This is a genomic window from Microbacterium wangyouchuni (genome assembly GCF_054072595.1).
Map to the genome: position 1 here is coordinate 511,715 of NZ_JBSVRM010000001.1, position 57,671 is coordinate 569,385.

Sequence of the window (57,671 nt, forward strand, 5' to 3'; positions counted from 1 at the left end):
TCGATGAGGGCGCAACGCTGCTCGCAGACGGACGCGGCCTCACCGTCCCCGGGCATGAACAAGGTTTCTACCTCGGTCCGACCCTGTTCGACCACGTCGCAACCGACATGGCGATCTACCGTGAAGAGGTCTTCGGACCGGTTCTCGTGATCGCGCGCGCTACGGACTACGAAGAGGCGCTGGCGATGGCATCCGATCACGAATTCGGAAACGGCGTGGCGATCTTCACCCGCGACGGCGACGCCGCTCGCGACTTCACCGCGCGCGTGAACGTCGGGATGGTCGGAGTCAACGTGCCGATTCCGGTGCCGATCGCCTACTTCACCTTCGGCGGATGGAAGAGGTCCGGTTTCGGTGACCTGAATCAGCACGGCACCGATGCGTTCCGCTTTTACACGAAGACCAAGACGGTGACGAGCCGCTGGCCCTCCGCGGGGATCCGCGAGGGCGCCAGCTTCGTTATCCCGACCATGCACTGACCCAGGATGCCGACATGACGACAACCACATCACCCACCACAGTCGAAGAGCGCGAAGCGATCCTGAGCGCCGTCCATGAGTACGCCGATACCGAACTCGCGCCGTTTGCGACCGAACGCGACGAGAAGCACATCTTCCCGCGCGAGGCGCTGCACAGCGGCGGAGAGCTCGGACTCGGCGGCATCTATGTGCGCGAGGAATCTGGCGGCACCGGCCTCGGGCGGGTCGATACCGTGGCGATCTTCGAAGAACTCGCCCAGGGTGACCCGACGCTCGCGGCATACATTTCGATCCACAACATGGTCGCCTGGATGATCGACACCTACGGCGACGACGCTCAGCGCGCGCGATGGCTTCCGGACCTGGTGGAGATGGCCGAATTCGGCAGCTACTGCCTCACGGAGCCGGGCGCGGGATCCGACGCCGCCGCGATCACCACGAGCGCTCGGCGCGACGGCGATGAGTACGAGATCACCGGGGTGAAGCAGTTCATCTCCGGCGCCGGCGAAGCAGGTGTGTACGTGGTCATGGCGCGCACCGGGGAAGCGTCCTCCGGAGCCCGCGGCATCAGCGCTTTTCTCGTCCCCGCCGATTCCCCGGGGCTGAGTTTCGGCGCGCTCGAGAAGAAGATGGGGTGGCACGCGCAGCCCACCAGGCAGGTCATCCTCGATGGTGTGCGGGTGCCGGCATCCGCGATGCTCGGCGACGAGGGCCAGGGGTTCGCCATCGCGATGTCAGCGCTCAACGGCGGCCGACTGAACATCGCAGCCTGTTCGCTGGGCGGGGCGCAGTGGGCGCTCGATCGCGCGGTGCAGTACGTGCAGGAGCGTGTCGCATTCGGTGATCCGTTGGCCGAGAAGCAGTCGATCCTCTTCACGGTCGCCGACATGCGCACAGAGTTGCAGGCAGCGCGGCTGATGGTTCGTGACGGCGCTCAGGCGGTCGATGACCACGCGCCGGATGCCACGATGCGCTGTGCGATGGCGAAGCGATTCGCAACCGATGCCGCATTCGACATCGCAAATCGTGCCCTTCAGCTGCACGGCGGGTACGGGTACCTTCAGGACTACGGGATCGAGAGAGTCGTGCGCGACCTGCGAGTGCACCAGATTCTGGAGGGAACCAACGAAATCATGCGGCTCATTGTCGGGCGCGAGATGCTCCGACCGGCGGGATCCGCGTCGATGAGGAGCGGATCATGAGTCGCATCGCGTTCTTGGGCCTCGGGCACATGGGGCTGCCGATGGCCGTCAATCTGGTGGGGGCCGGTCACGACGTGCACGGCTTCGACCTCGTTCCTGCGGCAATCGAGGCAGCGCAGGCGGCGGGAATCCCAATCGCGCGCAGTGCGGTGGATGCCGTGGCCGACGTGGATGTCGTGATCACGATGTTCCCCGCAGGTAAGCACGTGATCGACGCGTATCAGGGCGGGCTGCTGGCTGCAGCAAAACCGGGCACGCTGTTCATCGAATCGTCGACGATCGCCGTGGACGAGGCGCAGACCGCTCACGCGTTGGCGGTGGATGCCGGGCATCGCAGCGTGGATGCCCCGGTATCCGGCGGCGTCGTCGGAGCGGAGAACGGCACCCTCGCGTTCATGGTCGGAGGCTCGTCAGAGGACTTCGATGCGGCTCTGCCACTGCTCGAGGCGATGGGCAAGCGCATTGTGCACTGCGGCGGACCAGGGCTCGGGCAGGCGGCGAAGGTGTGCAACAACATGATCCTCGCGGTGTCGCAGATCGCGGTGGCTGAGGCATTCGTCCTCGGTGAGCGGCTCGGCCTCGAGCACCAGGCGCTGTTCGATGTGGCGGCCAACGCCTCAGGGCAGTGCTGGGCGCTGACGACGAACTGTCCGGTGCCGGGGCCGGTGCCGACGAGCCCCGCGAACCGCGACTACCAGCCCGGATTCGCTGGTGCGCTGATGGCGAAGGACCTCGGATTGGCGTTGCAGGCGATCGAGGGAACGGGAACGGATGCCCGGATGGGCATGCTCGCCCAACAGATCTACGCGGCGTTCGCGGCCGGCGATGGCGCGGGGCGTGACTTCTCCGGCATCATCACCGACATCCGCGACGGGAACGTGTGACTTCGCCGCGCCCGGCTACACATGTCAGCCGAAAGGCACACCTGTCAGTCGATTCCGCCGATTCTGGCTGGCATCCGTGGAAACCCACTGACAGGTGTCGCCGACGGATGCACGGACTGCAGAGGAGACATACTGAAGTGACCCCGATGGAGAGGACACTATGACCGAGTACGAGACGATCCTGGTCACCCAGCGCGGCCGTGTGGGATGGATCACCCTGAACCGTCCGCAGGCGCTGAACGCCCTGAACTCTCAGGTGGCGAAGGAGATGACCGCGGCCGCCCAGGCCTTCGATGCGGATGACGGTGTGGGCGCTATCGTCGTGACCGGTTCGGAGAAGGCATTCGCCGCGGGTGCCGACATCAAAGAGATGCAGGCGATGTCGGGTGCCGAGATGCGCGAGACGGACCACTTCGGAAGCTGGAATGACTTCGCCGCAGTCCGCACGCCGGTGATCGCCGCCGTGAGTGGCTTCGCGCTGGGCGGCGGGTGCGAACTGGCCATGATGTGCGACATCATCCTCGCCGCCGATACTGCGAAGTTCGGCCAGCCGGAGATCAATCTCGGCGTGATCCCCGGGATGGGCGGGACGCAGCGTCTCATCCGTGCGGTTGGCTATTACAAGGCAGCCGAGCTGATCCTCTCCGGACGGATGATGGGAGCTGAGGAAGCGGAACGCTCCGGGCTCGTATCGCGGGTGGTTGTGGCATCCGATCTGCTCGACGAAGCAGAGAAGCTGTCCACGACGATCGCGTCGAAGGGCCTGCCGTCGCTTTATGCGGCGAAGGCGACGCTGGATGCCGCTATGGAGACCACTCTCACTGACGGTCTCGCCGTCGAGAAGCAGGCGTTCGCCGAACTCTTCGACACGGCAGACCAGAAAGAGGGCATGGCAGCGTTCCTGGAGAAGAGGACCCCACAGTTCCGAAACCGTTAGATTTCCCGCCGCGCGGGTGTGCCGGGCGTCAGCCTTCCAGCGCCGTGGCCAGCGCATCATTGCGCTCATCGATCAAACGGCGCATGTACTCACGCAAGAACAGGCGGTCGACAAGCGCGCCGATTGGGCCGAACGGGGAGCGGAACGTGACGGTGTCCCGCATCAGCGTGCCGTCCGGATGCTCCTGAAAAACATGCTCGTGATGAAAGTCTCTGAACGGCCCCTTCGTCTGCCGATCGCAGAAGCGGTGTGGCTCATCGATATCGAACACGACAGTGCTGAGGTGAAACGGCACTCCGAAATGGCGTGCGCGCCAGGTCACCGTCGAGCCCTCGGTGAACACACCGCCCGCAGGACCCGCGACCATCGTCTCGCCATACCGTGCCATCGATTCGACATGCAGGGCCGGGTCGAGGGAGGCCGCGAACACATCGGCGGGCGCCGCGCGGATGACGCGCTCGAGCACGAACTGCGCCATCAGAGCGGATCGGGCTGCGGACGCGGGTCGGTGAAGTCGCCCGCATCGCGGCGCAGCCGAGCGACGATGGCGACGAGGTCGGCGGCATCTGCAGGGGTCATCCCGGGAGCCGCGAAGACCTCTTCATTCAGGGCAGCCGTTGCTCGTTCGGCCAGATCCCGGCCGGCTGCGGTGAGAGAGAGCATCGCCGCTCGCCCGTCATGCGGATGGGGTTCACGCGTGATCAAGCCGTCGCGCACGAGCCGTTCCGCCGTGCTGGTGACGCTGGTCGCGTGCACCTGCAGCCGGGCGACGACGCTCGAGAGCGGAAGGATGCCGGAACGGCTGAAAGCCAGCAGTCGCAGTACCTCGTATCGCGCGAACGAGAGTCCGAACGGCCTCAGAGATGTATCCACTCGCGCCAGCAGCAGCTGCTGTGCTCGCATAACAGAGATGACGGCAGTCATGCCGTCTGCGGCATCCGTCCACCCGTGCTCCAGCCACTGGCGCTTCGCCTCAGCGAGCGGGTCGATCGGGAGCGGACGGGATCGGGACACAGCTCTACGCTACTGGTTGCCGCGCGGGCATCCGGAATCGTGCAGTGTGTATACATTCAGCGCGCTCAGGTGGGATCATTATGGAGAGAACAGCTCAGTTTGGCTACATTGACCCTTATGCAGCTAGACTCGGCCGTGTCGTGAGGAGCATTCGATGAAGATCTTCGTCCTGGTCAAAGAGGTGCCGGACACCTATGGCGATCGCAAGCTGAATCTCGAGACAGGACTGGCCGATCGTGCGGCTGGTGACGTGGTCTTGGATGAGATCGCCGAGCGTGCGCTCGAGGTCGCCCTCTCCTATGCCGGAACGGCGGACGGCACTGAGGTAGTCGCTCTCGCGATGGCTCCGGAGTCGTCCACAGCATCCATCCGTCGCGCGCTCGCGATCGGTGCAGCATCCGCTGTGCACATCGTCGATGAGCAGCTCGCCGGCGCCGACCTGGGGCTGACCGCTGAAGTGCTGGCCGCGGCTATCCGCCGTGCAGAGCCCGACCTGGTCATCACCGGAAACCTGTCCACGGACGGTTCCGGCGGGATGATCCCGGCGATGCTCGCCGAGCACCTCGGCTACGCACAGGCGACCGCGCTCAGCGCGGTTGAGATCACCGCCGATGGCGTGAACGGCTCCCGTGCCGCCGACGATGGGACGCAGCCGGTGTCGGTGTCATTCCCGGCCGTGATCTCGATCACCGAGGCTTTGCCGGATGCGCGGTTCCCGAACTTCAAGGGCATCATGGCGGCGAAGAAGAAGCCGCTCGAGACGCTGTCGCTGGATGATCTCGGCGTCTCTGCGGACCCGGCCGCGGCGCCCCGCACGATCATGACGACTGTGTCCGAGAAGCCCCCGCGTGCGGCGGGCGTGAAGATCACCGATGAGGGCGACGCCGGCGCGAAGCTGGTCGAGTACCTCGTGCAGAACAGGCTGGTGTGACGATGAGCTACCCCGACAACTCGATCCTCGTGCTGGTGGATGTGACTCCCGCCGGAGACGCTGCGACCTCAACTGCTGCGCTGATCGGCGCCGCATCCCTGATCGGCTCGCCGGTCGCTGTGGTTGCCGGAGGCTCGCAGGCTGCGGTGGATGCCGCGGCCGCTGCTGGTGCATCCATCGTGTTGACCGCCGACGCTGACGCCGGATCGCTCACCGTGCCGGTGGTTGATGCGCTGCAGGCGGCATTCCAGCGCGTTCAACCCGACGCCGTGCTGGTATCGAACTCGATCGCCGGTCGTGATGTCGCGGGTCGTTTCGCGGTCCGCGAGAAGCTCGCCCTGTCGATCGACGCGATCGGCGTGACCCGCGATGACGAGGGCATTGTCGCCAACCATTCGGTTTATGGCGGTGCCTATCTGGTTGATTCGGCGCCGACGTATGGTGCGCCGGTCATCACCGTCCGTCAGGGCGCGGTGGATGCTCGCGCCGAGGCTGTCGCTTCGCCGACGGTTGAGGCTCTCGAGGTCACGGCGTCCGGTGTTGCTGCGGCAACTGCCGGTGCGGTCGAGGTCGTCGAGGTGGCGTCGTCTCGCCCGGATCTGCGGGGCGCGGCGAAGGTTGTCTCTGGCGGCCGCGGGCTCGGCTCGAAGGAGAAGTTCGTGCTCGTCGAGCAGCTGGCCGACGCGCTCGGCGCTGCGGTGGGCGCTTCGCGCGCGGCGGTCGATGCCGGGTACATCCCGTACGCGCATCAGGTCGGTCAGACCGGTGTTTCGGTGGCGCCGCAGCTGTATATCGCACTCGGAATTTCTGGTGCGATCCAGCACCGTGCCGGTATGCAGACCGCGAAGAACATCGTCGCGATCAACAAGGACGGTGAGGCGCCGATCTTCGACGTCGCCGACTTCGGCATCGTCGGTGACGTGTTCACCATCGTGCCGCAGGTGATCGAGGCACTCGAAGCACGGAAGAAGTAATCATGGCGACGCGGATGCTGCGGCGCGGGCTGCCGCGTGTGATCGGTGGCGAGCCCTGGCCTCCGGCCAGCGACGTCGAAGTCGCGGATGCTGTGGCTGAGGCCGTCGCGCCCGCCAGTGTGCAGGAAGTATCGGCCGCTGAGCCGCAGGTCTCGGTCGCTGAGCCTGTCGAAGCGTCCGATACTTCTGGGCCGAACCCTTCGACGGGCCCAGGGAACAGTTCGAGCGGCTCAGCCGTCGTGCAGAATCTTCGTCGCGGACTGCCGCGCACGCCCGGTGGCGAGCCGTGGCCTCGCGCAGATGCTGCTCCGGCGGCAAATCCTGCTTCGGATGTCGCCGCTCCTGTAGTTGCCGCCGCCCCGGTCGCAGCCGCTGCTGCTCCCACCGCTACCAACGCCCCCGTGGCTGCCGCAGCTCCTGCCGCTGCCACATCTGCCGCCGGCGGAACCGCGCTGCGCCGCGGGCTTCCTCGCACGCCGGGCGGCGAGTCGTGGCCACCCGCTGGTACGAGTGTGGCTGCGCGGGTATCGGACCCTTCGACAGGCTCAGGGACCGAAGCAGGCCCAGGGACCGAAGCAGGCTCAGCGGTCGAGGCTACCGAATCAACTGCGGCCGTAGCATCCGGCGAACCGGCTGCCGCAGGCGCGCTGGTATCGCTCGATGTGAGCGATCCGCTGCCGTTCCCGCAGACGGTCTTCCCCGGCAAGTATGCGTTCACGCATCTGGCGCCGGAACCGGAGCCTGAGCGCATCGGCCCGTTCACGAAGGCACAGTGGGCCGGCACCGTAATCATCGGTGGCCTCGGCCTGCTCGGAGCCGCGGCGATGGCCGTGGTGTTCGTCCGCTGGTTCCTCACCCTGACGTTCATGCAGGACTTCCTCACGACCTACCCCGGCGAATACCACCTGCCCGAGGGGGCGCCGGTCGGGTTCCCCGGGTGGCTCGGGTGGCAGCACTTCTTCAACGTGTTCCTGATGGTGCTGATCATCCGCTCGGGCCTCAGCGTGCGTCATGACGAGCGCCCGACCGCGTTCTGGACCGCGCGCGGAAACGCGAAGACCAAGATCAGTCTGACGCTCTGGTTCCATCAGGCGCTCGACATCCTGTGGCTCGTGAATGGCATTGTCTTCGTGATCCTGCTGTTCGTGACCGGACAGTGGATGCGCGTGATCCCCACCAGCTGGGAAGTCTTCCCGAACGCCCTGTCGGCTGCGCTGCAGTACGTGTCGTTGGACTGGCCGACCGAGAACGGTTGGGTGAACTACAACTCGCTGCAGCAGCTCGCCTACGGCACGACGATCTTCATCGCCGCTCCTCTCGCCGCTATTACCGGTGTGCGGATGAGTGGACTGTGGCCGAAGAACGCGACGAAGCTGAACAAGGCCTATCCGGTTGAGTGGGCGCGTGCGCTGCACTTCCCGGTGATGCTCTACTTCGTCGTGTTCATCTTCATCCACGTCGCCCTCGTGCTCACCACGGGTGCGCTGCGTAACCTGAACCATATGTATGCCGCGCAGGGCTCCGTCGATGGCGCCGCCTACGCAGATAACTGGACCGGGTTCTGGATGCTGGTGGCATCGCTCGTCGTGATCGCCGCAGCCTGGGTCGCCGCGCGTCCGATGGTGCTGGCGCCCATTGCGAAGCTGTTCGGTAACGTCAGCGCCCGCTGATGTCTGCACCTGACGCTCGGTCGCAACCGGTGCGGGTGCACAGTCACGGCATCACCTTGGCCGGCGACTACTGGCCCGCGGCGACCGACATGCAGGGCAGTGTGCTGTTACTGCACGGTGGAGGACAACGCCGACACTCGTGGCGCCGCACGGGGGAGTGGCTCGCGGAGGAGGGCTGGTCCTCGTACGCGTTCGATGCACGCGGGCACGGTGACAGCGACCGTTCACCGACGGGGGACTACTCCGCCTCGGCGCTGGTCGACGACGTTCTCGAGATCATTGAGCAGATCGGCGAGGCGCCGATCCTCGTCGGCGCCTCAATGGGCGGGATGACCTCTCTCATCGCTGAGGGGGAGCGCGGTCCGATCAGTCGCGCGCTCGTTCTGGTCGACATCGTGGCGAAGGTTGAAGCGGCGGGCGCGAGTCGTATCCAAGCGTTCATGTCGAGTGCTCCGAACGGATTCGGCTCACTCCAAGAGGCATCCGATGCCATCGCCGCATACAACCCGCACCGGCCGCGTCCGAAGTCGCTCGATGGACTGCGTAAGAACCTGGTTCTGCGCGCAGACGGGCGTTGGCATTGGCATTGGGACCCGAAGGTGATGTCCCGTGGCACTGAACCGGAGCGGGAGATCCGCTACGAGCGTGCGACTGCGGCGGCCCGGAATATCACGGTTCCCACGCTGCTTGTGCGTGGTGCGCAGTCCGACATCGTCAGCGATGAGGGCCTGCTCCACATGCAGGAACTCATCCCGCACGCCCGGGCTGTCGAGGTGCAGGCCGCGGGTCACATGATTGCGGGCGACGACAACGACGTGTTCACAACGGAGCTGCTGCGCTTCATCCAATCAACGCGCTGACACGCCTCAGGACCGCACGAACCGCACTTCGGTCAGCGTCTCGCCGAGGAACGGCTCGGTGTGAGTTGCGCCATCGAGCGCGAAACCGTTGCGGGTGTAGAAGCGGTGCGCGCGAGGGTTGTCCTCGGCGACCCAGAGGTACAGCGGCTCGTCCTTCTCGACGGCCGCGTCGAACAGCTTCTGGCCGAGGCCGGTGCCATGGAATGCGGAGATCAGGTAGATGAAGTACAGCTCGCGGAACGCGGGGGCATCCCGATCGCGGGAGGGGCCGGAACCGACGAAACCGACGATCTCGCCATCGACCAGGGCGGCGCTCATGTGGAAGTCGTCGCCCTGGGCAGCCCAGTGCGTCCACAGGTCGGCCAGCCGTCGGGGGGAAACCTTCTCGAGGGCGGCAGTGCTGATCAGGTGGTCATAGGTCTCGTGCCAGCACTTGGCGTGCACGCGTCCCAGTGCTTCCGCATCCACATCACGGACCGGACGGACAATGATTTCAGGCTGGGCTTCGGCGCTCATGCCGCGACTCTACGCGCGACCTGCGCGAACGGGAAATCGAGCAGCCCCACTGTGGAAATACCACAATCGAATTCCCAGAACATAGGTCAGTGGCTACGATCTACCCTCGTGAACGTGATCTGGCGAACCCTGCTTGTGATGTGGCGAGCGCGTCGTCGCCTCGGCCGTGAGGGACGGCTCTCGCCCACCGCTGTGGCGCGGGTGCGCGTGACAACGCTGCCCACCGACCTCGACCTGCTCCGGCACATGAACAACGGCCGTTATCTGTCACTGTTCGACCTCGGCCGGTGGGATCTGCTCGTGCGCACGGGCATGAGCGACGCGATGAAGAAGCATGGTTGGTATGCGGTCGTCTCATCGGAGACGGTGACTTTCCGCAAGTCTCTCCGGCTCTGGCAGCGCTTCGACGTCGAATCGCGCCTGATCGGTCACGATGACAAGGCGATCTACCTCGAGCACCGCGCGGTCGTTGACGGCGAGATCTACGCGCGCGCCATCGTGCGGGCACGGATGCTGAAACGCTCCGGCGGCACCCTCTCGCACCAGGAACTGTTCGACGCCATCGGACGCCCCGAAGGGATGCCGGAAGTCGCGGACTGGATGCACGAGTGGGCCGACGCGTCGGCACTGCCGTCGACGCGCATCGCTGCCCCCAGTATCTGGTCGTGACGTCCGGCAGTAGCCGTCTGCGCGCTCTCGGCGCTAGCGTTATCTCGTGATCCCGCTCCTTGCCACGACCGGCCGCGTGCTTCTTGCCCGCTGGCCGGCGCTTCTCGCGTGGTACCTCGGCGGTACCCTGGTGCATTATTTCGGCATCATCGGCGCAGCCTACGCGGGAGCGACGAACGCCGCGATCGGCTTCCTGCTGCTTCCTCTCGCGATCCTCGCCAAGCTCATCGCGTTCGTTGCAATGTTCCTCGTCGTGCGCGATGCGCTGCGTGAGCTGCAGGCGATCGCCCCTCTCCCGGAGAGCGGCGTCGAACGGCGCCGCACGTTCAGCCTCACCCTGCTCGCCAGCATCCTGCCGTTCTTCGCGATCTATACGGCATGGGGTTTCCTGCAGGACGACGTTGATTCCTACGCGCAGCGCGCGCTGGCGATCAGATCGGGCCTCGCCTGGCAGGCGCTCGTCGACGGGACGGAACCGCTGGCAGCGGGAGCCGTCCTCCAGCTCAACGTCACGGTGCTGTCATTGTTCACGATCGTGTCCGCGTTCTCTGCGCGTTGGGCGTTCAAGCGGTTCGGCGCGAAGCTGCCGAAGTGGACCACGCTGCTCGCGGTCTACTTCGAAGCCGTCTGGGTGTTCTTCTCGCTGTTCCTCATCAGCGACGGTTTCGCGGCACTCGGGGCCTGGGTCGATTCGCGGATCGCGATGGTGTGGCTCGGGGACATCCATGAATGGCTCGGTGCATGGCTGGTCCCGGTCGCCTGGCTGTGGGATGCCATCGGCGTGATCGTCGGCAACGTCGCGGGCCTTCTCGTACAGCCGCTGGCCTGGCTGACGATTGCCGGGGTCATCTACGGACAGGCGATCGAGGCTGAACAGCCCGGCTTTCAGAAGAGGTTCAGCGAAGGCACAAAGAAGCGCCTCGAGAAGGTGCCGAACACGGTCGTTCGCTGGCTGGGTGAGATCGCCGGTGAGTTCACCTCCCGCTTTCGCCCCATCGTCAACGCACTTGTACTCATGTGGCGGGCGGGGCCGGTGCTCATCGCCTCGTATGTGCTGCTGTACACGATCGTGCTGGCACTGGACCCCTCGCTGCAGTGGCTGCTCAGCCGCATCATCGGGCCGCAGGATCTGAGTGACTTCTGGCGGGTGTACGGCCCCGCGCTGTTCCTGCTCGTTCCGCTCCTGCTCGAGCCTGTGCGCATAGCCGTCGTCAGCGGCGCCTACGACAGCACACTCGGACAGTTGCGCAAGAAGCCTGATCAGGGATCGATCGAGAAGCGGATCACCGAGGGGACGGCATCCACCGATGCGATCTCCACCCAGAACGGGCCTTCGGTGTCGGATGGGACGACGAACGGCACGATCATCTCGTAGGGCAGAACCCGATTCTCGCCGTCCGTGACGCAGGTGGTCGGCTCCTCGGCGGAATAGCCCAGGCCGATCTCATCACGAGACTCGGGGAACCGGATGCCGGTGCTCTGCTGCACGAGCGTCGGCGCGGTGCACGACGGCCCAGCGCCGTGCGGGTCGACGGGGATCAGCGCGGCGATGATCCTCGCATCTGCTGGCATGTCGAAACCGGAGGTGTCGGCGATCTCGGATGCCCGGATCGGGCCCCAGCTCGTGTCGAGGAGCTCTACGGTGTCGCCGTCTTCGACATCGATCGGAATCGTGTTCTTGAACAGGTTCTGGTTCTGCCAGCCATCCCAGGTGAGAGCGCCGAAGGTGACGGGAGTGAGTAGGGCGAGCGCCCCGAGCGCCACGGCATTGCGCCGCCACCAGCCGGTCATCGGATCCACTCCGGCTCGATGACCTGCACCTCGGAGACCGGGCTGATCTCGTCGAGATCGATCGGGATCTCGAGCACAGAGTCTGCCCTGATGTCGCTGCTGAGCGACAGCTTCAGCATCCCGGCGCCGGTGAGCTCCGGCAGCTCGAAGGCGAGCGAGCCATGTCGGGGGACACCCGGGTTCAGTCGCACATTGAGCATCGACGGCGTGCGCTCGGTGGCGCGATACTCTCGCCCGTCGATTTCGAACACGGCGTTTCCCAGGTTCACGGCGCCGGTGATGTACACGATCCGTAGGCCGGTCACGCTCGCGGCATCCAGATCGACAACGAGCCAGTTCCCGTCGGCGGCCCAGGTGGTTTCGCCAGAGGAATTCTCATCGCCGGTGACAGTGGTTGCCGTGCGGGCATCGGTCACCGTGGCGACGAGATCACGTCCGGCGACCTGCTCGCCGATCTCGCCGCTGACGACGAATGGCGCAACCTCGGCGTCCTCGGCAGGGGCGATTGCGGACACGACTGCGGCCGCAACGAGCAGCACGATGGTCGCCAGCCAGATCTTCAGCTGGTTCATTCAGCTTCTCCCTTCCCGAGGTCTTCGATCGCGAGGTCGACATAGGCGCCGGTGTGCTGGTCAGACCAGTAGACGCCGTAGAGCACGGACTGACCCATGCGGCGGGTCGACGTCGGCAGTGCGAGGCGCATCGAGTCGCCGTCGCTGAATGCATCGACGGGCACCGCCCAGCTGAGCACGACGCGCACCGGAATCTCCGGTTGCAGCCACGGGTTGAGGGTGCCGTCGTCCAGGCGTGCGAGCGACGGGGAGAGCCCGCTCATCACTTGCAGCTCGGTCATCCCGGTGGATTCGAGGACATCCTGCAGCCCTTCAACTCTGGTCAGCCCGAACACGCTGTCCGTGCTGGACGCCCGTGCGAACTCGCTCAGATTGCGGACATCCATGACGAGGCTGAGGATGCGCTGCTCGCCGGGTGTGGGGATGATGCCCGTGCTGTTCAGCTTGTCGATGACCGTCAGGCGCACCGGCGTCATTTCCAGCTCGCCGCCGATGAAGGTGTCGCCGGCTGCGATCACCGGTGTCTGCGGCATCGGTGCCGATTCGAGCCCTCCGAACAGAGCCGTCACACCGAGGAACACCACGAGCGCCGCGGTGCTGAGCCACTTCACCGGCACCCGGTCGATGGCGCGCTGGGCGAGGGTGCGCTTGCCTCCCGATGCCGCGGGCGCAACCCCGGGCATCGTGGGTGCGGCGGCAACGGTCGCCGCCGCACGAGCGCTGGGGCTGGCTCCGGCTGGTCCGCCGGGGGTGATCGGGGTGCCCGGCTTGGTCGCAGAAGAGCCGCCGCCGAGAGCCGCGGCGAGACTCTGGTCTCCCGCGGCCGGTTTGTCCCCCTCAGCCGGTGTCACGGATCCAGCATAGAACCCCGGAAAACCAGGAGCGGGGAAAAGCGGGAAGAAGCATCCTCGCCGCTGTGTGTCACCCTCCGCCGAGGGCTCGGCGCTCTTAGGCTGAACATATGTCAGAGTCGTCAGCGCCAGGCGCCGTCTCGCTCGCCGATCAAACGGTCGAACTCGCACGCCGATGGGCCACCGAAGCCTCCGAGGTCGAGGTCGACCCGGCCGCGGCGCGTCTGGCGGACCTGCTGCAGGACAAGAACGGCCTGCCGTTCACGCTCGGATTCGTCGACGGTGTCATGCGACCGGAGAGCCTGAGCGCCGCCGCTTCGCAGTTGCAGCGCATCGCCCCGATCGTCCCCGACTTCCTGCCCTGGTATCTGCGCAGTGCGGTACGCATCGGCGGCGGCATCGCCCCCGTGCTCCCCACGCCCACCGTGCCGATCGCGCGCCGGGTGCTGCGCGAGATGGTCGGGCATCTGGTCGTCGACGCGCGGCCAGCCAAACTCACCGCGGCCATCGAGAAGCTGCGCTCCGATGGTGCGCGGCTGAACCTCAATCTGCTGGGCGAAGCCGTGCTCGGTGAAGCCGAAGCGCAGCGGCGGCTCGACGGCATCCATGATCTGATCCGGCGCGAGGATGTCGATTACGTCTCGGTGAAGGTGTCATCCGTCATCAGCCACATCTCGCTGTGGGCGTTCGATGAAATCGTCGATACGGTGTCCGAGCGGCTGCTGCCGCTGTACGTCACGGCGGCGAAGACCGGAACCTTCATCAACCTCGACATGGAGGAATACCGCGACCTCGACCTGACGATCGCCGTGTTCACGCGCATCCTCGAGGACCCCCGGTTGGTGCTGCTTGACGCCGGAATCGTGTTGCAGGCGTATCTGCCCGACGCGATGTCGGCGCTTCGCGAGCTGACCGCATGGGCGAAGATCCGTGTCGAGCATGGTGGAGCGCCGATCAAGATCCGTCTGGTCAAGGGCGCGAACCTCGCGATGGAACGCGTGGATGCTGTGATGCACGGGTGGCCGCAGGCCACCTACGAGACCAAGCTCGACACAGATGCGAACTATCTGCGGATGCTGGATGAGGCGCTGCGCCCGGAGCACACCGAGGCGGTGCGCATCGGAGTGGCCGGCCACAACCTCTTCACCATCGCTTACGCCTGGTTGCTGGCCGGGGAACGGGGCGTCCAAAGCGACGTCGAGTTCGAGATGCTGCTGGGGATGACACAGGGACAGATGCAGGCGGTGTCGCGTGACGTCGGACCGGTACTGCTGTACGTTCCCGTCGTCAAGCCTGACGAGTTCGATGTCGCGATCAGCTATCTCGTGCGGCGGCTCGAGGAGAACGCGGCGTCGGAGAACTTCCTTTCCGCGGCATTCCACCTGCACAGCGATGCGAGTCTGTTCGATCGCGAGCGGGACCGGTTCCTGCAGGGGCTGAAGCGCAAAGCCGATCGAACACTCCGAAACGTCAGCCGGCGCACGCAGAATCGCACGGCCCCCGTGCACGAGTCGCTGCGCCCCGGCGCCCCCGCTCAGGCGCACGACGAGGATCTCACGCAGGCGGTGCTCAGTATCGGACGCGGCTCGTCCGGCGACGCTTTTGTGGAGACGGCGGTGTACTCCCGGCGCGAGGTGGATGCCGCATCCGCCGGGGCGCCCGGCTTCGTGAACACCACCGACAGTGATCCTGCCCTGCTCGCGAATCGAGAGTGGGCACACAGCATCCGATCGCGCATCGAATCGTCGACGGCGGGGGATGCCACCCTGCGTGCCGCGCGGATCGACGATTCCGCGCTGCTGGAGCAGACCATCACCCGCACGCGCGCGGCTGCACAGGCGTGGGGGTCACGACCGGCTGCCGAGCGCGCGGAAACCCTGATCCGTGCCGCCGCCGCACTCGAATCCCGTCGCGCGGAGTTGATCGAGGTCGCCGCATCCGAAACCGGAAAGGTGCTCCCCGAAGCCGACACCGAAGTCAGTGAGGCGGTCGATTTCGCCCGGTACTACGCGGCGAAGGCGCGCGAGCTCGACAGCGTTGCCGGTGCGGGATTCGTGCCGGCGCGGGTCACAGTTGTCACACCCCCGTGGAACTTCCCGCTCGCCATCCCCGCCGGCGGAGTTCTAGCCGCGCTCGCCGCGGGGTCGGGTGTCATCTTCAAACCGGCGCCCGAGGCCCGCCGGTGCGCGGCTGTGGTCGCCGAAGCTCTGTGGGAGGCCGGGGTCCCGCGGGATGTGCTCGCCCTCGTCGATATCGAAGAGGGAGATCTCGGCCGCGAACTCATCGCGCACGAGGCGGTGGACCGCGTCATCCTCACCGGCTCGTGGGAAACGGCAGCGCTGTTCCGATCCTGGCGCCCGGATCTGCCGCTGCTGGCTGAGACCAGTGGCAAGAACGCGATCGTGGTCACGCCGTCGGCCGATCTGGATCTCGCGGTCGCAGACCTCGTGAAGAGCGCATTCGGACACGCCGGGCAGAAATGCTCGGCCGCGTCGCTGGCGATCCTGGTCGGCCCGGTCGGGCGATCCCAGCGCTTCGCACGTCAGCTGAAGGATGCCGTGCGCTCACTGGATGTGGGCTGGCCGACGGATCCGCTCACCGAGGTCGGCCCGGTCATCGAGAAGCCGCAGGGCAAGCTCGCCTGGGCGCTGAACGAGCTCGAAGGCGAGGAGCAATGGCTGATCAAGCCGGAGCCGGTCGCCGGAGACGAGAGTGGGCGACTGTGGCGCCCGGGCGTGCGCGTGGGCGTGCAGCCGGGCTCGCGGTTTCATCTGGAGGAGTTCTTCGGCCCGGTGCTCGGCATCATGCACGCACCGACGCTCGGCCAGGCGATCGAGATTCAAAACGCGGTGGCGTACGGGCTGACAGCGGGGCTGCATACCCAGAATCCGCGGGATCTGGAGGAGTGGCTCGGCGGCGTGCAGGCCGGAAACCTCTACGTCAATCGCGGGATCACCGGAGCGATCGTGCAGCGGCAGCCGTTCGGCGGTTGGAAGCGATCCTCGGTCGGACCCGGAGCCAAGGCTGGCGGCCCGAACTACCTGATCGGGCTCGGTTCCTGGCGATCGCTCGGCGGGGGCGCCGCATCCAGCACGCTGCACCTGCGCGGCCTCGATACCCGGATCACCGATCTCATCGAGGCGGCGCAGCCGTCGTTGGATTATGAGAGCTTCGAATGGTTGCGCCGGGCGGCGCTGTCGGATGCTGTCGCCTGGGACCGCGAGTTTGGTCAGGTCCGCGACGTCTCGCAGTTGGGCGTGGAGCGCAATCTGTTCCGGTATCGGCCGGTGCCGGTGATGATTCGGGCCACGGGGGATGCCGGATGGCACGAGCTGCTGCGCGTCGTCGTCGCCGGCATCCGCACCGGTTCGAACTTCTTCCTGTCCACACCCGTCGGGCTTCCCGCGGAGGTGCGCCGTTCGCTGTCTGAGGTGGACGTGCCGGTCGCGGTGGAGAGTGATGCGGAATGGATCGAGCGGATGGCGCGCGCCGGGGAGCCCGACGCGCTCGCAGCCGTTTCTACGGATGCCCCACCGCGTGCATCGCGCGTGCGCCTGGTCGGACCGGCAGAGTCTGTCGGTCGGGTGCATCGTGCGCTCGCTGAGGCCGTCGGCGGCGATCCGGACCTCGCGGTCTACGACGGCGAGGTGACATCAGCCGGGCGCATCGAGCTACTGTCATTCGTGCACGAGCAATCGATCAGCATCACCGCGCACCGCTTCGGCAATCCGGATGACTGGAGCGCCGGGGTTATCTGAGTGGCAGACGCTCATCGCGATCATTGACGTGGCTGGAAACCGGCCGTGCCGCTGGCGAACGCCCAGGGCCGGATGTCACAATAAGACATGGCGTGCCAGCGTCGCATCTTCCCCGCCCCCTCTGAAATGAGCGACGGGTCGAACTTCCGCCTGGCCCATGGACAGCGTCCGCCGCATCCCTCTCAAGGAGAATGATGTCGACGCCAGAGACGATCACCGCACCCGCCACCCCACGCACCGCGCAGCACCGCCGGTATCTGATGTGCCGGCCGGAGCATTTCACGGTCAGCTACACGATCAACCCGTGGATGCAGCCCGCCCTGCCCACCGACACCGAGAAGGCCGTCGCGCAGTGGCAGCAGCTGTACGACCTCTACCTCGAACTCGGCCACGAGGTCGAGCTGATCGAGCCGCTCGCGGGCTACCCCGACATGGTCTACACGGCCAACGGCGGTTTCGTCATTGACGGTCGTGCCTACGTTCCGAAGTTCCGCTTCACCGAGCGAGCCGGCGAGGCGCCCGCTTTCTCGGACTGGTTCCGCGCCAACGGCTACGACACCGTCGAGCCAGAAGAGGTCAACGAGGGCGAGGGTGACTTCCTGCTCGTCGGCGACACGATCCTCGCCGGCACCGGATTCCGCTCCACCGATGACAGCCACCGCGAGGTCGGTGCGGTCTTCGGCCGCGAGGTCATCTCGCTGAACCTGACCGATCCGCGCTTCTATCACCTCGATACCGCTCTTACCGTGCTCGACCCTGTCGAAGGCGTGCACAATGGCGGGCCGGAGCGAGCGAACATCGCGTACCTGCCCGGTGCATTCGACGACGCCAGCAGGGCGATCCTGGAGGAGCGGTTCCCGGACGCGATCCTGGTTTCGGATGAGGACGGATCGGTGTTCGGTCTGAACTCGGCCAGCGACGGCCGCAACGTCATCATCTCCCCGCGTGCGACGGGGTTCGAACAGCAGCTGCGTGATCGTGGTTACAACCCGATCATGGTCGACCTGTCCGAGCTGCTGCTCGGCGGCGGCGGAATCAAGTGCTGCACGCTGGAGCTTCGCGCGAAGTGACCCGGCGCTCCGGCGCGGAGCCGGAGGCTAATCTCTCGGGATCGTGCGGATGGGTGCTGTGGAAGCGGCGACCTCGTCGCTGAACTGCACAGGATCCATCCGCACCACGGAGACCGGCATGGTCTCGTCGAGCGTCAGCCGGAACCGCGAGTTCTCCTGGCGGCGGAGGCGACCGGATGCCAGAATCCACGCGAATCCGATCGCCATGGCCAGCAGTGCGGCGATGCCGCCGACGAGGATGGCAGTGCGGGGGCCGGCGACATCGGTGATCCATCCGGCGATCGGCGCCCCGATCGGAGTGGATCCCATCACGACAGCCATGTACAGGGCGAGCACTCGACCGCGAAGCGCCGGGTCGGTGGTGGTCTGCACGTAGCCGTTCGCCGTGGTCAGCATCGACACGGTGGAGAAGCCGACGAAGATCAGCACAGCGGCGTAGGACCAGTACGTGGGCATCCAGGTCGAGATGATGGATGCGACACCGAACCCGCCGGCGGCGACGATCAGCACCCGCACGCGTGCACGGTCGCGGCGGGCCGCGAGCAGGGCCCCGGCGAGCGAGCCGATGGCCAGCACCGAGCTGAGTATGCCGTAGCCGTCGGCGTCGCGGCCGAACTCCAGTGCCATCGTCGAGGCGAAGATCGGAAAGTTCATCCCGAAGGCGCCGATGAGGAACACCATCACGAAGGTGACCTTGAGGTCGCTGCGCCCCCACACGTAGCGGAAGCCCTCCGCCAGTCCGTTTCGGCCCTTGCTCTTGATGCGGGGGAGCAGTTCGCCGGCGCGGATCAGCACGAGGGCTATCAGCATGGCGAGGAAGGTAGCCGCGTTCAGGACGAACACCCAACCGGTGCCAACTGCAACGATCAGCAGCCCGCCAACGGCTGGACCGATGAGGCGTGCCATGTTGAAGGATGCTGAGTTGAGTGCGACGGCGTTCGACGCATCCTCCAGCGCCACCATGTCGGACACGAAGGCCTGTCGCGCTGGTGCGTCGAAGGCGTTCGTGATGCCGAAGGTCAGGGCGAATCCGAACATGATCGGAAGAGTCATCACGCCGGTCAGCAGCAGGGCGGCGACACCGAGGGCGAGCAGCAGTAGAACCGACTGGGTGATCAGCAGGATCTTGCGGCGATCAAAACGGTCCGCGACCCAGCCAGTGACGCTCACCAGGGCCAACGGTGGGCCGAACTGCAGCGCCATCGTGATGCCCATTGCGGTGGCGTCGTTGTCGGTGAGCTCGGTCAGCACCACCCAGTCCTGTGCGGTTGCCTGCATCCAACCACCGATGTTCGACACGAGCGCGCCGAGAAACCAGATTCGATAGTTGAAGGTCGAGAAGGACCGGAACATGGCGCTCATCGTTCGGCCACCTTCCTGATCAGCTCGGCGGCTTCTCGGAGCGTGCGCAGTTCTTCATCGGTGAAGTCGAACTCGGCGAGGGCGTCGGCGAGGGCGGCGTCGCGCTTCTGCACGGTCGCCGTCACGATCTCGATTCCGGCATCCGTGATCTCGATGTTGACCCGGCGGCGATCCTGCTCGTCCGGCACGCGGACGACGAGTCCGGCTTCTGCCAGGGCATCCACCGCATTCGACATCGTCGGGGCGCTCACTCGTTCGTGCTGGGCGAGGGCGCCCACGGGGCTGCGTCCGTGCTTGTTGAGGCTGGCGAGCACGGCGAACTGGGCGTCGCTGAGCGTGTCAACGGCGCGCTCGCGGCGCAGGCGGCGGGCGAGGCGGAACGTCGCGAATCGGAGATCAGTGGCGGTGGCGTGCAGAAGGTCAGGATCAGTCATTGCTTAGGTAGTCTAACTAAGTTTTCTGGGAAGGGCTCGGGATCGGGGCAGAATGGATGCTGTGAACATCGCGCTCGAGATCGCCGTCCAAGATCCGGCAGGCGTGCGCATCGCGCACGAGGTCGGGGCCGCACGGGTCGAACTGACCCAGGCGCTCGCGCTGGGCGGGCTGACCCCGTCGCCGGCGACGCTCGAACTCGCGCTGACTGCGGCAGGGGACAGCGGGCCCGAGGTTCATGTCCTCATCCGTCCGCGGCCCGGTGACTTTCACTACGACCAGGACGAGATCGCCGTCGCGGTGCGCGATGTGGAGCTCGCCGTTCACGCCGGAGCCGCCGGAGTCGTCATCGGAGCAGTGGATGCTGCCGGCGCGCTCGATCTGGATGCCATGGCCCGACTGCGAGATGCCGCGGGAGATGCGACAGTGACGCTGCACCGGGCAATCGATGTCACCGCCGATCCCGTGGCGGCACTGGAGAGCGCGATCGCTCTGGGGCTGACGCGCGTGCTCACCTCGGGTGGGGCATCCACCGCCATTGAGGGCATCGCGATGCTACGCGCACTGGTTGCCGCAGCGGACTCGAGAATCGAGATCATGGCCGGCAGCGGCGTGAACGCGGACAGTGCCGCAGAGCTCGCGAACACCGGCGTAGACGCCCTGCACTTCTCGGCCAAGCGCACGGTGTTGGCGGAGAGTGGCGTGCGGATGGGGTCGGCTTCCGAGGGCGTCGGCGGCTACGAGGTCACTGACCGTGAGGCGGCCTTCGCCGTCCGAGCAGCACTGGGACTCTGACGCGGAGGGTGCTCCGCTGACACGGGGCCGCGGCATCCGTAGACTCAACCCATGCCCGTAACCTGCGAGTTCATCGACGCGCACGGCGTCACGATCGTCTATGACGTCCACGCGGCGGAGGGCGCACCGCGCGCGGTCGTGCAACTGCTGCACGGAGTAGGTGAGCATGCTGGCCGCTACGGGGCTCTGATCGATGCGCTCACCGCCGCCGGATACATCGTTTACGCCGATGATCACCGCGGGCATGGGCGCACCGGCATCCGCCAGCACGAGGATCCGGCCAAGCTCGGCCGACTCGGCAAAGGCGGGCTGAACGCCGCGCGGGATGCCATCTGGCAACTGACCGAGATCATTCGGTCGGATCATTCTGATCTTCCGCTCGTTCTCTTCGGGCATTCGTGGGGGTCGTTCCTCGCGCAGAAACTGCTCAACGGGCATCCGGAGGCGTGGGATGCTGTCGTCCTGTCCGGATCGGCGCTGCTCACCCCACGCGATCTCAATGCCGCTCCGCTGAACGCCCGGTGGGAGGGCAGCGATGCCACCGGTTACGAGTGGCTCAGCCGGGACCAGGCCGTCTGGAAGTCGTTCGACGAGGACCCGCTGACAACCAACGTGCCGTTGCTGAAGCTGTTCGGACCGTTCGAGGCGCTCAAGCTCTACGGGCGTCCGAAGAAGGATCTCGGGCGCGACATCCCGGTGCTGCTGATGGTCGGCCGGGACGATCCCGTCGGTGGGCCGCACAGCGTACATAAGCTCGCCGACGCCTACCGCAGCAGGTCGGGCCTCACCGACGTCACCACTCTCGTGTACCCGGATGCCCGCCACGAGATTTTCAACGAACTGCAGCAGGGTGAGGTGCGCGCAGACCTGCTGGCCTGGCTGAACAAGCGGATGCCCCGACGCTGAACCCAGCCCCGTTCGGCACCCGGCGTTAAGCTGGAGTCGTGCATGGTGAATACAAAGTCCCCGGTGGGAAGCTCGTCGTCGTCGATGTCGAGGTGCGAGACGGCAAGCTTGCCGACTTCCGCCTGGCAGGCGACTTCTTCCTCGAGCCGGACACGGCGCTGGAAGCCATCAACGCGGCGGTCAACGATCTGCCCGCCGAATCGGATGCCACCACGATCGCCGCAGCGGTCAGGCAGGCGCTGCCGGACGGCGCGCAGCTGCTCGGCTTCAACCCCGAGTCAGTCGGCACTGCCGTGCGCCGCGCACTGGTCACCGCAGCCGGTTGGCGTGATTTCGACTGGGAGATCGTGCACGAGAAGGCTGTTTCGCCGCAGCTAAACCTCGCCCTGGACGAGGTGCTCACCGCCCGCGTCGGCCAGGGGCGACGTCGCCCGACCCTGCGCATCTGGGAGTGGGACGCGTCCGCCGTTGTGATCGGCTCCTTCCAGTCGTACCGCAATGAGATCGATCCGGACGGTGCTGCGCGCCACGGCTTCGACGTCGTGCGGCGCATCTCCGGTGGCGGAGCGATGCTGATGGCTGCCGGGCAGATCATCACCTACTCGCTGTATGTGCCGGCATCGCTGGTGCAGGGAATGACGTTCGCCGACTCGTACGCCTTCCTCGATGACTGGGTGCTGCAGGCGCTGCGCGCGGTCGGCGTCGAGGCCACCTATCAGCCGCTCAACGACATCGCGAGCCCCACCGGGAAGATCGGCGGCGCTGCACAGAAACGCCTCGCCAACGGTGGCGTGCTGCATCACGCGACGATCTCCTATGACATCGATGGCCAGGTCATGACCGAGGTGCTGCGCATCGGTAAGGAGAAGCTCAGCGATAAGGGCACGACCTCCGCCGCCAAGCGGGTAGACCCGCTGCGCACCCAGACCGGACTCAGCCGCGCCGAGATCATCGACAGCTTCAAGACGACGTTCCGTTCGCTCACCGGTGCAGAAGACGGTTCGATCGCGGCTGACGAGTACGCCGATGCCGAGGCGCTCGTCGAGTCGAAGTTCTCGACCGACGCGTGGCTGCACCGCGTTCCGTGACCTTCGTGCCGGCCGCTGACGCGTCGATCCCTGAGCCTTCGCCGATCCCCTCTTCGGCTCCCTCCCCGATCCCTGAGCCGGTCCCTGAGCCGGCTCCGGTCCCTGAGCCGGTCGAAGGGTCGGTCACCATTGTCGAGGGCGACAACCTGGCTGTGGCGCGGACGCTGCCGTCGGGATCCTTCACGCTCGTGTATCTCGACCCGCCGTTCAACACCGGCCGGGCGCAGGAGCGGCAGGTTGTCACCGCGAAGCGGTTCACAACTCCTGAAGAACCGTCCGAAACGGGGGCCAACGGCACCGAATCCGCTGATTCGCGTGAAGTTCTCAGGAGTTCTGCAACGGATGCACCGGCGGATGCACCGGCGGAAGCGCCGGCCAAAGAGATCCGACACGGGTTCCACGGGCACCAGTACGAGCGGGTTCGCGGCATGCTGCGCACCTACGACGACCGTTTTGATGACTACGGCGACTTCCTCATGCCGCGGCTGGAGGAAGCGTGGCGGCTACTCGCCGACGACGGCACCCTGTATCTGCACCTCGATTACCGGGAGGCGCACTACGCGAAGGTGATGCTCGACGCGGTGTTCGGCCGGGACTCCTTCCTCAATGAGCTGATCTGGTCGTACGACTACGGCGCCAAGTCCCGGAGGCGCTGGCCGACCAAGCACGACACGATCCTGGTGTACGTGAAGACACCGGGACGGCATGTGTTCAATGCCGACGACATCGACCGCGAGCCCTATATGGCTCCGGGGCTCGTCACGGCGGAGAAGGCGGCCCGGGGCAAGCTTCCCACCGACGTCTGGTGGCACACGATCGTGCCGACCACGGGGCGCGAAAAGACCGGATATCCGACGCAGAAGCCCGAGGGGATCCTGCGGCGGATCGTGCAGGCATCGAGTCGCCCCGGCGACCGCGTGCTCGACCTCTTCGCCGGCAGCGGCACCACGGGGGCGGTGGCATCGGCCCTCGGACGCAACGCTGTTCTCGTGGATGACAACCCCGAGGCGGTGCGCGTGATGCACAAGCGGATGCCGCACGCCGAGGTCACGACGATCTGACGACCCGGCCGTCGGGCACGGTCTGTGAGGCGGTGGCGGTCGCCCGGCTAGACGATCGCGAGCACGCTGTCGTAGGCGTCCTCCGCCACGTCCGCGCCCGTTCCCCCGAACACCCGTGCGATGCCTGGGGCGGTGTGCCAGGCGGGCCAGCCGGGGCCGCCGCCGGAGATGAACGCGACGGCTGAGCGGTGCATCTCATCGGCCAATGCCTGCGGCGGCTCGTCCCCGGCGAGGTGCTCGACGCGCTCGCGGTCGAGCCCGTCGAACCAGAACGGCACGTCAAGGCAGTGGCATGCCCAGCCCATCGCCGGTGACACCCACGAGAATCGGTAGACCCAGGTTTCGGCATCCGCTCCGCTGCGCGCCTCGGCGACCCGGGGAACCAGTGAGCGGAAGATGTCGTCGCTGATGAATCGACCGATCACGGCTGCGCTGCCCTTCGCGCGCTGGGCGGTGTTGGCCTGCAGATACGCGCGGCGGGTTTCGCGACGCCGGAGGAATGGGCGCAGCAGCAGAGCCGGCGGAATCCACCGCACCTTGGTGCCTTCGCGCTCGGCGACCATGGTGAACTCGTCGTCGGCGGCGCCGAGCAGCAACGGCTTATCGGCACCGATCCCGAGGCGCAGGGACTCGGCGGTGGGGCGGGCAATCAGTTCACCGTCGACCATCGGTCCCCAGGGGAGTCCGTCGTTCAGCAGATCGATGAGCATGCCGATGCCCTTGCGCGGGGTCGCGGCTTTCGGCTGCAGCTGCCGGACGCGGCGTTCGCTGAGGCTGCGAAGTCCGTCGACGTCTGCGGTCACCGCGCCGAACCGGGCCAGATGTTCGCCCCGTCGCTGGGCAGTGTCCAGCGGCATATCGGCCACCGCGCCCGAGAACGACATCGCCGCGTGGAACAGGTGCTGCGCCGACGGCATCCCGAGCAGGGTCAGCACAGCGCCACCGCCCGCTGACTGTCCACCGATCGTGACTCGGCCGGGGTCGCCGCCGAAGCCCGCGATGTTCTGCTGCACCCACTCGAGGGCTGCCACCCAATCGCGCACCCCGCGGTTGTGCGGGGCATCCGCGATGAATCCGAAACCGTCGAATCCGAGCCGGTACGAGATCGAAACGGTCACCACGCCGTCGCGGTTGAAGCGCGCGCCGTCGTACCACGGGCTGGCCGGAGAGCCCTCGGTGTAGCCGCCACCGTGGATCCACACGAGCACCGGAAGCGCGTCACCCGGTGCCGCAGCCGGGCGAAGGGAAGGCGTGAAAACGTTGACGTTGAGCGTGCTCGCGCCGGGGACGGCAGGTTCCGGGATGAGGTTGTCGGCGCCGGTTACGCGCAGGGGTGTTGCGCCGTAGCTCGTGGCATCAAGCGGTTCCGTCCACGGTTCGGGTGGCACGGGTGCGGCGAAACGCAGATCGCCGATGGGCGGTGCGGCGAACGGGATGCCGAGAAATGCCGCGGATGCTGAGGGGGTGCCGTGGTCGCGCCAGAAACCGCGCACCGGTCCGGAAGCGGTGTCGACAATGGGAGTATCGGTCACGCGGTGTCTCCTTCGATCGCGAGCGCCAGCTTCGCAGAAGTGCGCGTTCTTCGCACGAATCTACTGAATTCCTGCGAAGGAAATGCACATCTGCGAGCGAAGTGTGTGACGTAGCCAGCGCCGCCGCGGGCATCTGCGAGCACGGCAGGCCGGACGAGCATCGCTCAGCCGGCGTTGCGGCGCGCTTCCCAGCCGGTCTGCACCATCTGATCGACCGTGTACCGCATCTGCCAGTCCAGATCGCGGGCAGCAAGCTCACCGGTGGCAACGATGCGGTCGGGGTCTCCCGGGCGGCGCGGTCCGATCTCCGGCGTGAAGTCGATCCCGGTCACACGGGCGACGGCATCCATAATCTGCTTGACGGACAGTCCATCGCCGGAGCCGAGGTTGTACGCGGCTTCGATCGGCTCGCCGGCGGACATGCGCTTGGCAGCGGCGACGTGCGCTGCGGCGATATCGCCCACGTGCACGTAGTCGCGGACATTGGTGCCGTCGGGGGTGTCGTAATCGTCGCCGAAGATCTTCGGGGTCTTCTCGGCCAGCAGCGCCTCGAACACGATCGGGAAGAGGTTGTGCGGACTGACGTCGTAGACGGTGGGGTCTGCGGAGCCGACCACGTTGAAGTAGCGCAGCGAGGTGTGCCGTAGCGGGTGCTCGCTGTCTGCGGTCGCGATGGCTAGGTCGCGCAGCATCCATTCGCCGATGAGCTTGGACTCGCCATAAGGGCTCGCCGGCTTCTTGGCGGTCTCTTCGACGACCAGGGGTACGTCGGGGGTGCCGAAGACGGCGGCGGAGGAGGAGAACACGATGTTGCTGACGCCGGCGGCCGCCATCGCCTCGAGGATGACGCGCGTCCCCTCGACGTTCTGGGCGTAGGTGTGCAGTGGGCGCTGCACCGAGACTCCGGCGTACTTGAACCCGGCGACGTGGATCACGCCTTCGGCGTTGTGCTCGCGCAGGGTCTTCTCGACGAGTTGGCGATCGAGGATGCTGCCCTGAACGAACGCGACGCCCTCCGGGACGAACGATGTCAGCCCGCTGGAGAGGTCATCCAGCACGACCGGGGTGAGTCCGGCATCCGCGAGGGCGCGCACGACGTGCGCTCCGATGTAGCCGGCGCCGCCGGTGACGATCCAGGACATGACTTCCTCTCTCGGCCGCTTGCGCGACGCGTTCCTCTATTCTGCCGTGCCCGCTGGGGTGCGTCAGACGTCGCGGCGTGCTCCGGCGGCGGGAGTCACCGTGAAGATGTTCGGTGCCGTGAACCCGGATGCTGCGAAGGCTGCGGTCACGGCATCCGACACTGTCTCGACGGCCGACTGCTCCACCAGCGCGATGGCCGCACCACCGAATCCGCCACCGGTCATTCGCGCGCCGAGCGCGCCCGCGGCAAGGGCAGTGTCGACGGCGACGTCCAATTCGGGAGACGAGATTTCGAAGTCGTCACGCATGGATACGTGCGAGGCGACCAACAGGTCTCCCACGGCGCGCGGTCCCTTCTCGCGGAAGGTGCGCACCGTGTCGAGTACGCGCTGGTTCTCGGTGACGATGTGGCGCACGCGGCGGAAGGTGACCTCGTCGAGCAGTTCGGCGGCCCGGTCAAGGTCGGCGATGCTGACGTCACGCAGTGCCGGGACGCCGAAGGCAGCAGCCCCGCGCTCGCAGGCGGCGCGACGCTCGCCGTATCCGCCGGTGGAGTGGGCGTGGGAGACGCGGGTGTCCATGACGAGGATTGCCAGTCCGGCCTCGGTCATGCTGAGGGGGACGAGGTTGGCATCGAGCGTGCGGCAGTCCAGGAAGAGTGCGGCATCGGGCTCGCCGAGCATCGATGCCATCTGGTCCATGATTCCGGTGGGCGCTCCGACGGCTTCGTTCTCGGAGCGGCGACCGATCTGCGCAAGTGCGGTGCGGTCGAGTCCGGCGTTCCACAGGTCGTTGAGAGCGGATGCCGTGGCACTCTCGATCGCGGCTGAGGAGGACAGGCCTGCTCCGACCGGGACGTCGGAGGCGATGGCGATGTCCACGCCGGTGCCGGTGGTTCCGGCCAGTTGCAGTGCCCAGGCGACGCCGAGCGGGTACGCGGCCCATTCGGCAACGGCGGGTTCGGCGCCGGTCGCAGTGGGAAACAGCGTCGTCAGTTCGTCGAGGGAGACCTCGACCGGCTCAGACGCGAACGTGGATGCGACGCGAATGCGACCGTCCTCCCGCATGCCGACTGCGGCATATGTGCGGTGCGGGATCGCGAACGGCAGCACGAAGCCGTCGTTGTAGTCGGTGTGTTCGCCGATGAGGTTGACGCGGCCCGGAGCCGACCAGACGCCGGCGGGTGCGTGGCCGGTGAGCTCTTCGAAGAGGGCGACGGCCTGAGCGGCGGGTGCCTGTGTGGTGGTGGTCATGCGGTGAGCTCCTCTGCGCCGTCGTTCTTTGCGCTGTGGTTCTCTGCGCGTTCGATTGCCTCGCGGATGCGGGCGGCGCCCTGCTCGGGGGTGACCTCGGCGGCCCAGGCCCACATCGCGGCTTCGGATCCGGCGAGGAACTTCAGCTTGTCGGCTGCACGACGCGGGCTCGTGAGCTGCAGGTGCAGGCGCACCGTTTCACGGCCGACGTTCACCGGAGCCTGATGCCAGGCAGCGATGTACGGGGTGGGGGTCTCATAAAGGGCGTCGACGCCCTTCAGGAGTTTCAGATAGAGCGGGGCGAGCTCATCGCGTTCGGCGACCGTCGTTGCGGCGAAGTCCGGCACGTGACGGTGCGGCATGAGGTGCACCTCCAGCGGCCAGCGAGCGGCGAACGGCACGAAGGCGGTCCAGTGCTCACCGCGGAAGACGACGCGCTCGGAGGCCTGTTCGGACTCGAGGATGCGCTGGTACAGATCGGGTGCCGTGTGCTCGATGCTCTCCAGTGCGCGGGCGGTACGCGGCGTGACATACGGGTAGGCGTAGATCTGGCCGTGCGGGTGGGGGAGGGTGACGCCGATCGCCTCGCCGCGGTTCTCGAACGGGAAGACCTGCTCGATGCCGGGGATCTGCGACAGCGCCGCGGTGCGATCGGCCCAGGCCTCGATGACGGTGCGGGCGCGCGTGACCGACTGGGTGCCGAAGGAACCGGAGTGGTCAGGGCTGAAGCATACGACCTCGCAACGGCCGACCGAGGTGCGGCTGCGTTCCAGGCCGAGGGCGGCAAGGTCATCGAGTCCGCGCGGCGGGTTCGCGGCGACCGGAACGCCGCCGAAGCCCTCGGGAAGTGCGGGGCCGAAGGCCGGAGAACGGTTCTCGAAGACGGCGACGTCGTAGAGCGACGGGACCTCAGAGGGGTTCGTCGGAGTCTGCGGTGCGAGTGGGTCGGCGTCGGCGCTGGGCATCATGACGCGGTTCTGCCGGTTCGCGGCGACGGTGATCCAGTCGCCGGTGAGCACGTCCAGACGCATGTGCGCTGTGTCCGGACGCGGGTCGAGGGTGCGCGCATCAACCGCGCGTTCGGCGCCAAGGGTGGTGCCGGGGTCGTCGTAGTAGAAGAGCTCTCGGCCGTCGGCGAGCGTAGTGGCTCGTTTGATGACGCCGGCGCTCAGCTCGCTCGTGCACAACTCCTGAGGTTCTTGCATGTTCACGTAAACACGGTACCTTCTCAGCGGTGGTAACGTCAACATGCAGGAGTTGTGAGCGGGAGAGGGCGGCGCATGGTGGGGCGAACGGCATCCGGACGGGTATCGATGGCGCAGGTCGCCAGCCGCGCCGGCGTCTCCGGTCAGACCGTGTCGCGGGTCGTGAACGACAGCCCGCGCGTCGACCCGGTCACCCGCACCCGCGTCGAGAAGGCGATGGCAGAACTCGGCTACCGACCCCATCGGGCCGCACGTGCGCTGCGCACCGGGCGCACCCAAACGATCGGTCTCGTCGTGACGACGCTCGCCACGGTCGGCAACTCGCGGATGCTGCAGGCCACCGCGGAAGCGGCCGAACAGCGGGGCTACGCGCTGCTGGTCGTCACCGCCGGCGACTCCGTGGCGACAGCGTTCGACCGGCTTCACGATCAGGGTGTCGATGGTGCGATCGTCCTGAACGAGGCCTCGGCGATGATGCGGGCCGCCGATCCGCCTGAGGGGCTGAGGCTGGTCGTGGTCGACGCGCCCGCGGCTTCGGATCTTCATATCGTGCACAGCGATCACGCCGGCGGCGCAGCCGCGGCGACCAGGAGCTTGCTCGAGCTCGGACACACCGCGGTCTGGCACCTCGCCGGTCCCGAAGACTCTTTCGCGGCGGCCGAGCGTGAGCGCGGGTGGCGCGAGACGATGGAAGCTATCGGTGGCGGGAAAGGTGAGGTAGTACGAGGTGACTGGTCAGCTGATTCCGGGTTCGCTGCCGCCGCTCGCATGACCGAAGCCACTGCCGTCTTCAGCGCGAACGACCAGATGGCGCTCGGCCTCATCCGCGCGCTCGCTGAACAGGGTCGGCAGGTTCCGGAGGACGTCAGTGTGATCGGCTTCGACGACGTCCCGGATGCCGCGAACTACCGACCGCCGCTCACCACGATCCGGCAGGACTTCGCGGCGCTCGCGACTGAAGCGGTGGCACGGCTTGTCGCCGAGATCGAGGGAAAAGGGGCGGGGTCTCCAGCATCCATGCCCGCCACGCTCGTTCCCGCCACGCTCATCGACCGGGCCAGTACTCGGGCGGTATAGGCGGCGTCAGCTGACGATCGGCGAGCCTTTCGCGGGCTGGTCGCCGTCGCGGCGCTCAATCGCACGCAGAGAACGAGCGACGAACGCGGCGATGCGGTCGGCTCCTTCCGCGCGGAAGTGGGTATCGTCGGCCAACCCATCCGGCCAGGCGGCCGCCTCGCCCGGAGCGAAATGCGACAGCAGCTTCGTCGACTCGTCGGCACCGAGGTCCTCGTACAGCCAGGCGGTGAAAGCCGCGAGGTCGATGAGCGGGGCGTGAAGCTCCTGAGCGAGATCGCGCACAGCGTTCGGATAGTCGCCGTGCGTCGGAATCAGTCCGCCGGAGTCGTTGAACCACCGACGTTCGCACGATGTGCACAGCACGGCGAGACCCGCGCGGTCGCGGACGTCGGCGACCATGCGGCGCAGCCGATCGGTGTAGCCGCCACGCGCGTCGAGCTCCGGCAGCTTCTGGTCGTTGTGGCCGAACTGGATCACGACAGTGTCGCCGGCGCCGACCTCGTCGAGCAGTCCCGCCCATGTGCCCGAAGCCAGAAACGACTCGGTCGTCGCACCGCCGAAGGCCAGATTCCGGACGGGGGCGTCGATGTGTTGCTCCAGAAATTGCCCCCACCCGGACATCGGAGACTCCTGGGGCTTCATCGGGGCGACGGTGGAGTCGCCGGCCAGGTGATAGGTCATCGAAGAGCCTCGCGGTTGGGGTCAGAAATGGATGGAGGTGACAGCAGTGTGACACGGACAGCGTTTTCCCGCACCTGTTGACTCGTTTCAAACGGTGGGCTAGCATCGTCCTCGGAAAGCGCATTCCCGCCTCCGAGATTCACGGCGACGACGCGCGTGAAATGACGATCGATGGAGATCCGATGAACAGCAGAGCCGCATCCAGCGGGTGGGCGTCCCGCGCCCATGCCGCCTGTGACTGGCTGTTCTGGGTGATGACGGTGAACCTGCTCTGGTATGTGTTCACGCTCGCCGGCGGAATTCTCCTGGGGGCGGCCCCTGCCACGGTGGCGGCTACTGAACTCACGCGACGCCGGTTGCGGGGAGAGGGTTTCCCGGCTATCCGCACTTTCGCGCAGGCGTGGTCGCGTGAGTTTTGGCGCGCGAACGCGGTGCTTGCGCCGGTTCTCATCGTCGGCACGATCCTCGCCGTGAATGCGATCGGCTTCGCCGGTGCCGGAACGCTTGCCGAAGCATCCGGAATCCTCACGCTGGTGGCGCTGACACTCGCGTTCGCGTTGCTGGCCGTGCTCGTGCCGCTCTACGTCCACTACGACCTGCCGCTGCGGGCGTATGTGCTGACGGCATCCCGCTGGATGCTGCGCAATCTCGCACATGTGCTCCTGCTGGTGCTCGCCGCTGTCGTCGTCGTCACCGCGAGTCTGATTCTTCCCGGCATCATCCCCTTCCTCTCGCTCGGCGCGTGGCTCACCATCGACACAGCCCTGTGCCTGGCCTTCTTCGCCGCGAACGACCGGCAGCTCGCTGAAACCGAAACGGAAACCGGCGCTGTTGCCGTTCCCGTCGCAGCCGGCTGAGCATTCCCGTCCGACCAACCCATCCCTTGCAGCAGCACGAACGAAGGAGTTCACATGAAGCACATCAAAAAATTCAGCGGTCTGGCCCTCATCACCGCCGGCGCGGTCGTTCTGGCCGGTTGCTCGGCCGGGGGAGCGGCCGAAGGAAACGGTGAAGCCGCCGAGCTGGAGAGCTTGTCGATCATGGCCCCGTATCTCGTCACGAATGCGCCGGCCGACGGCAACGAGGTCCTCGCGGCCCTCGAGGGCATCGCCGGCGTGGAGCTCGACATCACCTGGGTGCCCAACTCGTCGTACCTGGACAAGACCAACATCACGCTCGCCGGGGATGACATCCCACAGGTCATGATCATCCAGGGCAAGGACCCGGGCTTCGTCCGCAATGCCGAGGCCGGCGCCTTCTGGGATCTCACGGATTACTTGGACGACTACCCCAACCTGAAGACGACCTTCCCTGAGGTGCAGCACGCCGCGAGCGTGAACGGCAAGGTGTACGGCATCTTCCGGGCCCGTGACGTCATGCGCGCGGCCGTCATCATCCGCAAGGACTGGCTGGCCAACGTCGGACTCGAGACGCCGGAGACCACTGAAGACCTCTACGAGGTCGCCAAGGCGTTCACCGAGCAGGACCCGGATGGCAACGGCGCCGATGACACCTACGGCCTGATCATTCCCAAGTGGCCGGGTGCGATCGGCAGCAACAGCCCCTACGACGTCATCGAGACGTGGTTCGGCGCGGGCAACCGGTGGACCGAGCGCGATGGCGAGCTGGTGCCGAGCTTCACCACCGATGAGTGGCTCGAGGCCGTGGAGTACGAGAAGGAACTTGTCGACGGGGGATACGTCAACCCGGACTACACCACGTTCGACTCGGCGACCTGGAATGAGCCCTTCCTGAACGGCAAGGGCGGCATCATCATCGACGTGCACTCGCGTGCCGGTCAGCTGATGAACCTGCTCAAGGAATCCGACCCTGACGGCTTCGACCAGTACGTCGACATCGCCGGCAACCTGACCGGCCCCGACGGAGAGCTGCACGCTCACCCGACCACCGGCTACAGCGGGTTCCTGGCGATCCCGAAGACGAACGTGCGCACCGAGGCTGAGCTGCGCGCCGTGCTGGAAGTGCTCGACAAGCTGAACTCGGCCGAGGCCGGACCCATCCTCAACAACGGCATCGAAGGCGAGACCTACACGTTGGACGGCGATCTCGCTGTCGCCGTCGACGACGCTCCGCAGGAGCTGAAGGATGCCGTGCTCAGCTACAGCCAGCTGGGAATGAACGTCACGGGATTCCAGGGCTATCTCCCTCAGCAGGCCACGGAGTACGAGCAGGAGATGTACGACAAGCGCAAGCAGATCGAGGCATCCGACACCGAGCACGCGGTGTATGACGAGGCCGCGGCCTACGTCTCGCAGACCTACGTCTCCAAGGGGGCTCAGCTGGACGTGATCGTTTCGGATGCGCGCATCCAGTACATCGCCGGCCAGATCGACCTCGACGGTCTCAAGGACGCGGTTGCGCTGTGGCGCAGCAGCGGCGGAGACGACATCATCGCCGAGATCAATGAACTGAGCAGCCAGAACTGACCGAACGAGGGGCGGATGCGGGTTGCATCCGCCCCTCCACACCGATAGGAGATCGCGTGGTCGTTCTGGACACACGCCCCGTCACTCAGACGGAGGCGCTCACCGTTCCGACCCCGAAGCGTCGTCGAGGCGCACGGGTTCATTTCACCCAGTTCAAGTGGCTCTATCTGATGCTGCTGCCGGGGATCATCTACTTCGTGGTCTTCCGGTACGGGCCGATGGGTGGCGCGGTCATCGCGTTCAAGGACTACGTCCCTTTCCTCGGCATCGCCGACAGCCCCTGGGTGGGCTTCAAGCACTTCGAGGATCTGTTCGCCAGCCCCGACTTCGGGCGGATCATGGCGAACACCCTGATCCTCGCGCTGCTGAGCGTCGTCGTCGCTTTCCCGCTGACGATCGTCGTCGCGCTTTTGCTCAACGAGCTGCGCGTCAACATGGTCAAGCGCTCCGTGCAGACCCTGATCTACATCCCGCACTTCCTGTCGTGGACCGTCGTCGCATCGCTGACCTATCTGCTGTTCGCCCTGGACATCGGCCCGCTGACGCAGCTGATCAATGGTCTGTTCGGGACGGACACGAGCTTCCTCACTGATCCGGCGTGGTTCCGGCCGATCATCGTCCTCCAGGACATCTGGAAGAACACCGGCTGGGGCACCATCATCTTCCTCGCCGCGCTCGCGAGCGTCGACCAGGAGCAGTATGAGGCGGCGATCATCGACGGGGCCGGGAGATTCCAGCGCGTCTGGCATGTCACGCTCCCCGCTATCCGCCCGACGATCATCATCCTGCTCGTGCTGCAGATGGGGCAGGTGCTCAACACCGGATTCGAGCAGATCTATCTGATGACCAACTCGCTCAACCGCCAGGTGGCGGATGTCTTCGACACCTACGTGTACTTCATGGGCATCACCCAGGGTTCCTACAGCTACAGCACCGCGGTCGGCCTGTTCAAGGCGGTCGTCGGAGTGGTGCTGATCTTCGGGGCGAACTGGCTCGCCAAACGCTTCAACCAGACGGGGATCTTCTGATGGCACGCGAGAAGTACCGGTTCAATACCCCGGGTGGCAAGGTCTTCGACGTCTTCAACGTCGTTCTGCTCACGGCCGTCGGCATCGTCGCACTGATCCCGTTCGTCTACGTCATCGCGGGTTCCTTCGCCACCGAGCTCGAGCTCGCCACCCGGTCGTTCTTCGTATGGCCGGAGACGTTCAGTCTGCGGGCCTACGAGTCGATCCTGACGAGCCCCACGTTCCTGCGCGCGATGGTCACGACGATCGGGGTGACCGTGGTCGGAACGCTGGTCCAGCTGTTCCTCACCGCTTCGATGGCCTATCCGCTGTCGAAGGGAAACCTGCCCGGGCGGCGCACGCTGCTGTCGCTCATCGTGTTCACGATGGTCTTCTCCGGTGGAATGATCCCGACGTTCCTCGTCGTCAAAGACCTGGGGATGCTGGATACGTACTGGGCGCTGATCCTGCCGATGGCGATCAATCCGTTCAGCCTCATCATCATCAAGAACTTCTTCGAGCAGCTCCCGGGCGAGCTCGAGGAGTCCGCGAAGATCGACGGGGCGAACGAGATGCAGGCGCTGTGGAGCATCATCCTCCCGCTTTCCAAGCCGGTGCTCGCCACCTTCGCGCTGTTCTATGCCGTGGGTATCTGGAACGACTTCATGTCGCCGCTGCTGTACCTCAACGACAACTCGATGTGGACGCTGCAGATGTTCCTGCGTCAGGTGACAGTCGCCACAGATTTGTCGATGTTGGAGGCAGGCCCCGGTCAGATGCCGCCGGCGCAGGGGATCAAATTCGCCGTGATCGTTGTGGCGACTCTGCCCATCCTGCTGTTCTACCCGTTCCTGCAGAAACACTTCGCCAAGGGCATGCTGATCGGTTCGGTGAAGGGATGACGGCTCTGCTGTATGCGAATCCGTTGGCTTCGCCTGAGGATCTCGCCGGCTGGGTGGCGGAAGGGCCGATGGCAGCATCTGCAGATGCGGACGGGGTGCTGCTGTCCAGCAGTGGAGGCATCGATGAGCACTGGACCCTGTGGTGCCCCGAGGCGTTCGGGGACCGCATCCGTATCAGCTGGGAGATGTCGCCACGCAGCGAGCCTGGCCTGGCGATGCTGTTCTTCGGAGCGGCAGCGACTGTCGGTGGCGGGATCTTCGACGACGGCCTCGCACCGCGCACGGGGGCGTATCCGCAGTATCACTCCGGAGACATCCGCACCCTGCATGTGTCCTACTTCCGCCGGCGTTGGGAAGACGAACGCGCCTTCCACACCTGCAATCTGCGCAAGTCGCCCGGATTCCATCTGGTCAGTCAGGGTGCCGACCCGCTGCCATCGGTCGAGGACACACGTGGCGATTTTTATCGCATCTGCGTCATCAAGGATGGTGCCCGCGTGACCTTCTCAATAGACGACCTCGTCCTTTTCGAGTGGGCCGACGACGAATCGACCGGTCCGCGGGTGCGCGACGGCCGCATCGGATTCCGACAGATGTCCCCGCTGACCGCCTGCTACCGAAACCTTGAGGTGCATTCGCTATGACCGCCCCCACCCCTGCTTCAGTCCCCCTGCGCTGGCTCGATGACGTCGCGCCGAAAACGCTGCCGTCGGGCGTCACCTGGGGCGCGCCGCTTCCCCGGGGAAGCGTGGGGTCGGTCTCCGAACTCCGCCTCCGCCGTGACGGTGAGAACGTGCCGGGCCAGTTCTGGCCGCTTGCGACCTGGCCGGACGGGTCGGTGAAGTGGACCGGCGCCGCGCTCGGCGCCATGGGTGACGTCGGCGCCGCGGGTGACGTCGGCGAGTACGAGATCGTGGCGGATGCCCCATCCGCCGCCCCCGCGCATGATCGCCCGGTGCGGGCGCACCGAGCGGCCGACCTCGTCGTCGTGGACAACGGCGTGGTCACCGTGGAAATCGGCGTGCCGCAGCGGGACAGATCGGTCGAGGGACTCATCCGGACAATCACGCGGGACGGCGTCGTGATTGCCGAAGACGTGCGCCTGGTCAGCCTGAGGCAGGACGAAATCGCGGAGGACGGCGGCGGCGCGCCGCGCGAACACTTCCGCTCACTCATCTCGCTGGTCGATGTCGAGCAGGAGGGTCCCATCCGAGCGGTCGTGCGGATCGAGGGGACGCACCGGGCGGAGTCGGGCGAGCGGGAGTGGCTGCCGTTCGTCGTGCGGCTCGTCCTGGTCGCCGGTTCCGAGGAGATCCGCGTCGTGCACACGGTGATCTGGGACGGTGACGGCGAGGTCGACTTCCTCACCGGGCTCGGTCTCCGGGCCGGGGTGCCACTGCGGGCGCCATTGCACGACCGGCATGTCCGGTTCGCCGGCGCCGATGGTGGCTTCTTCTCCGAGGCGGTGCGCGGACTCACCGGCCTCCGTCGTGATCCTGGTGCCGAGGTGCGTGCCGCACAGATCCGGGGTGTGGCGACGCCGCCGACCGCGGAGTGGAACCCGGAGGTGTCCGAGCGGTTGGATCTCATCCCGGCATGGTCGGATGCCACGCTCACCCAGCTCAGCGCCGACGGTTTCGGCATCCGCAAGCGCACGGCTCCCGGTCACGCGTGGATCAGTGCTGGTGCCGGTACGCGGGCGGAAGGCTTCGTCTCGGTCAGCGATCCGGGTGGCGGTCTCGGCGTCGGGGTACGGGGCTTCTGGCAATCGCATCCCGGTCAGCTCGACATCCGGGGCGCGGCATCCGACCGAGCAGAGGTCACAGCGTGGTTGTACGCGCCGGAGGCGCAGCCCATGGACGTCCGGTTTTATCACGACGGTCTCGGCCAGGACGACTTCGCGACGCAGCTCGAGGCGCTCGAGATCACCTACGAGGACTACGAGCCGGGCTTCGGTGAGGCGCAGGGCATCGCGCGCACCCACGAGCTCACACTGTTCGCCTATGCGGCGACCCCGTCGATCGAACGCGTGGCCGAGGATGTGGCGCGGGTGCAGACTCCTCCGCTGCTGCAACCGACTCCCGCGCACTTGAATGCGGTCGGTGTATTCGGCGACTGGGCGCCGATTGACCGGTCGACGCCGCTGCGCGGGGAGATCGAAGACAGCATCGATTTCCTCCTGGACTTCTATCTCGGGCAGATCGGACAGCGCAGCTGGTACGGCTTCTGGGATTACGGCGACGTCATGCACGCCTACGACCCCGACCGTCATGTGTGGCGATACGACGTCGGCGGCTACGCCTGGGACAACAGTGAGCTCTCACCAGATCTCTGGCTCTGGTACTCGTACCTGCGCAGTGGTCGTGCCGACGTGTTCCGGCTCGCCGAGGCGATGACCCGGCATACCGGCGAGGTAGACGTCTATCACCTGGGCCGCTGGAAGGGCCTCGGGTCGCGGCATAACGTGCAGCACTGGGGATGCAGCGCCAAGCAGTTGCGCATCAGCAGCCCGATCTACCGGCGCATCTTTCACTATTTGACCGCGGACGAGCGCGTCGGCGACCTGCTCACAGAGCTGCGCGACAGCGATCAGCGCTTCCTCGATACCGATCCCACCCGAAAGGTGCGCTCGGATGCGGCGACCTATCGACCGGATCGCTCCGCGCTCGCCGTCGGGCTCGGGACGGACTGGGGTGCGCTGGCGGCGACGTGGCTCACCGACTGGGAGCGCACCGGCGACGAGCGTTCCCGCGACCGACTGCTGGGCACAATGGCGGACATCGGCGCGCTTCCGCACGGATTCCTCACCGGTGAGGCCCTCTACGACCTCGACTCCGGGCGGTTCGACGCGACTCGCGAGCGCATCTCGGTGTCGCATCTGAGCGCGGTGTTCGGCCTTGTCGAGGTGTGCAGCGAGCTGATCGACCTCGTGGACGTGCCCGGGTTCCGGGAAGCGTGGCTGGAGTACTGCCGCCTGTATTTGGCAACGCCCGAGGAGCAGATCGCTACCGTCGGTGCGCCGCTCACCGGCATCCATCTCGAACAGGCGCACAGCCGGCTGACGGCGTACGTCGCGGCGAGCACCGGCGATGCTGATCTTGCGGATCTGGCCTGGCAGGCGTTCGAAGGAGTCGGGGAGTGGCTGGTTCATCGGCGCGACTTCACGCTGAATCGGGTGGAGGCGCCATACGTCCTCAACCCTGTGGATGAGGCTCCCAGTGTGTCGACGAACGATGCGGCCCAGTACGGCTTGGCGGCGATTCAGAACCTCGCCCTGATCGGAGATCGTCTGCGCTGAGCGGAGCACTTCTGCCCCGTAGGCTCGAAACCATGGCAATGAAGGTCGTACTCGCACCGGACAGCTTCAAGGGATCCATCACCGCGGCGGATGCTGCGCAGGCGCTCGCCGCGGGGTGGGCATCTGTCGATGGCAGCGCCGACTTCGTGATGCGTCCGATGGCGGACGGCGGCGAGGGCACGGTGGCCGCGTTCGCCGCGGGCGTGCCGGGTGCGGTGCGGATGCCGGTACGCGTGGACGGGCCGGCCGGAGTGCCGGTGGATGCCGAGTGGCTGCTGCTGCCGCCGACGGACGGCGCACCGGGAGGAACTGGGGTGATCGACCTGGCATCGACCTCCGGCATCGAGCTGGTTGATGCGCTGCGCCCCTTCGACGCCGACACGACCGGATTCGGCCAGGCGATTGTCGCCGCGCTCGATCATGGCGTCTCTCGCCTGGTGCTCGGCATCGGATCCAGTGCGTCGACGGATGGCGGGACCGGGCTGCTGACCGCGCTCGGCGCGCGTTTCGCTGATGCCGCCGGGCGGCCGATCGCGCCCGGCGCGCGCGGACTGCTGGAGCTCGCCGCCGTCGATCTTGCGGGGCTGCGCCCGGCTCCTGAGGTCCTCGTGCTCTCGGATGTGACGAACCCGCTGGTCGGGTCGCACGGCGCTGCAGCAGTGTTCGGCCCGCAGAAGGGGCTGACCGACGCGGTGGATATCGTGCGCGTCGATGCCGCTCTGGTGCGCCTCGCCGACCTGCTCGGCTCGGACTCTCAGCTGCCGGGCTCGGGCGCGGCCGGAGGTGCCGGCGGTGCGCTGGCCCGCTGGGGCGCCGAACTCTCTCCCGGTGCCGGTGAAGTTGCCCGGCTGCTCGGACTGGAAGAAGCTGTCGCCGATGCCGACATCGTGGTGACCGGCGAGGGGTCCTACGACGGTCAGTCCGGCGACGGCAAGGTGCCCTCGTTCGTCGCCGGGGTCGCAGCTCGCGCGGGGGTGCGCGCCGCCGTCGTCGCCGGGCGGATCACCTCAGACGCGGACACGGCGCTGTTCGAGGCATCCATCTCACTCACGGATCTTGCCGGCTCCGCACACGCCTCTCAGACAGAGCCAGCGCGCTGGCTTCATGCGGCCGGTGCTGCGCTCGCGAACGACTTCGCCCGCTGAGGCCAGCGGAAACCGGGACCTGCCGGCGACGGTGTCAGATGAAGGGTCGCACGTCGAGGATGGAACGGAGCGAGAATCCGCCCGTATCGATCATGTCCGGCAGTTGCACGGCAAGCTCAGCCACCAGCCCGACGCGCGCCTGGATGACGTGTAGATCACCTTCGGCGGCATCCGGAGCCGACAAAGCGGCCGCGGCACGGTCGGCAAGCTTCTCGCACGCCGCCGTGACGTCTGCTGCGCGGTGCCCATCGCGCGCCGAACGCCCTACGGAATAGACCCAGTCGAGCTGTCGAAATCCCCACGCGTCGAGCGAGTCGTCGTCGGAGGGCAGTACAGTCGCGGTCTGGTGCAGCAGCAGAAGCCCTGTGTCAACGACGCCAGAAGGATGCGGCCACGCGCGCCCGAGCCACTCATAGAGAAAATGCATGTGGAAACTGCAGCCGAGATTGCCGAACAGGCCGGGGTCCTCGTCGACGGCCCCCATTCGATCGCGGAGCCAGAGCCCTGTCTCGCCATCGGCGTGTTCGTCCAGCCAGCCCAAGTACCGGTCAAGCCATCGGGCGCGCTCGTTCTCGTCGGCGCCAGCACATACAACGCCGATGGCGAGGAGTCCTGCTGCCTCGTGGGACGCGGGCCACGGCTGATCCCAGTCGAGTCCGGCGAGGAAGGGGGCGGCCGCCTCTGGGCGCAGCAGGTCTTGCAAGCGTGCGGGGACCGGCGGTAGCTCGCCAAGCACCATGAGCGTCGTCAGCGCGGTGGCAGCGCGGTGGATCTCGCCATGAGTCGGATCCGCGAACATTCCATCTGCTGTCGCGAACGAGTTCACGCTCCGGCGCAGAGCTTCCGCTTCGGATCCCACGGGACGGTCGCCGAGAGCAATCCTGATGCCGACGGCGGCTGCCGTTCCGTACAGATCCGGGGCGGTGCCGCCGCGGTGGCGAGCGTACCCGTCTGCCTGGCGACTCTCCGCTACCCGCTCGTGCACCTTGCTAAGAAACCCGCCGAAGCTGGAAGTGCAGACCATAAATCACCGTTCTCGAGATGGCTCGTCGCGAGCACAGTTTTCGCAACGGCGACTATCGCCGGTGCGGGGTGATCAACCTCAGCCGCCCAGCGCCGCCGACACCACGGCTCGGGCCTCAGCCTGCACCTCGGCTAGGTGTTCAGCTCCGAGCAGGCTCTCGGCGTAGAGCTTGTAGACATCTTCAGTGCCGGAGGGGCGGGCGGCGAACCAGGCATTCTCAGTCTGCACCTTGAGGCCACCGATCGCGGCGCCGTTGCCCGGCGCGTGCGACAGCTTTTCGAGGATCTGCTCGCCGGCCAGCGTCTTGGCCGTGACGGACTCGGGTGCCAGTCGCGCGAGTGTCGCCTTCTGCTCGGGTGTGGCCGGCGCGTCGACGCGCTGATAAGCGGATGCCCCGAACGCCTGCTCCAGTTCGGCATAGCGCTCGGACGGGCTCTTGCCGGTGACCGCGATGATTTCGGCGGCGAGCAGGCACAGCAGGATGCCGTCCTTGTCGGTCGACCAGACCGTACCGTCCTTGCGCAGGAACGAGGCCCCAGCCGATTCCTCGCCGCCGAACGCGACAGATCCGTCGAGCAGACCCGGTACGAACCACTTGAATCCGACGGGAACCTCCAGCAGTCGTCGGCCCAGCGACTCAGCAACCCGGTCGATGATCATCGACGAGACCAGGGTCTTGCCGATCGCGGCATCCCGAGGCCAGTCAGCGCGGTGCGAGAACAGGTAGTCGATCGCGACGGCGAGGTAGTGGTTGGGGTTCATGAGCCCGGCATCCGGGGTGACGATCCCGTGCCGATCGGCGTCGGCGTCGTTTCCGGTGAGCACGTCGAAATCACCGCGGCGAGCGACGAGGGATGCCATCGCGTTCGGCGACGACGGATCCATCCGGATCTTCTCGTCCCAGTCCAGCGTCATAAACCGCCAGGTCGGATCGACCTCGCGGTTGACGACGATCAGGTCCAATTCATACATCTCCTGGATCAGCGACCAGTATTCGACGGATGCTCCGCCCAGGGGATCTGCGCCGATGCGGATGCCGGCCTTCTTGATGGCATCCACGTCGATGATGCTGGCGAGGTCGCGCACGTAGGCGTCGCGGAAGTCGTAGCTGGGCAGCGCGTCCCAGTCGAGGTCTGCGAAGCTCGCCGCCTTGACGCCCTCCATGCCGCCCTCGATGAGTTCGTTCGCCCGGGCGGCGATCCAACTGGTGGCATCCGTGTCGGCGGGGCCGCCGTGCGGCGGGTTGTACTTGAAACCGCCATCGCGGGGCGGGTTGTGCGAAGGGGTGACGACGATGCCGTCGGCGCGGCCGGCGGCGTTCGGCGAAAGGGCGCGGTTGTGCGTGAGAATCGCGTGGCTGAGAGCCGGGGTCGGCACGTAGGAATCGCGTGAGTCGACGCGTACGTCGATGCCGTTGGCGATGAGCACCTCGATGGCCGTGCGCTCGGCGGGCAGCGACAGGGCGTGGGTGTCACGGCCGAGGAAGAGAGGACCGGTGATGCCCTGCGACGCCCGATACTCGACGATCGCCTGGGTGGTGGCGAGGATGTGCTGCTCGTTGAAACTGTTCGTCAACGACGAGCCGCGGTGGCCGCTCGTTCCGAAGGCGACGCGCTGTGCTGCCACGGACGGATCCGGGCGCCGATCGTAGTACGCGGCGATCAGTTCGTCGACGTCAATGAGGTCACTTTGCTCCGCGGGGAGGCCGGCACGGCTGGTCATGGTTCCAGTCTGCCCCGATCTCGGCTTCTGCGCATCATCTGCGGGGCTAAGGTGAAACCCGTGACTGAACGTCGTACCTATAGCTACCTCGGCCCTGCGGGAACCTTCACGGAAGCAGCACTCGATCAGGTGGCTGCCGCGCGAGGCCAGCAGTGGCGTGCCGTTCACAACGTCGGTGAGGCGCTCGCCGATGTGCTGGAGGAGCGCAGTTACGCCGCGATGATCGCGATTGAGAACTCCATCGAGGGTGGAGTTTCGACGACGCAGGATGCTCTGGCTACTCTGCCGGGATTGCGCATCATCGGCGAGTACCTGGTGAAGGTGAACTTCGTCCTGGTGGCGCCGCGCGGCACGAAGCTCGAGGACATCTCCGCGATCGCCGCCCACCCGGTCGCCTATGCCCAGTGCCACGGTTGGCTGGGCAAGAACCTCCCGAACCACTCGCATGTTCCGGCGGCCAGCAATGTGGCATCCGCTATTGGCGTTCTGGAGGGAACGACGCCCGCACAGGCTGCGATCGCGCCTCCCGGGATCGTTGCGCACTATGACGTGGATGTGCTGGCATCCGAGATCGGCGATAACACCGCTGCCGTCACGCGTTTCGTGCTGGTGACGCGGACCACGACGCCGCCGGACCCGACCGGAGCCGATAAGACGTCGCTGATCGTCGAACTTCCCAACGACCGCCCGGGCGCGCTGCTCGATCTGCTCGAGCAGTTCTCGACGCGCGGCATCAACCTGTCGTTGATCGAGTCACGGCCGATCGGCGATGAGTTGGGGCGGTACCGGTTCGTGCTCGATGCGGACGGGCATGTGCAGGATGAGCGGATGGCGGATGCGCTGCTCGGCATCCGTCGGTTCAGCCCCCGTGTGGTCTTTCTCGGTTCGTATCCGCGGGCCGATCGGCAGATCGTGCACTATCCGGAGCGGTACGCCGACGACGTCTTCGTCGAAGCGCGCGACTGGTTGCGCGACCTGCTTTCCGGCGCGCCGGGAGAGTAGCTGGACCTGCTCGCTCGCCGCGGGAGGCGCGGGGCGCGGGGGCTCGGCGCGGGAGGTGTCGTGAGTGGCCGCTTCAGCCTGCTGAGAGCGGCCAGATGCGACCCCTGCTGGATGCGGCGACTCGGTGAGGTGTCGCAAGTGGCCGCTTAATGCTGGGCCAAGCGGCCGAATGCGACCCCTACAGAGCGGCCGCGATGAGTTCGAGCGTTGCGGTGCGGCCGGGCGCGGCATCCATCGGCTCTGATTCGAAAACGCCCGCGACGGGCGAGAGCATGACCTCGTCGACGCCGTATCGGGTCGCGAACTCGCGCGTCTCGGCGGCCACCGTCTCACCTGTGCCGACGAACCAGCGCGAGCGGGCGGCCGCGATGATCTCATCGGTGGCGGGGTCGGTTGCGGCCGCGAGTGCTTCTTCCACTGTTTCCAGCGCGACGAGGGGCTTGTTCAAGCGCAGGCGGGCCATCATCCGCAGCTGGGGGAGGGCACGGTGCTCGGCCTCTTCAGCGGTGGCGGCGGCGACGGCGTTGACGGTGAGGAACGTGCGCGGCTGCGGGTGCTCTTCGCTGGGCTGGTACCCGGTGCGGTAGAGGTCGAGCGCGCGCTCGAGGCCATGGCCGGAGAAATGGTTCGCGAAGACATAGGGCAGGCCGTGGGATGCTGCGAGCTGGGCGGAGTAGTCGCTCGAGCCGAGCAGCCACACCTCGGGCGTGCTGGTTGCCGCCGGGGTGGAGTGCACGGTGTAGTTGCCGCCAGATGTGAAGCGCACGGTCGCGCCGTCGCCGGCGAGTAGAGCGCGGATGTCCTCGATGTTGCGGGGGAACTGTTCGACATCGCTCGTGGTGCCAGAACCGCGCAGCAGTTGCGTGATGACCGGGTCGCTTCCGGGGGCGCGGCCGAGGCCGAGGTCGATGCGCCCCGGCGCGATGGCTTCGAGGGCGGCGAACTGCTCGGCGACGATGAGCGGTGCGTGGTTGGGCAGCATGACGCCGCCGGATCCGAGTCGCATGCGCTGCGTGCGTCCGGCAGCTGCCGCGATGAGGACCGGGGGAGTAGTGGATGCCACGGCCGGCATGTTGTGGTGCTCGGCGAACCAGTAGCGCCGGTAGCCGAGTCGGTCTGCAGCCTCAGCGAGTGCGAGGGAGGAGGCGATCGCCTCGGCACTGGTCTGGCCGGTGTGCACGGGGACGAGATCGAGGACGGAGAGGGCAGGGGCTGAGGCAGTCATCATCTGGTGCAACTCTGAAGCCCGGGCGGGCATTCCCATTCTGTGTTTGTTGATGCCTGAGGCGTGTAGCGGATGGCTCTGTGAGAGCGCTCCCGCAGCGTGTGCTATCCTCTGGATCGCCAAGGGGGGCTTTGGTGTGTTCGACGCGAATCGCGTCGCCGATCACACGAAGATGCGATCGAATGCAATGGGGCTGTGCGCAAAGCGCACAGAAGGGGAATCACACATGAAGTTACGTCATTTGGCGCGCGCTGGCGCATTCGGCTACGGGTCGGGGGCTTCGAAGCGGGGGAATATGCGGCGTTTGCTCGCAGCTGCAGCCACGCTCGCTATCGCAGGAACGGGGTTCGTTGTCACCTCAACCTCTGCTGTCGCGGCACCGGCACTTGCAGCTTCTTGCAGCACGGTCAACCCGATGGGTGCGGCCACTCCAACCGGTTCTGAGAACGGGTACACCGTCTTCGTGCGCGATAACGCGATCTTCGCCAACAGCGAGACCGAGGGCACCATCGCAGTCGGTGGCACCGCTACCTTCGGTGATCCCCGGGGCAATGCGAACCAGCAGTACCCCATCATGCACGGCAATGTGGGCGGCAACGCAGATTACTCAGTGCCTACTATCGACGGCGCGCCGAACCGTGTCCTGATCCAGGAGTTCGCGACCAACGGACCAAAAATTGTTCAGGTCAAGGCGCAGGGCGCCACTGGCGCCGACGCCGAAGCGGGCGCCAAAATCGGTGACCAGTCAACGCCTGTCGGGTATACGTTCGGCCCAATGTTTGGCGGCACTGGGACTACGTTCTTCCCGGCTGGCGGCGGCAACCAGAGCCCGCAGATCGATTCCACGGTGCAGACGTGGACTGATCTCGCTGCGGCTCAGGAGAGCTGGGGCATCGACGGTGATGTGCTCTCACACTTTCCAGCAGATAACGGCACGTCTGTGATCGAGTTGTTTACCGATTGGCAGCCCGCTGGAATCCCGGCGGATCCCAATCTGCCTATTGAGCTCAGTGTTGAAGGTCCAAGCAAGCTGCCGCTTTCTGACTTCGCCGGAATCAGCAAATACGAGCTCGCGGGTTATTCGGAGACGTCGTTCCTTGTGATCACGGTCGACCCCACGGACGTCGTGGATGGTCGGGTAACCCTGCCGTCATACGCATCCAATGGTAAAGACAGTGCAGGGAAGGAAGGCATCAGCCATATCCTCTTCGATTTCAGCGCCATTAGCGGCGAAATCGAGGTTGTCACCCCTAACGAACCGGTCCGTGGTTCCATCTACGCGCCGAACGCGCACATCGTGTTCCCCGCTGAATCTGACGGCGGACGCGAGTTTGAGGGCCAGATTATCGCTCAGAATCTGACCGCGCTCCAGGGCGGTAAGGAAATCCACACCAACCTCTTCAAGGGGCGCTTCCCATGTAGCAGCGTTGAGGGGACCTTTAACCTGCAAAAGAACCTCGCGGGTGTTGACGCGGCCGCGTTCCCCGCCGGAACCACGTTCCCGGTGACGGCGACGTGGGAGGGGGGTGAGCAAGTTTTCGAGCTTCCTGCTGACGGGACTGTAGTTTCTTCGGGTGTGTCCCTGCCCGAGGGTACGGTGGTGACCCTCGCCGAGGGCGATCTGCCTGCTACCCCCGAGGGGTACTCGTTCGTGTCGAAGAGCCTGTCGGCTGATACGGTTACGATCCTTGCGGACGGGAACGCGAATATTGCGTGGACCGTCACCAACACCTACGCGACCGACGCCGTCGACGCCGACGCGACTGATGCTGACGCGACGGATGCTGACGCGACCGACGCGACCGACGCGACGGATGCTGACGCGACCGACGCGACCGACGCGACGGATGCGGACGCGACTGACGCTGACGCGACTGACGCGACTGACGCGACTGACGCGACTGACGCGACTGACGCGACTGACGCGACCGACGCGACGGATGCGGACGCCGCGGATGCTGACGCGACTGACGCTGACGCGACGGACGCGACGGACGCGACGGATGCTGCTGACGCTACGGATGCTGCTGACGCGACGGATGCTGCTGACGCGACGGATGCTGCTGACGCGACGGATGCTGCTGACGCGACGGATGCTGCGGATGCCACGGATGCTGCTGACGCGACGGATGCTGCTGACGCGACGGATGCTGCGGATGCCACCGATGCAACTGACGCGACGGATGCTGCTGACGCCACGGATGCTGCTGACGCGAACGATGCCGCGGATGCCACCGACGCGACTGACGCGACCGATGCTGCTGACGCTGCTGACGCTGCTGACGCTGCTGACGCTGCTGACGCTGCTGACGCTGCTGACGCTGCTGACGCTGCTGACGCGACGGACGCTGCTGACGCTGCTGACGCTGCTGACGCAACGGACGCTGCTGACGGCGAAACCGATGCATCCGATGCATCCGATTCGGCAGCAGGCACCGGCGAAACCGGATCGGGAAGCGTCACGGACGCTGGGGTGTCCGAGAGCGACAACCTTGCAACGACCGGATCCAACGTGCCGGTGAACCTGTTGGGTGGTGGCCTCGTGCTGCTGCTCGGCGGAGCTGCAGCGGCGCTGTTCGCTCGCTCGCGTCGTCAGGCCTGACCTGATCTGATCGGCCATTCGGCTGCCAATCGCGAAAACGCCACGGATATCAACTGATGTCCGTGGCGTTTTCGTATTTCCGGCATCCGCTCCCGGGCCGGAAGCGATGAAAGGCGACGGGTGCCCGCGGCGGCGTACCCTTTCTCCATGGATGCCATGCTCTTCTACGTGCTGGTCGGAGCCGTCGCCGTGGCGGCCATCGCGAGATGGCGCGGGTGGCCGGCGCCGTTGTTGGTCACAGCTGTTGCGCTCGCGGCATCCTTTCTGCCTTTCATTCCTGAGTTGGAGATCGACGGCCATCTGCTGTTGAACGTGGTGCTGCCGCCGCTGCTGTATTCGGCCGCGCTCGATGTGTCGTTCGTCGGGTTCAAGCGCAGCCTGCCGCAGATTCGTCGACTGGGGATCTGGCTGGTGCTGCTGACTGCGGTTGTGGTCGGGCTGGTCGCGTGGCTGATTCTGCCGTCGCTGACTCTTCCGGGTGCGCTTCTGCTCGGCGCGATCGTTGCTCCTCCGGATGCCGTGTCGGCAGCTGCGATCGGCCGAAAGCTTGGGCTTCCCCGTCGCATCATGACGGTGCTGTCGGGTGAGAGCCTGATCAATGACGCGACGTCACTCACCCTGTACCGGGTGTTCGCGGCGATCATCGCTGGTGCTGCGCTGACCGTGTGGGACGGAGTCTGGCAGTTTGTGCTGGCGGTTGTGGTCGGAGTCATCGTCGGGCTCGTGTTTGGGATCGTGCTGCATCAGTTGCGCATGCGCATGGCCGATCCGGTCGTGACCGGAACGTTCGGGCTGCTCGTGCCGTTCGGTGCATATGCGATCGCTGAGCATCTGGGTGGGTCGGGTGTGCTGGCGGTCGTGGCGATGGGGTTGTATGTCGGATTCAACGCTCCGCGTACCGAGTACACGACCAGGCAGCAGGAGGCTCCGCTGTGGTTGTCGGCCGATCTGCTGCTGGAGAGTTTCGTCTTCGCCTACATCGGGCTGATGTTCCGGCGGGTGCTGAGTGACCTGGGCTCTGAATCGGTCGGGCACATCCTGCTGCTTTCCGGAGCGGTGCTGCTCATGGTGATTGTGGTGCGTCCGCTCTATATCTATCCCGCGCATGCGATCGCGAGATGGCAGCAGCGTGCTCGGCTGAGGCGCTGGGAACTCGTTGTTGCGAAGGGGCGGTTCTCACGGAAGCAGAGTGTGCGGCCGGGACGCCAGCCGATCACGACCGAGCAGATGAAGAGGCGACTGACCGAGCCAGAGCTGAGCTGGAAGGACAACGCGATCATCTCCTGGGCCGGGATGCGTGGCGTGGTGACGCTAGCCACGGCGCTGGCCGCGGCGGATCTCGCGGCCCTGGATGACGAATCCTCGCATGCGATCGTGATCGTCGCGTTCGTCGTCACCGTGGCCACGCTGATGCTGCAGGGGCTCACATTGCCGGTTCTCATCAGAATGCTGGGCGTTGCGAGCGACACTGATCGTGAGGCGGATGCCAGGGCAATTGCCGCCGTTCGTCAGCGCAGCCGTGAGGCAGGGGTCGTCTTCCTGGAGGCGAAGCGTGCCGAGTGGGCGCAGAACTACGGACCAGCCGAGATGAAGGCGTTCGACGGACTCACCGAGCGGATGGTGCGAGTGGAGTCGGACGCCGAGGACGTGCAGGAACTCGAAGAATCTGTTCCGCGCCCGTCATACGACGATCTCGCTGTGCTGATGAAGGGCTGGTTGCAGGTCAGGCGCGAGGTGTTGCTCGAAGAGCGCGACGCCGACAACCTCGACGAAGAAGTGATGCGCGAGTTGATGGCAGCGATCGACGCCGAGGAGTTGGCGCTGGATACACGCGGAGGGATCGGCGCTTAGCCAGGTCTCGCGCTGGGCTTGCTGGGCCGCGCCTCTCGCGCGCTACGGCGTGGAGCACTCGCCGGCGGCCTGCGACATCGTAACGGTGACGAGATCCTTGGCCTCCTGCGAGGTCTGCAGGTCCTTGCCATCGGCGATGTACGCGAGGTCCTGGTCGGAGAGGGGTGAGGCCAAGAACTTCTCTGAGATGCAGGTGATCTGCTCGAGCGTCAGCAGATCGCCCTGACCGCTGTCTTGCAGAACTTTGTGGAGCCCATCGCTGAGCTTGTCCACGGAGGGTCGTTCCCCCGCGCCGGAGCAGGCGGCGAGCGAGAGCGCGATCGCGGCGATGGGCAGCGCGAGAAGGAAGCGTGTGCGGGCACGCGTGTTGCGGGTCATGAGTTCGATTCTATTAGTTCAGGATCATGACAAATTTCGGAGGTTGGTGGGTGGGGGTGCGCTGCGGGAGCGGCGGTCGCGGAGCGCGTTCGCATGCGTGAGTTCGTGCGTCAGCCGACGCGTCGGCGCTCGTCCGCGCGGCTGGACGTGATCGTCGCGGCGAACATCTCTGAGGTGAGCCCATCGAGGAACTCACCGGGCTCTGTTTTGAGCGCCTCGGCTATCCGGATCAGCGTCTGAACCCCCAGCATCGCCCGCCCCGATTCGTAGCTGCGAATGTTCGACGAGTCGATGTCGCTCAGTACGGCGAGCTGGTCCTGAGTGAGTCCTCGCCGCTTCCGTTCGTCGGCGATTCGCGCCCCGATATGGGCGGCTGCGTCGGAAGGGATTCGGGCCACTCAACAAGCGTCCGTAATGTCTGTGACTTGTGCCAGGGTTAACAAACCCGGGTACAAGTACCTTCCCGGGATTTCCCCTGGGAGGTGCACATGGCCGGCGTGCCGTTGCAAGAAGGACTCGACGCGCATCTTGCTGAGTTCCGCGAGCTCGCGGACAGCAAGCGCATGGCTGGCAACTATCTAGAGCAGTTGGCGCGCCACTATCTGACGGTCGAGCCGCTCTGGGCCGATCAGCTGGGCGCGGTGTGGCTCTGGCGCGATTGGCCTGGACGTGACGGTCGCCCTGACACCGGCATCGATCTCATCGCTGAAATTCAGGGTGGCGGGCTGCTCGCCGTGCAGGTCAAGTTCTTCCGCGAAGAGCATCGGATGCAGAAGGGCGATCTCGATTCGTTCTTCGAAGCGCTCGGGCGGGAGCCGTTCACCGAGGGGCTGGTGATCGACACTACGACGGCTCCCTGGTCGGCGAACGCCGAGGAGGCGCTCAAGAACAGGTCGAAGCCGGTGAGGCGAATCTCGCTGGATGAGCTTCGGCACAGCGCGATCGACTGGTCAACGTACGAACTGCTGAAGCCGGAGATCGCGCCGGAGCGGCATGCGGCGAAGGTGCTTCGCTCTCACCAGCACGAGGCGGTGCGTGCCGTGATGGACGGACTCGCCCCGGACTCGGGACTGAACCGAGGCAAGCTCATCATGGCGTGCGGCACGGGCAAGACCTTCACCGCGCTCAAGCTTGCTGAACGCTGGACGGTGGAGCGCGCGGGTGGTGCGGCGACGGTGCTGTTCATGGTGCCTTCGCTGGCGCTGCTGCAGCAGTCACTGGAGGAGTGGTCACGCGAGCGCGACCCAGAGCTTGGCTTCCGTGCGTTTGCCGTCGGTTCGGACATAAACATCGGGCGGCGCAAGAACGACGACCTCACGAGCGTGATGCTCGAGGATCTTGGCGCTCCGGCGACTACCGACGGCAAGAAGCTGGCGGTGCTCCTCGGTGACGTGGATGAAGAGCATGACGGTCTGACGGTCGTGTTCTCGACGTATCAGTCGATTGAAGCCGTTGCCGAAGCGCAGCGGCTGCGCGGCGACACGTTCGATCTCGTCATCTGCGACGAAGCGCACCGTACGACCGGAGTGACGCTCGCTGGCGAGGACGAGTCGCACTTCGTCAAGATTCACGAAGACGCTGTGATCCCGGCATCCGCCCGCGTGTATATGACCGCGACTCCGCGGATCTTTGCGCCCGAGGTGAAGAACGCAGCGTCGCAGAAGTCGGCCGAGCTCATCTCCATGGATGACGAAGATCTCTACGGTCCGGTGCTGTACCGCATCGGATTCGACGAGGCAGTTCGCAAGGGACTGCTCACCGACTACAAGGTCGTCGTCCTGGGCATCAGCGAGGACGAGATCGTCGAGACGCTGCAGCAGGAGCTCGCTCAAGAGGGGCGCGAACTCGCGGTGACCGACGTCGCGAAACTCATCGGATGCTGGAACGCGCTGGCGAAGCGCAACGCCGGAGCAATCGCGGAGGGATTCGGCGTTGATGGCCAGCCGATGCGCCGCGCTGTTGCCTTCGCGAAGGACATCAAGACATCGATCGGTGTTGCCAGCGACTTCACCGCGCTCGTCGATGGTCATCTCTCGAACATTGAGAACGACGATGACACCGACGATCTGACTGTCGAGGCCGAGCATGTCGACGGCACGATGAATGCCACCCAGCGTGGCGAATTGCTCGACTGGCTGAAGGCTGCGCCGGAGCAGGACCAGTACGGCCGGCCCGTCGCGCGCGTGCTCACGAACGTGCGCTGCCTCAGCGAGGGCGTTGACGTGCCGAGCCTTGACGCGGTGCTGTTCCTCAGCCCGCGCAAGAGCCAGGTCGATGTTGTGCAGGCCGTCGGGCGTGTGATGCGCCGGGCCGAGGGCAAGCGGCTCGGATACATCGTCTTGCCGATCGCGATTCCGGCGGGCGTCTCACCCGAGGAGGCGCTGAATGACAACGAGCGCTACAAGGTCGTCTGGCAGGTGCTGCAGGCCCTGCGCGCCCATGACGAGCGTCTCGACACGGCGATCAACCAGACGGCGTACACGGGCAAACTGCCCGAGCAGGTACTGATCGAGCGGGTCAGCCTGACGTCGACGAAACCGCGGGAGGGTTCGGCGTTCGATTCGCAGAGCGAACCACGTGACAAGTCGGACGGGCCGATCACCGACGGGCCTTCGCATCTCGCGCCGACACTGCCAGGTCTCACCTCGACCGCGGAGGCATGGAAGGACTCGGTCTACGCCAAGCTCGTCGCCAAGGTCGGCGACCGTATGTACTGGGACGACTGGGCGGGCGACATCGCTCAGATCGCCCAGCGTTTCATCGCGCTGATCGCCGCGCACGTCAATGCTCCCGAGAACGACCGCGAGCCGTTCGAGGGCTTCGTCAAGGCGCTGCGCGCCACCGTGAACCCGGATGTCTCGGACGCAGAGGCGATCGAGCTGCTCGCGCAGCACCTGATCACCAAGCCGGTGTTCGAAGCGATGTTCCCGGAGGGGTCGTTCACGCAGGACAACCCCGTGTCGGTTGCGATGGAGCACGTGCTCGAGACGTTCGATGAGAACGCCGCATTCGCGCGCGAGCGAGAACCCCTAGACGCGTTCTACGCCAAGATCACTGGGCGCATCCGTGGGCTCGACACCGTCGGCGCAAAACAGCAGATGCTCGTCACGCTGTACGACAAGTTCTTCACGAAGGCATTTCCGTTGCTGGCCGACCGGATGGGCATCGTCTTCACGCCCGTCGAGGTCGTCGACTACATCCTTCGGTCAGCGGATGCCGCGTTGCATCAGCATTTCGGCAAGCGGTTGAGCGACGAGGGCGTGAACATCCTCGAGCCGTTTGTGGGGACGGGGACTTTCCTGACGCGCCTGATGCAGACCGGTCTCATCAAGCCTGAGGATCTTACGCGCAAGTACACGCAGGAGCTCTTCGCCAACGAGATCGTGCTTCTCAGCTACTACATTGCCGCCGTCAACATCGAGAGCGTGTACCGGGAGCTGTGCGCCGAATACGGGATCGAACCGGCAGGCGGAGGCTTCGATGGCATCTCCCTCACCGACACGTTCATGATCGATGAGCGCGTCACGCACGTACCTGGCGTTGGATTCAGGGAAAACACCGCACGTCTGGAGCGGCAACGATCCGCGGACATCGGTGTGATCGTCATGAATCCGCCCTATCGTGCTGGTCAGGCAAGCGCGAATGACGCCAGCCAGAACGCCAAGTATCCGCTCACAGACGCCCGGATCGCGGATACCTACGTGAAGCGATCGAGCGGCACCAACAAGAACGGGCTTTACGACTCGTACTTCCGCGCGTTGCGCTGGGCGACTGATCAGCTCAGCGAGGACGGTGTGATCGCGTTCGTCTCAAACTCGGCATTCATCGACGGCAGCACGGCCGCTGGTGTGCGCTTCACGATGATGGACGAGTTCAGCGACGTGATTGTGCTGAATCTCAAAGGTAATATGCGCAGGCAGGACTGGGACCGCGAAGGAGGCCAGGTCTTCGGGGCTGGCAGTCAGGCGGGAATCGCGATCACGGTGCTGGTGAAGGACTCAGCGCACGCCGGCCCCGCGCGGATCCACTATGCGGAAATTGGCGATTACCTCAGCCGTGAAGACAAATTTGACCGCCTCCGCTCGGAGCAGTCAATTGCCCATACTCAGTTCGAGCTCATCAGCCCGAACAACGCTGGCGACTGGATCAATCAACGCGACGAACGATTCGGCACATGGGCAGAACTCGGCGACAAGAAGCACAGGAACCATCCCGACACGCCGGCGATCTTTCGAGACTTTTCGAACGGAGTGCAGACCAACCGCGATGCTTGGGTATACAGCTTCTCCGCAACCAGTGTCGCGAGGCATGTGCATTCCACGGTGCAGGAGTTCAACTCACTGGTCGAGGATCCTTTGCGGGAAATAGACGCATCCAGGGTGTCTTGGTCGCGCTCGCTCGAAGCAAAGCGCCGCACTCGGAAGTTCATGAGTACCGAGGCGCCGGACCTTCGACTCGCGACGTATCGGCCGTTCACCAGACAGGCGCTCGCGTTCGACAAACGGCTCGTCGAACTTCCCGGTGTGTCGGAGAGAGCCTGGCCGACTGACCTGCATCGCAACTGTGCCATCTGGGTGACCGGACCTGGGGCGGGCAAGCCGTTCTCGCCGATGGCTGTTTCAACGGTGCTCGATCTTCACTTAGGCGGCGCATCTACCAGTGGGCGGGTCTTCCCCCGCTACACGTGGGAGCCAGCATCCGCCCCCGATGGCGCGTTGAACTTCGACGCGCTCGCAGCATCCGACAGCGACGAGATCGTCGACGGCTACCGGCGCGTCGACAACATCACCGACGCGACTCTCGCCAGCTATCGCGAACAGCACGGCGACGCGGTCACGAAGGACGCCATCTTCTACGGCGTCTACGCGCTGCTGCATCACCCGACCTACCGTGAGACGTACGAGGCGGACCTGCAGAAGATGCTCCCGCACATCCCGCAGGTGAAGGGTTTCCTCGAGTATGCGCGCATCGGTCGGGCGCTCGCAGGTCTGCATGTTGACTACGAGTCTGTCGCGCAGCATCCGCTCGGGCAGGAGCTTTCGCTCACCGCGCCGGAGGATCCCTACGAGCGCTACCGAATCGACAAGCTGTCGTGGATCTCACGCAAGGATCACACCGGCATCCGATACAACGAGCACCTCACGATCACCGGTATCCCCGATATTGAGAGCGAGTACAAGGTCGGTGGCCGTAGCCCGCTCGAGTGGGTGATCGATCGCTACAAGGTAACGACCGACAAGAAGTCCGGCATCGTCAACGATCCGAACGCCTGGCTTCGCGAGCAGGAGAACCCGCGCTACGTCGTCGATCTGATCCGGTCGCTCGTGACGGTAAGTGTGGAGACGCAGCGGCTGATCGGTGAGCTTCCGGCGTTTGAGGTGATCGAGGCAGACGACTGACCTCTGGGATGGACAGCCCCGGAGTCTGACGTCTCTGCCAGTATTCGAGGGGGAGACACCGGCGCCTCTGGGATGGCGCCCTCGAATGAGGGGAACTACTCATGGGCTACGCCGTTATCGATCTGGAGACCACCGGGTTCTCGCCGGCGCGCGGCGACCGCATCGTCGAGGTGGGTGTCGTCCTTGTCGATGACGAGGGTGCGGTAGAGCACGAGTGGACCACGCTCATCAATCCCCAGCGTGATGTCGGAGCCACCCACGTGCACGGCATCCATGCGTCGGACGTCATCGATGCGCCGCTGTTCGCCGACATCGCCGCGCACCTCGTCAGCATGCTGAGTGGACGAGTGCTTGCCGCTCACAATCAGGAGTTCGACCTCCGCTTCCTGCGCGCTGAGCTGGCTACCCATGGCTACGCGCTTCCGCCTGCGTATGCGGCGCTGTGCACCATGCTCTGGTCGCGCTCTTTCTTCGGGGCGGCGAAGCTCAGCGACGTGTGTGCGGCGCTCGAGATCGAACACGGCTCGGCTCATGCAGCGCTGGGTGACGCGCGTGCCACGGCTGAAGTTGTGTCTGCGCTGATCCGTGTTGCAGGGCGTTCGCCGCGCTGGGAGACGGATGTCGTAAATGCTGTTTTCCCGTTGGAGTCGGATGTTCCGAAGCCGGTGCCGAGCGCTGAGCGAGCAACTCCCATCAGTGCAATGTCGATGGTGTTCGTCGACACTGCCACGCTGCCGCTATGGGAGCGTGTCAACATCCCGGTCGATGCCAGCGATGCGGGAGCGGCGGTCTATCTCGACATGCTGACACGCGTTCTCGAAGACGGTCTCATCTCCACAATGGAGTACTCACGCCTTGAAGCGATCGCCGAAGTCGCGCATCTCGGCGCGGAACGCATCGGCGCGCTGCACGCGGAGTATCTTGCCGCGGCTCGGGCAGAAGCGCTTGCGGATGGGATTGTCAGCGACATGGAACGCCGAGAACTGGCACAGATAGCGACGATTCTCGACCAGCCTGCGCCCGAGCTTCCTGCTTCTGCGCCGGTCGTTGGCGTGAGTAGGCCCGGTGCTGATGGTGCCGCCGGTGTGCCGGCACACGCGCTGGTACATGCGCCGAAGCTTCGCGTCGTTGGCGATCGGACTGCGTTGACGACCGGTGAGGTCTTCATTCTTACGGTTGGTGCGCGAGTCGTATTCACCGGGGCTATGACGCGACCGCGGGAGGAATGGGCGCGTGCACTCGCCGAGGCAGGGTTCGTGACTGGAAGTGTGACGAAGAACTGCGCGGTGCTCGTCGCTGAGGATCCCTTCACTCAATCGGGCAAAGCGAAAACCGCGCGTGCCCACGGTGTCCCGATCGTCACGGAAGCTGAGTTCATCCCGGCGTACGAGGCATTCGTTGCGGGGAATATCGCCGTCGGCTGAGATTCGGTGGTTTCGCAGCGATAGCCGAGCACCACTTCGAGTTATCCACAAACTCTCAAATCTTTGTATGAATGTCCGTGGCCTCTGAGAGTATGAAGTATGGCAACTTTCACCGACGTCGCGACGCTGATCCCCACCCTGGGGGGACAGCTCGTCGACGGCGCCGACGCGGATCTCGCGCAGGCGTCGATGATGTTGATGACGGATGCCGACATCGTGAAAGTACTCGAAGAGACAGCAGCGCTCGCCAAAGAAGTCGAGCAGATCCAGGTCGCCGCCGCGGGCGTGATCGCGGTGCGTTCGAAGCGCGAGCGCGGACACTCGGGGTTGTCGGCATCGCGAGGGCACCGGTCGGCGGCGGCGTTCGTTCAAGACGTCACCGGATCCACCAAAGCCGATGCGAATCGCAAGGTCCGGGTTGGTGAGGCTCTATTCGATGACTCTGAGCCAGATACTGGTGGCCCCGCCCCTGACGATGAACCGACTCGTGAGGAGCGCCCGGCACCCGGTCCTTGGTATCAGCCGCTGCGCGACGCCCTGGGCGATGGACGACTGACCGCCACGCAGTTCGATGCGATCCGCCGCGGGCTGGGAGAGCTGCCCGAGATCGACGTCGACGAAGCGGATGCTGACACCCGAGCGCAAGCGAAAGAAGAGGCGCGGGCCGCGTGGGCGCAAGCCGCGGAGCAGCTTATCGACGAAGCAGCGGAGCGCACGGTTGAGGAATTGTGGCAGCAGGCGCGGACGATCCGCGACCTGCTCGACCCGGAGGGGGCGGAGAAGCGGTTCCTCGAACGATTCGAGAAGCGTTCGTTCCGCACTTATCGCGGGCAGGACGGCCAGAAGCGGGCGAGCTTGGTGCTTGATGACGATGGCGACCTGTTCCTCGAGACCATGATGGCCGCCGCGCTGCGTCCTCGCCGCGGCGGCCCGCGGTTCGTCGATTCTGACGAGAAAGAACAGGCCGCGTCACTGATCGATGACCCGAGAACGAACGACCAGCTCGCCTATGACCTGATCATGGATGTATTGCGCGCCGGCGCGCTCGCCGATGCGGAGAGCGTTTTCGGCACTCGTCAGGCGGGCGTGCGACTCGTGCAGGTCGTGGATGCCCACGGCAACACCGCTCCTGTCGCCCACAGCGAAGACCACCTGGTGTCGATGCCCGGTGCGGCCGCCGACCAGCGCATGTGCGAGAGCGGGTTCGTGCCCGTCACGCTCGATTCCTGCGGAAATCCGCTCGACGTCGGACGCGAGCAGCGTCTGTTCATACCGAAACAGCGCATCGCCCTTGCGATCCGTGATGGTGGATGCCGCTGGCACGGGTGTGACCGACCTGCCTCCTATTGTGAAGCCCATCACATCGATGAATGGGATAGAGATCGCGGGCGAACCGACATCGATCGCGGGATACTGCTGTGCCGATATCACCACATGACCCTGCACCACGGCGGATGGCGGATCACCCGTGACGGGACCGGCGACTTCATGTTGCGCCATCCAGACGGCGACGAGTTCGTACTCAAGCCGAG

48 protein-coding genes (2 of these 48 running past the window's edge) are annotated in these 57,671 nt (G+C 65.8%); 30 read left to right on the forward strand and 18 right to left on the reverse strand.

Annotated elements, in window-relative coordinates; genetic code table 11:
• The 4 genes from ACW5CM_RS02400 to ACW5CM_RS02415 form a co-directional block, all read left to right on the forward strand.
• Window positions 1–479 carry the 3' portion of a CoA-acylating methylmalonate-semialdehyde dehydrogenase gene (locus ACW5CM_RS02400; protein ID WP_457124057.1) on the forward strand. It extends 1,024 nt beyond the left edge of the window, so 479 of the gene's 1,503 nt are visible here — the last part of the coding sequence; the start codon falls outside the window, past its left edge; the stop codon is at window positions 477–479.
• A 14-nt stretch (window positions 480–493) separates the two neighbouring features.
• Window positions 494–1,681 (forward strand): acyl-CoA dehydrogenase family protein, encoded by a 1,188-nt coding sequence (locus tag ACW5CM_RS02405; RefSeq protein WP_457124058.1) that lies wholly within the window; start codon window positions 494–496, stop codon window positions 1,679–1,681.
• Window positions 1,678–2,565, forward strand: a complete 888-nt coding sequence (mmsB, locus tag ACW5CM_RS02410; RefSeq protein ID WP_457124059.1) for a 3-hydroxyisobutyrate dehydrogenase — start codon at window positions 1,678–1,680, stop codon at window positions 2,563–2,565. The genes ACW5CM_RS02405 and mmsB overlap by 4 nt, the downstream gene beginning before the upstream one ends.
• Before the next feature lie 160 nt (window positions 2,566–2,725).
• Window positions 2,726–3,502, forward strand: coding sequence for an enoyl-CoA hydratase-related protein (locus ACW5CM_RS02415; RefSeq protein ID WP_457124060.1), 777 nt, complete (start codon window positions 2,726–2,728; stop codon window positions 3,500–3,502).
• A gap of 28 nt (window positions 3,503–3,530) precedes the next feature.
• Here the strand turns inward: ACW5CM_RS02415 and ACW5CM_RS02420 are convergent, their stop codons facing one another.
• Entirely contained in the window at window positions 3,531–3,980 is a 450-nt protein-coding gene (locus ACW5CM_RS02420; RefSeq protein ID WP_457124061.1) for an SRPBCC family protein, read from the reverse strand.
• Complete coding sequence (locus ACW5CM_RS02425) at window positions 3,980–4,516, reverse strand: MarR family winged helix-turn-helix transcriptional regulator (protein ID WP_439255077.1); 537 nt, start codon at window positions 4,514–4,516, stop codon at window positions 3,980–3,982. Before ACW5CM_RS02425 ends, ACW5CM_RS02420 begins: the two co-directional genes overlap by 1 nt.
• A gap of 154 nt (window positions 4,517–4,670) precedes the next feature.
• Between ACW5CM_RS02425 and ACW5CM_RS02430 the strand changes: the two genes are divergently transcribed.
• The 4 genes from ACW5CM_RS02430 to ACW5CM_RS02445 are packed head-to-tail and all read left to right on the forward strand — an operon-like array spanning window position 4,671 to window position 8,951.
• Window positions 4,671–5,447 carry an electron transfer flavoprotein subunit beta/FixA family protein gene (locus ACW5CM_RS02430; RefSeq protein ID WP_457124062.1) on the forward strand — a complete coding sequence of 259 codons (777 nt, stop codon included), beginning with the start codon at window positions 4,671–4,673 and terminating at the stop codon, window positions 5,445–5,447.
• Between the two features lie 2 nt (window positions 5,448–5,449).
• Window positions 5,450–6,421, forward strand: a complete 972-nt coding sequence (locus ACW5CM_RS02435) for an electron transfer flavoprotein subunit alpha/FixB family protein (RefSeq protein WP_457124063.1) — start codon at window positions 5,450–5,452, stop codon at window positions 6,419–6,421.
• Window positions 6,422–6,423: 2 nt separating this feature from the next.
• Entirely contained in the window at window positions 6,424–8,091 is a 1,668-nt protein-coding gene (locus ACW5CM_RS02440; protein ID WP_457124064.1) for a cytochrome b/b6 domain-containing protein, read from the forward strand.
• Window positions 8,091–8,951: an alpha/beta fold hydrolase gene (locus ACW5CM_RS02445; protein ID WP_438254092.1), complete on the forward strand. Its 861-nt coding sequence runs from the start codon at window positions 8,091–8,093 to the stop codon at window positions 8,949–8,951. Before ACW5CM_RS02440 ends, ACW5CM_RS02445 begins: the two co-directional genes overlap by 1 nt.
• A 6-nt stretch (window positions 8,952–8,957) precedes the next feature.
• On the opposite strand, the gene ACW5CM_RS02450 is transcribed toward ACW5CM_RS02445, so the two are convergent.
• On the reverse strand, window positions 8,958–9,467 hold the full coding sequence (locus ACW5CM_RS02450) for a GNAT family N-acetyltransferase (protein ID WP_438254093.1): 510 nt from the start codon (window positions 9,465–9,467) through the stop codon (window positions 8,958–8,960).
• Between the two features lie 108 nt (window positions 9,468–9,575).
• Here ACW5CM_RS02450 and ACW5CM_RS02455 point away from each other — a divergent pair, with 108 nt between their 5' ends.
• Window positions 9,576–10,136, forward strand: coding sequence for an acyl-CoA thioesterase (locus ACW5CM_RS02455; protein WP_457124065.1), 561 nt, complete (start codon window positions 9,576–9,578; stop codon window positions 10,134–10,136).
• A gap of 46 nt (window positions 10,137–10,182) precedes the next feature.
• Window positions 10,183–11,511 (forward strand): hypothetical protein, encoded by a 1,329-nt coding sequence (locus ACW5CM_RS02460; protein WP_457124066.1) that lies wholly within the window; start codon window positions 10,183–10,185, stop codon window positions 11,509–11,511.
• On the opposite strand, the gene ACW5CM_RS02465 is transcribed toward ACW5CM_RS02460, so the two are convergent.
• From ACW5CM_RS02465 to ACW5CM_RS02475, 3 genes are read right to left on the reverse strand one after another with little or no spacing between them, the layout of a single operon-like run.
• A complete protein-coding gene (locus ACW5CM_RS02465; RefSeq protein ID WP_439255073.1) occupies window positions 11,397–11,927 on the reverse strand; it encodes a hypothetical protein in 531 nt (176 codons plus the stop codon). The two genes, ACW5CM_RS02460 and ACW5CM_RS02465, sit on opposite strands and share 115 nt — an antisense overlap.
• Window positions 11,924–12,499 carry a DUF4352 domain-containing protein gene (locus ACW5CM_RS02470; protein ID WP_457124067.1) on the reverse strand — a complete coding sequence of 192 codons (576 nt, stop codon included), beginning with the start codon at window positions 12,497–12,499 and terminating at the stop codon, window positions 11,924–11,926. The genes ACW5CM_RS02465 and ACW5CM_RS02470 overlap by 4 nt, the downstream gene beginning before the upstream one ends.
• Window positions 12,496–13,350, reverse strand: coding sequence for a hypothetical protein (locus ACW5CM_RS02475; protein WP_457124068.1), 855 nt, complete (start codon window positions 13,348–13,350; stop codon window positions 12,496–12,498). The genes ACW5CM_RS02470 and ACW5CM_RS02475 overlap by 4 nt, the downstream gene beginning before the upstream one ends.
• 110 nt (window positions 13,351–13,460) lie before the next feature.
• Between ACW5CM_RS02475 and ACW5CM_RS02480 the strand changes: the two genes are divergently transcribed.
• Window positions 13,461–17,108, forward strand: coding sequence for a proline dehydrogenase family protein (locus ACW5CM_RS02480; protein WP_457124069.1), 3,648 nt, complete (start codon window positions 13,461–13,463; stop codon window positions 17,106–17,108).
• 194 nt (window positions 17,109–17,302) lie between these two features.
• Window positions 17,303–18,178: a dimethylargininase gene (gene ddaH, locus ACW5CM_RS02485; protein WP_457124070.1), complete on the forward strand. Its 876-nt coding sequence runs from the start codon at window positions 17,303–17,305 to the stop codon at window positions 18,176–18,178.
• 27 nt (window positions 18,179–18,205) lie between these two features.
• On the opposite strand, the gene ACW5CM_RS02490 is transcribed toward ddaH, so the two are convergent.
• Both ACW5CM_RS02490 and ACW5CM_RS02495 read right to left on the reverse strand, forming a co-directional pair.
• A complete protein-coding gene (locus ACW5CM_RS02490) occupies window positions 18,206–19,531 on the reverse strand; it encodes an MFS transporter (RefSeq protein ID WP_438254280.1) in 1,326 nt (441 codons plus the stop codon).
• 5 nt (window positions 19,532–19,536) lie between these two features.
• Window positions 19,537–19,974: a MarR family winged helix-turn-helix transcriptional regulator gene (locus tag ACW5CM_RS02495; protein ID WP_438254103.1), complete on the reverse strand. Its 438-nt coding sequence runs from the start codon at window positions 19,972–19,974 to the stop codon at window positions 19,537–19,539.
• A gap of 52 nt (window positions 19,975–20,026) precedes the next feature.
• On the opposite strand from ACW5CM_RS02495, the gene ACW5CM_RS02500 reads away from it, so the two are divergent.
• From ACW5CM_RS02500 to ACW5CM_RS02515, 4 genes are all read left to right on the forward strand, one after another.
• Window positions 20,027–20,767 carry a copper homeostasis protein CutC gene (locus ACW5CM_RS02500; protein WP_457124071.1) on the forward strand — a complete coding sequence of 247 codons (741 nt, stop codon included), beginning with the start codon at window positions 20,027–20,029 and terminating at the stop codon, window positions 20,765–20,767.
• A gap of 51 nt (window positions 20,768–20,818) precedes the next feature.
• Window positions 20,819–21,673, forward strand: coding sequence for an alpha/beta fold hydrolase (locus tag ACW5CM_RS02505; protein WP_457124072.1), 855 nt, complete (start codon window positions 20,819–20,821; stop codon window positions 21,671–21,673).
• A 38-nt stretch (window positions 21,674–21,711) separates the two neighbouring features.
• A complete protein-coding gene (locus tag ACW5CM_RS02510; protein ID WP_457124073.1) occupies window positions 21,712–22,761 on the forward strand; it encodes a lipoate-protein ligase LplAB in 1,050 nt (349 codons plus the stop codon).
• A gap of 68 nt (window positions 22,762–22,829) precedes the next feature.
• Window positions 22,830–23,822, forward strand: coding sequence for a DNA-methyltransferase (locus ACW5CM_RS02515; protein WP_457124113.1), 993 nt, complete (start codon window positions 22,830–22,832; stop codon window positions 23,820–23,822).
• A 47-nt stretch (window positions 23,823–23,869) separates the two neighbouring features.
• On the opposite strand, the gene ACW5CM_RS02520 is transcribed toward ACW5CM_RS02515, so the two are convergent.
• From ACW5CM_RS02520 to galT, 4 genes are all read right to left on the reverse strand, one after another.
• Complete coding sequence (locus tag ACW5CM_RS02520; RefSeq protein WP_457124074.1) at window positions 23,870–25,354, reverse strand: carboxylesterase/lipase family protein; 1,485 nt, start codon at window positions 25,352–25,354, stop codon at window positions 23,870–23,872.
• Window positions 25,355–25,518: 164 nt separating this feature from the next.
• Window positions 25,519–26,496 carry a UDP-glucose 4-epimerase GalE gene (gene galE, locus ACW5CM_RS02525; RefSeq protein ID WP_457124075.1) on the reverse strand — a complete coding sequence of 326 codons (978 nt, stop codon included), beginning with the start codon at window positions 26,494–26,496 and terminating at the stop codon, window positions 25,519–25,521.
• Between the two features lie 63 nt (window positions 26,497–26,559).
• Window positions 26,560–27,750: a galactokinase gene (galK, locus tag ACW5CM_RS02530; RefSeq protein WP_457124076.1), complete on the reverse strand. Its 1,191-nt coding sequence runs from the start codon at window positions 27,748–27,750 to the stop codon at window positions 26,560–26,562.
• Window positions 27,747–28,955 carry a galactose-1-phosphate uridylyltransferase gene (gene galT / locus ACW5CM_RS02535; protein WP_457124114.1) on the reverse strand — a complete coding sequence of 403 codons (1,209 nt, stop codon included), beginning with the start codon at window positions 28,953–28,955 and terminating at the stop codon, window positions 27,747–27,749. The genes galK and galT overlap by 4 nt, the downstream gene beginning before the upstream one ends.
• Before the next feature lie 75 nt (window positions 28,956–29,030).
• Here galT and ACW5CM_RS02540 point away from each other — a divergent pair, with 75 nt between their 5' ends.
• On the forward strand, window positions 29,031–30,032 hold the full coding sequence (locus ACW5CM_RS02540) for a LacI family DNA-binding transcriptional regulator (protein WP_457124077.1): 1,002 nt from the start codon (window positions 29,031–29,033) through the stop codon (window positions 30,030–30,032).
• A gap of 6 nt (window positions 30,033–30,038) precedes the next feature.
• Here ACW5CM_RS02540 and ACW5CM_RS02545 read toward each other — a convergent pair whose 3' ends face one another.
• Window positions 30,039–30,713, reverse strand: coding sequence for a rhamnogalacturonan acetylesterase (locus ACW5CM_RS02545; protein WP_457124078.1), 675 nt, complete (start codon window positions 30,711–30,713; stop codon window positions 30,039–30,041).
• 182 nt (window positions 30,714–30,895) lie between these two features.
• Here ACW5CM_RS02545 and ACW5CM_RS02550 point away from each other — a divergent pair, with 182 nt between their 5' ends.
• From ACW5CM_RS02550 to ACW5CM_RS02580, 7 genes are read left to right on the forward strand one after another with little or no spacing between them, the layout of a single operon-like run.
• Window positions 30,896–31,570: a YesL family protein gene (locus tag ACW5CM_RS02550; RefSeq protein ID WP_457124079.1), complete on the forward strand. Its 675-nt coding sequence runs from the start codon at window positions 30,896–30,898 to the stop codon at window positions 31,568–31,570.
• A gap of 54 nt (window positions 31,571–31,624) precedes the next feature.
• Window positions 31,625–33,160 carry an extracellular solute-binding protein gene (locus ACW5CM_RS02555; protein WP_457124080.1) on the forward strand — a complete coding sequence of 512 codons (1,536 nt, stop codon included), beginning with the start codon at window positions 31,625–31,627 and terminating at the stop codon, window positions 33,158–33,160.
• Between the two features lie 56 nt (window positions 33,161–33,216).
• Complete coding sequence (locus ACW5CM_RS02560; RefSeq protein ID WP_457124081.1) at window positions 33,217–34,188, forward strand: ABC transporter permease; 972 nt, start codon at window positions 33,217–33,219, stop codon at window positions 34,186–34,188.
• Window positions 34,188–35,069: a carbohydrate ABC transporter permease gene (locus ACW5CM_RS02565; protein ID WP_438254121.1), complete on the forward strand. Its 882-nt coding sequence runs from the start codon at window positions 34,188–34,190 to the stop codon at window positions 35,067–35,069. Before ACW5CM_RS02560 ends, ACW5CM_RS02565 begins: the two co-directional genes overlap by 1 nt.
• Entirely contained in the window at window positions 35,066–35,713 is a 648-nt protein-coding gene (locus tag ACW5CM_RS02570) for a DUF1961 family protein (protein ID WP_457124082.1), read from the forward strand. The genes ACW5CM_RS02565 and ACW5CM_RS02570 overlap by 4 nt, the downstream gene beginning before the upstream one ends.
• Window positions 35,710–38,367 (forward strand): exo-rhamnogalacturonan lyase family protein, encoded by a 2,658-nt coding sequence (locus ACW5CM_RS02575; protein ID WP_457124083.1) that lies wholly within the window; start codon window positions 35,710–35,712, stop codon window positions 38,365–38,367. The genes ACW5CM_RS02570 and ACW5CM_RS02575 overlap by 4 nt, the downstream gene beginning before the upstream one ends.
• A 38-nt stretch (window positions 38,368–38,405) precedes the next feature.
• Window positions 38,406–39,512 (forward strand): glycerate kinase, encoded by a 1,107-nt coding sequence (locus ACW5CM_RS02580; protein WP_457124115.1) that lies wholly within the window; start codon window positions 38,406–38,408, stop codon window positions 39,510–39,512.
• Between the two features lie 34 nt (window positions 39,513–39,546).
• On the opposite strand, the gene ACW5CM_RS02585 is transcribed toward ACW5CM_RS02580, so the two are convergent.
• Window positions 39,547–40,536, reverse strand: coding sequence for a hypothetical protein (locus tag ACW5CM_RS02585; protein WP_457124084.1), 990 nt, complete (start codon window positions 40,534–40,536; stop codon window positions 39,547–39,549).
• A gap of 78 nt (window positions 40,537–40,614) precedes the next feature.
• On the reverse strand, window positions 40,615–42,258 hold the full coding sequence (gene pgm, locus ACW5CM_RS02590; protein ID WP_438254126.1) for a phosphoglucomutase (alpha-D-glucose-1,6-bisphosphate-dependent): 1,644 nt from the start codon (window positions 42,256–42,258) through the stop codon (window positions 40,615–40,617).
• Window positions 42,259–42,309: 51 nt separating this feature from the next.
• On the opposite strand from pgm, the gene pheA reads away from it, so the two are divergent.
• The gene (pheA, locus tag ACW5CM_RS02595; RefSeq protein WP_438254128.1) at window positions 42,310–43,260 is read left to right on the forward strand and encodes a prephenate dehydratase; all 951 of its coding nucleotides are present in this window, start codon (window positions 42,310–42,312) and stop codon (window positions 43,258–43,260) included.
• A 178-nt stretch (window positions 43,261–43,438) separates the two neighbouring features.
• On the opposite strand, the gene ACW5CM_RS02600 is transcribed toward pheA, so the two are convergent.
• Window positions 43,439–44,485, reverse strand: a complete 1,047-nt coding sequence (locus tag ACW5CM_RS02600) for an LLM class flavin-dependent oxidoreductase (protein WP_457124116.1) — start codon at window positions 44,483–44,485, stop codon at window positions 43,439–43,441.
• 226 nt (window positions 44,486–44,711) lie between these two features.
• On the opposite strand from ACW5CM_RS02600, the gene ACW5CM_RS02605 reads away from it, so the two are divergent.
• Together ACW5CM_RS02605 and ACW5CM_RS02610 are read left to right on the forward strand one after the other, a co-directional pair.
• Window positions 44,712–47,087, forward strand: a complete 2,376-nt coding sequence (locus tag ACW5CM_RS02605; protein WP_457124085.1) for a collagen-binding domain-containing protein — start codon at window positions 44,712–44,714, stop codon at window positions 47,085–47,087.
• A gap of 147 nt (window positions 47,088–47,234) precedes the next feature.
• Complete coding sequence (locus ACW5CM_RS02610; RefSeq protein WP_457124086.1) at window positions 47,235–48,938, forward strand: cation:proton antiporter; 1,704 nt, start codon at window positions 47,235–47,237, stop codon at window positions 48,936–48,938.
• 42 nt (window positions 48,939–48,980) lie between these two features.
• On the opposite strand, the gene ACW5CM_RS02615 is transcribed toward ACW5CM_RS02610, so the two are convergent.
• The gene (locus tag ACW5CM_RS02615; RefSeq protein WP_438254133.1) at window positions 48,981–49,316 is read right to left on the reverse strand and encodes a hypothetical protein; all 336 of its coding nucleotides are present in this window, start codon (window positions 49,314–49,316) and stop codon (window positions 48,981–48,983) included.
• Between the two features lie 110 nt (window positions 49,317–49,426).
• Window positions 49,427–49,714 carry a helix-turn-helix domain-containing protein gene (locus tag ACW5CM_RS02620; protein ID WP_457124087.1) on the reverse strand — a complete coding sequence of 96 codons (288 nt, stop codon included), beginning with the start codon at window positions 49,712–49,714 and terminating at the stop codon, window positions 49,427–49,429.
• Window positions 49,715–49,804: 90 nt separating this feature from the next.
• Here ACW5CM_RS02620 and ACW5CM_RS02625 point away from each other — a divergent pair, with 90 nt between their 5' ends.
• The 3 genes from ACW5CM_RS02625 to ACW5CM_RS02635 form a co-directional block, all read left to right on the forward strand.
• On the forward strand, window positions 49,805–54,715 hold the full coding sequence (locus tag ACW5CM_RS02625) for a type ISP restriction/modification enzyme (RefSeq protein ID WP_457124088.1): 4,911 nt from the start codon (window positions 49,805–49,807) through the stop codon (window positions 54,713–54,715).
• Window positions 54,716–54,816: 101 nt separating this feature from the next.
• A complete protein-coding gene (locus ACW5CM_RS02630) occupies window positions 54,817–56,139 on the forward strand; it encodes an exonuclease domain-containing protein (protein ID WP_457124089.1) in 1,323 nt (440 codons plus the stop codon).
• 99 nt (window positions 56,140–56,238) lie between these two features.
• On the forward strand, window positions 56,239–57,671 hold the 5' portion of the coding sequence (locus ACW5CM_RS02635) for an HNH endonuclease signature motif containing protein (RefSeq protein WP_457124090.1). 88 nt of this gene lie beyond the right edge of the window; the window shows 1,433 of its 1,521 coding nt (coding positions 1–1,433); the start codon lies at window positions 56,239–56,241; its stop codon lies beyond the right edge, outside the window.

Excerpts from the sequence above, each read along its gene's own strand:
- ACW5CM_RS02435 (WP_457124063.1), top strand. The coding sequence starts at position 5,450 with ATGAGCTACCCCGACAACTCGATCCTCGTGCTGGTGGATGTGACTCCC.
- ACW5CM_RS02625 (WP_457124088.1), top strand. The coding sequence starts at position 49,805 with ATGGCCGGCGTGCCGTTGCAAGAAGGACTCGACGCGCATCTTGCTGAG.
- ACW5CM_RS02505 (WP_457124072.1), top strand. The coding sequence starts at position 20,819 with ATGCCCGTAACCTGCGAGTTCATCGACGCGCACGGCGTCACGATCGTC.
- galE (WP_457124075.1), bottom strand. The coding sequence starts at position 26,496 with ATGTCCTGGATCGTCACCGGCGGCGCCGGCTACATCGGAGCGCACGTC.
- ddaH (WP_457124070.1), top strand. The coding sequence starts at position 17,303 with ATGTCGACGCCAGAGACGATCACCGCACCCGCCACCCCACGCACCGCG.
- ACW5CM_RS02555 (WP_457124080.1), top strand. The coding sequence starts at position 31,625 with ATGAAGCACATCAAAAAATTCAGCGGTCTGGCCCTCATCACCGCCGGC.
- ACW5CM_RS02545 (WP_457124078.1), bottom strand. The coding sequence starts at position 30,713 with ATGACCTATCACCTGGCCGGCGACTCCACCGTCGCCCCGATGAAGCCC.
- ACW5CM_RS02415 (WP_457124060.1), top strand. The coding sequence starts at position 2,726 with ATGACCGAGTACGAGACGATCCTGGTCACCCAGCGCGGCCGTGTGGGA.
- ACW5CM_RS02580 (WP_457124115.1), top strand. The coding sequence starts at position 38,406 with ATGAAGGTCGTACTCGCACCGGACAGCTTCAAGGGATCCATCACCGCG.
- ACW5CM_RS02445 (WP_438254092.1), top strand. The coding sequence starts at position 8,091 with ATGTCTGCACCTGACGCTCGGTCGCAACCGGTGCGGGTGCACAGTCAC.
- ACW5CM_RS02450 (WP_438254093.1), bottom strand. The coding sequence starts at position 9,467 with ATGAGCGCCGAAGCCCAGCCTGAAATCATTGTCCGTCCGGTCCGTGAT.
- ACW5CM_RS02490 (WP_438254280.1), bottom strand. The coding sequence starts at position 19,531 with ATGTTCCGGTCCTTCTCGACCTTCAACTATCGAATCTGGTTTCTCGGC.
- ACW5CM_RS02405 (WP_457124058.1), top strand. The coding sequence starts at position 494 with ATGACGACAACCACATCACCCACCACAGTCGAAGAGCGCGAAGCGATC.
- pgm (WP_438254126.1), bottom strand. The coding sequence starts at position 42,258 with ATGACCAGCCGTGCCGGCCTCCCCGCGGAGCAAAGTGACCTCATTGAC.
- ACW5CM_RS02480 (WP_457124069.1), top strand. The coding sequence starts at position 13,461 with ATGTCAGAGTCGTCAGCGCCAGGCGCCGTCTCGCTCGCCGATCAAACG.
- ACW5CM_RS02465 (WP_439255073.1), bottom strand. The coding sequence starts at position 11,927 with ATGACCGGCTGGTGGCGGCGCAATGCCGTGGCGCTCGGGGCGCTCGCC.
- ACW5CM_RS02575 (WP_457124083.1), top strand. The coding sequence starts at position 35,710 with ATGACCGCCCCCACCCCTGCTTCAGTCCCCCTGCGCTGGCTCGATGAC.
- ACW5CM_RS02570 (WP_457124082.1), top strand. The coding sequence starts at position 35,066 with ATGACGGCTCTGCTGTATGCGAATCCGTTGGCTTCGCCTGAGGATCTC.
- ACW5CM_RS02600 (WP_457124116.1), bottom strand. The coding sequence starts at position 44,485 with ATGACTGCCTCAGCCCCTGCCCTCTCCGTCCTCGATCTCGTCCCCGTG.
- ACW5CM_RS02420 (WP_457124061.1), bottom strand. The coding sequence starts at position 3,980 with ATGGCGCAGTTCGTGCTCGAGCGCGTCATCCGCGCGGCGCCCGCCGAT.
- ACW5CM_RS02495 (WP_438254103.1), bottom strand. The coding sequence starts at position 19,974 with ATGACTGATCCTGACCTTCTGCACGCCACCGCCACTGATCTCCGATTC.
- ACW5CM_RS02630 (WP_457124089.1), top strand. The coding sequence starts at position 54,817 with ATGGGCTACGCCGTTATCGATCTGGAGACCACCGGGTTCTCGCCGGCG.
- mmsB (WP_457124059.1), top strand. The coding sequence starts at position 1,678 with ATGAGTCGCATCGCGTTCTTGGGCCTCGGGCACATGGGGCTGCCGATG.
- ACW5CM_RS02470 (WP_457124067.1), bottom strand. The coding sequence starts at position 12,499 with ATGAACCAGCTGAAGATCTGGCTGGCGACCATCGTGCTGCTCGTTGCG.
- galT (WP_457124114.1), bottom strand. The coding sequence starts at position 28,955 with ATGCAAGAACCTCAGGAGTTGTGCACGAGCGAGCTGAGCGCCGGCGTC.
- ACW5CM_RS02540 (WP_457124077.1), top strand. The coding sequence starts at position 29,031 with ATGGTGGGGCGAACGGCATCCGGACGGGTATCGATGGCGCAGGTCGCC.
- ACW5CM_RS02610 (WP_457124086.1), top strand. The coding sequence starts at position 47,235 with ATGGATGCCATGCTCTTCTACGTGCTGGTCGGAGCCGTCGCCGTGGCG.
- ACW5CM_RS02615 (WP_438254133.1), bottom strand. The coding sequence starts at position 49,316 with ATGACCCGCAACACGCGTGCCCGCACACGCTTCCTTCTCGCGCTGCCC.
- ACW5CM_RS02565 (WP_438254121.1), top strand. The coding sequence starts at position 34,188 with ATGGCACGCGAGAAGTACCGGTTCAATACCCCGGGTGGCAAGGTCTTC.
- ACW5CM_RS02585 (WP_457124084.1), bottom strand. The coding sequence starts at position 40,536 with ATGGTCTGCACTTCCAGCTTCGGCGGGTTTCTTAGCAAGGTGCACGAG.
- ACW5CM_RS02430 (WP_457124062.1), top strand. The coding sequence starts at position 4,671 with ATGAAGATCTTCGTCCTGGTCAAAGAGGTGCCGGACACCTATGGCGAT.
- ACW5CM_RS02500 (WP_457124071.1), top strand. The coding sequence starts at position 20,027 with ATGGATGCTGTGAACATCGCGCTCGAGATCGCCGTCCAAGATCCGGCA.
- ACW5CM_RS02440 (WP_457124064.1), top strand. The coding sequence starts at position 6,424 with ATGGCGACGCGGATGCTGCGGCGCGGGCTGCCGCGTGTGATCGGTGGC.
- ACW5CM_RS02550 (WP_457124079.1), top strand. The coding sequence starts at position 30,896 with ATGAACAGCAGAGCCGCATCCAGCGGGTGGGCGTCCCGCGCCCATGCC.
- ACW5CM_RS02605 (WP_457124085.1), top strand. The coding sequence starts at position 44,712 with ATGAAGTTACGTCATTTGGCGCGCGCTGGCGCATTCGGCTACGGGTCG.
- galK (WP_457124076.1), bottom strand. The coding sequence starts at position 27,750 with ATGACCACCACCACACAGGCACCCGCCGCTCAGGCCGTCGCCCTCTTC.